At 63.5% G+C, this 56457-nt stretch carries 54 protein-coding genes, 1 tRNA gene and 1 pseudogene (1 of these 56 only partly in view); 21 read left to right on the forward strand and 35 right to left on the reverse strand.

The annotated features are described in order from the left end of the window. On the reverse strand, window positions 1-1417 hold a 1417-nt coding region (locus ACTHLA_RS10655; RefSeq protein ID WP_440188578.1), incomplete at its 3' end, for an acetate--CoA ligase. 231 nt (window positions 1418-1648) lie between these two features. On the opposite strand from ACTHLA_RS10655, the gene ACTHLA_RS10660 reads away from it, so the two are divergent. Further along, complete coding sequence (locus ACTHLA_RS10660; protein ID WP_440188580.1) at window positions 1649-2386, forward strand: creatininase family protein; 738 nt, start codon at window positions 1649-1651, stop codon at window positions 2384-2386. 2 nt (window positions 2387-2388) lie between these two features. Here the strand turns inward: ACTHLA_RS10660 and ACTHLA_RS10665 are convergent, their stop codons facing one another. Beyond that, window positions 2389-3207, reverse strand: a complete 819-nt coding sequence (locus tag ACTHLA_RS10665) for a helix-turn-helix transcriptional regulator (RefSeq protein WP_440188583.1) — start codon at window positions 3205-3207, stop codon at window positions 2389-2391. A 95-nt stretch (window positions 3208-3302) separates the two neighbouring features. Between ACTHLA_RS10665 and ACTHLA_RS10670 the strand changes: the two genes are divergently transcribed. Continuing rightward, entirely contained in the window at window positions 3303-4193 is an 891-nt protein-coding gene (locus ACTHLA_RS10670) for an SDR family oxidoreductase (protein ID WP_440188586.1), read from the forward strand. Between the two features lie 66 nt (window positions 4194-4259). Here ACTHLA_RS10670 and ACTHLA_RS10675 read toward each other — a convergent pair whose 3' ends face one another. The 4 genes from ACTHLA_RS10675 to tsaD form a co-directional block, all read right to left on the reverse strand. Beyond that, window positions 4260-4631, reverse strand: coding sequence for a hypothetical protein (locus tag ACTHLA_RS10675; RefSeq protein WP_440188589.1), 372 nt, complete (start codon window positions 4629-4631; stop codon window positions 4260-4262). A gap of 147 nt (window positions 4632-4778) precedes the next feature. Further along, window positions 4779-5708, reverse strand: a complete 930-nt coding sequence (locus ACTHLA_RS10680; RefSeq protein WP_440188591.1) for a VOC family protein — start codon at window positions 5706-5708, stop codon at window positions 4779-4781. 68 nt (window positions 5709-5776) lie between these two features. Then, entirely contained in the window at window positions 5777-6781 is a 1005-nt protein-coding gene (locus tag ACTHLA_RS10685) for an NAD(P)H-dependent glycerol-3-phosphate dehydrogenase (RefSeq protein ID WP_440188594.1), read from the reverse strand. 33 nt (window positions 6782-6814) lie between these two features. Next, on the reverse strand, window positions 6815-7939 hold the full coding sequence (gene tsaD / locus ACTHLA_RS10690; RefSeq protein ID WP_440188597.1) for a tRNA (adenosine(37)-N6)-threonylcarbamoyltransferase complex transferase subunit TsaD: 1125 nt from the start codon (window positions 7937-7939) through the stop codon (window positions 6815-6817). An 87-nt stretch (window positions 7940-8026) separates the two neighbouring features. Here tsaD and hemC point away from each other — a divergent pair, with 87 nt between their 5' ends. The 5 genes from hemC (at window position 8027) to ACTHLA_RS10715 (ending at window position 12413) form a co-directional block, all read left to right on the forward strand. Then, entirely contained in the window at window positions 8027-8977 is a 951-nt protein-coding gene (gene hemC, locus ACTHLA_RS10695; protein WP_440188748.1) for a hydroxymethylbilane synthase, read from the forward strand. 4 nt (window positions 8978-8981) lie between these two features. After that, a complete protein-coding gene (locus ACTHLA_RS10700) occupies window positions 8982-9689 on the forward strand; it encodes a uroporphyrinogen-III synthase (protein WP_440188600.1) in 708 nt (235 codons plus the stop codon). An 18-nt stretch (window positions 9690-9707) separates the two neighbouring features. Next, complete coding sequence (locus ACTHLA_RS10705; protein WP_440188603.1) at window positions 9708-10703, forward strand: COG4223 family protein; 996 nt, start codon at window positions 9708-9710, stop codon at window positions 10701-10703. Beyond that, complete coding sequence (locus tag ACTHLA_RS10710; protein ID WP_440188605.1) at window positions 10700-12244, forward strand: heme biosynthesis protein HemY; 1545 nt, start codon at window positions 10700-10702, stop codon at window positions 12242-12244. The genes ACTHLA_RS10705 and ACTHLA_RS10710 overlap by 4 nt, the downstream gene beginning before the upstream one ends. A gap of 93 nt (window positions 12245-12337) precedes the next feature. Continuing rightward, window positions 12338-12413 (forward strand) — tRNA-Thr (locus ACTHLA_RS10715). Between the two features lie 504 nt (window positions 12414-12917). Here ACTHLA_RS10715 and ACTHLA_RS10720 read toward each other — a convergent pair. Next, window positions 12918-13730 (reverse strand): hypothetical protein, encoded by an 813-nt coding sequence (locus tag ACTHLA_RS10720; RefSeq protein ID WP_440188608.1) that lies wholly within the window; start codon window positions 13728-13730, stop codon window positions 12918-12920. Window positions 13731-14297: 567 nt separating this feature from the next. On the opposite strand from ACTHLA_RS10720, the gene ACTHLA_RS10725 reads away from it, so the two are divergent. Then, a complete protein-coding gene (locus ACTHLA_RS10725; RefSeq protein ID WP_440188611.1) occupies window positions 14298-15245 on the forward strand; it encodes an alpha/beta hydrolase in 948 nt (315 codons plus the stop codon). 105 nt (window positions 15246-15350) lie between these two features. Here ACTHLA_RS10725 and ACTHLA_RS10730 read toward each other — a convergent pair whose 3' ends face one another. The 9 genes and pseudogenes from ACTHLA_RS10730 to ACTHLA_RS10770 form a co-directional block, all read right to left on the reverse strand. Next, entirely contained in the window at window positions 15351-16448 is a 1098-nt protein-coding gene (locus ACTHLA_RS10730; protein ID WP_440188614.1) for a Rieske 2Fe-2S domain-containing protein, read from the reverse strand. A 183-nt stretch (window positions 16449-16631) separates the two neighbouring features. Further along, window positions 16632-17738, reverse strand: coding sequence for a histidinol-phosphate transaminase (gene hisC, locus ACTHLA_RS10735; protein ID WP_440188617.1), 1107 nt, complete (start codon window positions 17736-17738; stop codon window positions 16632-16634). Between the two features lie 137 nt (window positions 17739-17875). Then, entirely contained in the window at window positions 17876-18679 is an 804-nt protein-coding gene (locus tag ACTHLA_RS10740; protein WP_440188619.1) for a chorismate mutase, read from the reverse strand. An 86-nt stretch (window positions 18680-18765) separates the two neighbouring features. Continuing rightward, complete coding sequence (locus ACTHLA_RS10745; RefSeq protein ID WP_440188622.1) at window positions 18766-19815, reverse strand: DUF2125 domain-containing protein; 1050 nt, start codon at window positions 19813-19815, stop codon at window positions 18766-18768. Window positions 19816-19833: 18 nt separating this feature from the next. Further along, a complete protein-coding gene (locus ACTHLA_RS10750; protein ID WP_440188625.1) occupies window positions 19834-22776 on the reverse strand; it encodes an ATP-dependent DNA helicase in 2943 nt (980 codons plus the stop codon). 196 nt (window positions 22777-22972) lie between these two features. After that, the gene (gene hslU, locus ACTHLA_RS10755; RefSeq protein ID WP_440188628.1) at window positions 22973-24274 is read right to left on the reverse strand and encodes an ATP-dependent protease ATPase subunit HslU; all 1302 of its coding nucleotides are present in this window, start codon (window positions 24272-24274) and stop codon (window positions 22973-22975) included. Next, window positions 24275-24640, reverse strand: a complete 366-nt coding sequence (locus ACTHLA_RS10760; RefSeq protein ID WP_440188631.1) for a hypothetical protein — start codon at window positions 24638-24640, stop codon at window positions 24275-24277. It abuts the gene before it with no gap. Further along, complete coding sequence (gene hslV, locus ACTHLA_RS10765) at window positions 24637-25182, reverse strand: ATP-dependent protease subunit HslV (protein ID WP_440188634.1); 546 nt, start codon at window positions 25180-25182, stop codon at window positions 24637-24639. The genes ACTHLA_RS10760 and hslV overlap by 4 nt, the downstream gene beginning before the upstream one ends. A gap of 42 nt (window positions 25183-25224) precedes the next feature. Next, window positions 25225-27396: pseudogene (locus ACTHLA_RS10770) on the reverse strand (primosomal protein N'). A gap of 92 nt (window positions 27397-27488) precedes the next feature. On the opposite strand from ACTHLA_RS10770, the gene ACTHLA_RS10775 reads away from it, so the two are divergent. Further along, a complete protein-coding gene (locus ACTHLA_RS10775; RefSeq protein ID WP_440188637.1) occupies window positions 27489-28169 on the forward strand; it encodes a DUF484 family protein in 681 nt (226 codons plus the stop codon). Between the two features lie 261 nt (window positions 28170-28430). Beyond that, complete coding sequence (locus ACTHLA_RS10780) at window positions 28431-29360, forward strand: tyrosine recombinase XerC (protein WP_440188640.1); 930 nt, start codon at window positions 28431-28433, stop codon at window positions 29358-29360. 95 nt (window positions 29361-29455) lie between these two features. Here the strand turns inward: ACTHLA_RS10780 and ACTHLA_RS10785 are convergent, their stop codons facing one another. Genes ACTHLA_RS10785 through ACTHLA_RS10800 form a run of 4 tightly spaced genes read right to left on the reverse strand, consistent with a single transcriptional unit; the run spans window position 29456 to window position 32980 of the window. After that, complete coding sequence (locus ACTHLA_RS10785) at window positions 29456-29767, reverse strand: type II toxin-antitoxin system RelE/ParE family toxin (RefSeq protein ID WP_440188643.1); 312 nt, start codon at window positions 29765-29767, stop codon at window positions 29456-29458. After that, window positions 29745-30005, reverse strand: coding sequence for a type II toxin-antitoxin system ParD family antitoxin (locus ACTHLA_RS10790; protein ID WP_440188646.1), 261 nt, complete (start codon window positions 30003-30005; stop codon window positions 29745-29747). Before ACTHLA_RS10790 ends, ACTHLA_RS10785 begins: the two co-directional genes overlap by 23 nt. Before the next feature lie 44 nt (window positions 30006-30049). Further along, on the reverse strand, window positions 30050-30730 hold the full coding sequence (locus ACTHLA_RS10795) for a Fe2+-dependent dioxygenase (RefSeq protein WP_440188649.1): 681 nt from the start codon (window positions 30728-30730) through the stop codon (window positions 30050-30052). Window positions 30731-30739: 9 nt separating this feature from the next. After that, window positions 30740-32980, reverse strand: coding sequence for a catecholate siderophore receptor Fiu (locus ACTHLA_RS10800; protein ID WP_440188652.1), 2241 nt, complete (start codon window positions 32978-32980; stop codon window positions 30740-30742). A 228-nt stretch (window positions 32981-33208) separates the two neighbouring features. On the opposite strand from ACTHLA_RS10800, the gene ACTHLA_RS10805 reads away from it, so the two are divergent. From ACTHLA_RS10805 to ACTHLA_RS10835, 7 genes are all read left to right on the forward strand, one after another. Beyond that, the gene (locus ACTHLA_RS10805; protein WP_440188655.1) at window positions 33209-33448 is read left to right on the forward strand and encodes a FeoA family protein; all 240 of its coding nucleotides are present in this window, start codon (window positions 33209-33211) and stop codon (window positions 33446-33448) included. After that, window positions 33448-35292, forward strand: coding sequence for a ferrous iron transporter B (feoB, locus tag ACTHLA_RS10810; RefSeq protein WP_440188658.1), 1845 nt, complete (start codon window positions 33448-33450; stop codon window positions 35290-35292). The genes ACTHLA_RS10805 and feoB overlap by 1 nt, the downstream gene beginning before the upstream one ends. A gap of 3 nt (window positions 35293-35295) precedes the next feature. After that, complete coding sequence (locus ACTHLA_RS10815; RefSeq protein WP_440188661.1) at window positions 35296-35556, forward strand: DUF6587 family protein; 261 nt, start codon at window positions 35296-35298, stop codon at window positions 35554-35556. Window positions 35557-35624: 68 nt separating this feature from the next. Beyond that, a complete protein-coding gene (locus ACTHLA_RS10820) occupies window positions 35625-37100 on the forward strand; it encodes a S41 family peptidase (RefSeq protein WP_440188664.1) in 1476 nt (491 codons plus the stop codon). A 38-nt stretch (window positions 37101-37138) separates the two neighbouring features. Beyond that, a complete protein-coding gene (locus tag ACTHLA_RS10825; protein WP_440188666.1) occupies window positions 37139-38395 on the forward strand; it encodes a divergent polysaccharide deacetylase family protein in 1257 nt (418 codons plus the stop codon). 46 nt (window positions 38396-38441) lie between these two features. Then, entirely contained in the window at window positions 38442-38930 is a 489-nt protein-coding gene (locus ACTHLA_RS10830; RefSeq protein WP_440188669.1) for an RNA pyrophosphohydrolase, read from the forward strand. 102 nt (window positions 38931-39032) lie between these two features. Further along, window positions 39033-39548, forward strand: a complete 516-nt coding sequence (locus ACTHLA_RS10835; RefSeq protein WP_440188672.1) for a pyridoxamine 5'-phosphate oxidase family protein — start codon at window positions 39033-39035, stop codon at window positions 39546-39548. Here ACTHLA_RS10835 and ACTHLA_RS10840 read toward each other — a convergent pair. From ACTHLA_RS10840 to ACTHLA_RS10865, 6 genes are all read right to left on the reverse strand, one after another. Continuing rightward, window positions 39545-40372, reverse strand: coding sequence for a PhzF family phenazine biosynthesis protein (locus ACTHLA_RS10840; RefSeq protein ID WP_440188675.1), 828 nt, complete (start codon window positions 40370-40372; stop codon window positions 39545-39547). The two genes, ACTHLA_RS10835 and ACTHLA_RS10840, sit on opposite strands and share 4 nt — an antisense overlap. Window positions 40373-40508: 136 nt before the next feature. Beyond that, entirely contained in the window at window positions 40509-40784 is a 276-nt protein-coding gene (locus tag ACTHLA_RS10845; RefSeq protein WP_440188678.1) for an ATP synthase F1 subunit epsilon, read from the reverse strand. Between the two features lies 1 nt (window position 40785). Further along, complete coding sequence (gene atpD, locus ACTHLA_RS10850; RefSeq protein WP_440188681.1) at window positions 40786-42234, reverse strand: F0F1 ATP synthase subunit beta; 1449 nt, start codon at window positions 42232-42234, stop codon at window positions 40786-40788. Window positions 42235-42246: 12 nt separating this feature from the next. Next, window positions 42247-43122 carry a F0F1 ATP synthase subunit gamma gene (locus ACTHLA_RS10855; protein WP_440188684.1) on the reverse strand — a complete coding sequence of 292 codons (876 nt, stop codon included), beginning with the start codon at window positions 43120-43122 and terminating at the stop codon, window positions 42247-42249. Window positions 43123-43146: 24 nt separating this feature from the next. After that, window positions 43147-44679: a F0F1 ATP synthase subunit alpha gene (atpA, locus tag ACTHLA_RS10860; RefSeq protein WP_440188687.1), complete on the reverse strand. Its 1533-nt coding sequence runs from the start codon at window positions 44677-44679 to the stop codon at window positions 43147-43149. A gap of 20 nt (window positions 44680-44699) precedes the next feature. Further along, window positions 44700-45254: a F0F1 ATP synthase subunit delta gene (locus ACTHLA_RS10865; RefSeq protein WP_440188690.1), complete on the reverse strand. Its 555-nt coding sequence runs from the start codon at window positions 45252-45254 to the stop codon at window positions 44700-44702. A gap of 293 nt (window positions 45255-45547) precedes the next feature. Here ACTHLA_RS10865 and ACTHLA_RS10870 point away from each other — a divergent pair, with 293 nt between their 5' ends. Beyond that, window positions 45548-46282, forward strand: coding sequence for a TerC family protein (locus ACTHLA_RS10870; RefSeq protein WP_440188693.1), 735 nt, complete (start codon window positions 45548-45550; stop codon window positions 46280-46282). Here the strand turns inward: ACTHLA_RS10870 and ACTHLA_RS10875 are convergent. After that, complete coding sequence (locus tag ACTHLA_RS10875) at window positions 46279-46866, reverse strand: YdeI/OmpD-associated family protein (RefSeq protein WP_440188696.1); 588 nt, start codon at window positions 46864-46866, stop codon at window positions 46279-46281. The two genes, ACTHLA_RS10870 and ACTHLA_RS10875, sit on opposite strands and share 4 nt — an antisense overlap. Window positions 46867-46971: 105 nt before the next feature. On the opposite strand from ACTHLA_RS10875, the gene ACTHLA_RS10880 reads away from it, so the two are divergent. Further along, window positions 46972-47742 carry a hypothetical protein gene (locus tag ACTHLA_RS10880; protein ID WP_440188699.1) on the forward strand — a complete coding sequence of 257 codons (771 nt, stop codon included), beginning with the start codon at window positions 46972-46974 and terminating at the stop codon, window positions 47740-47742. Between the two features lie 98 nt (window positions 47743-47840). On the opposite strand, the gene ACTHLA_RS10885 is transcribed toward ACTHLA_RS10880, so the two are convergent. The 5 genes from ACTHLA_RS10885 to obgE form a co-directional block, all read right to left on the reverse strand. Beyond that, window positions 47841-48950 (reverse strand): murein hydrolase activator EnvC family protein, encoded by a 1110-nt coding sequence (locus ACTHLA_RS10885; protein ID WP_440188702.1) that lies wholly within the window; start codon window positions 48948-48950, stop codon window positions 47841-47843. A gap of 53 nt (window positions 48951-49003) precedes the next feature. After that, the gene (gene rlmH / locus ACTHLA_RS10890) at window positions 49004-49495 is read right to left on the reverse strand and encodes a 23S rRNA (pseudouridine(1915)-N(3))-methyltransferase RlmH (RefSeq protein ID WP_440188705.1); all 492 of its coding nucleotides are present in this window, start codon (window positions 49493-49495) and stop codon (window positions 49004-49006) included. Between the two features lie 7 nt (window positions 49496-49502). Continuing rightward, a complete protein-coding gene (gene rsfS / locus ACTHLA_RS10895) occupies window positions 49503-49838 on the reverse strand; it encodes a ribosome silencing factor (protein WP_440188708.1) in 336 nt (111 codons plus the stop codon). 192 nt (window positions 49839-50030) lie between these two features. Further along, a complete protein-coding gene (locus ACTHLA_RS10900) occupies window positions 50031-50681 on the reverse strand; it encodes a nicotinate-nucleotide adenylyltransferase (RefSeq protein WP_440188711.1) in 651 nt (216 codons plus the stop codon). Between the two features lie 4 nt (window positions 50682-50685). Further along, window positions 50686-51735, reverse strand: a complete 1050-nt coding sequence (obgE, locus tag ACTHLA_RS10905; RefSeq protein WP_440188713.1) for a GTPase ObgE — start codon at window positions 51733-51735, stop codon at window positions 50686-50688. A gap of 183 nt (window positions 51736-51918) precedes the next feature. On the opposite strand from obgE, the gene ACTHLA_RS10910 reads away from it, so the two are divergent. Both ACTHLA_RS10910 and ACTHLA_RS10915 read left to right on the forward strand, forming a co-directional pair. Beyond that, a complete protein-coding gene (locus ACTHLA_RS10910; protein WP_440188716.1) occupies window positions 51919-54333 on the forward strand; it encodes a PAS domain-containing protein in 2415 nt (804 codons plus the stop codon). 61 nt (window positions 54334-54394) lie between these two features. Beyond that, a complete protein-coding gene (locus tag ACTHLA_RS10915; protein WP_440188719.1) occupies window positions 54395-54976 on the forward strand; it encodes a Smr/MutS family protein in 582 nt (193 codons plus the stop codon). A gap of 6 nt (window positions 54977-54982) precedes the next feature. On the opposite strand, the gene socB is transcribed toward ACTHLA_RS10915, so the two are convergent. The 3 genes in view from socB to ACTHLA_RS10930 are tightly spaced (at most 60 nt apart) and all read right to left on the reverse strand, a layout consistent with a single transcriptional unit that may run on beyond the window. Then, window positions 54983-55693 (reverse strand): type VI toxin-antitoxin system SocB family DNA replication inhibitor toxin, encoded by a 711-nt coding sequence (gene socB, locus ACTHLA_RS10920; RefSeq protein ID WP_440188751.1) that lies wholly within the window; start codon window positions 55691-55693, stop codon window positions 54983-54985. Then, on the reverse strand, window positions 55662-56246 hold the full coding sequence (gene socA, locus ACTHLA_RS10925; RefSeq protein WP_440188722.1) for a type VI toxin-antitoxin system SocA family antitoxin: 585 nt from the start codon (window positions 56244-56246) through the stop codon (window positions 55662-55664). Before socA ends, socB begins: the two co-directional genes overlap by 32 nt. Window positions 56247-56306: 60 nt before the next feature. Next, window positions 56307-56457, reverse strand: the 3' end of a protein-coding gene (locus tag ACTHLA_RS10930; protein WP_440188725.1) for an adenosine kinase. The gene runs 845 nt beyond the window's last position; 151 of the gene's 996 nt are visible here — the last part of the coding sequence; its start codon lies off the right edge, out of view; its stop codon occupies window positions 56307-56309.

Below are 56457 nucleotides of genomic sequence, written 5' to 3' on the forward strand. Positions count from 1 at the left end.
AATCGACAATGCACAGATTGCCTTCGGTCGCGCCGTGCAATTCCTTGCCCTCGGCATCGACCAGCATCGGCACGACGCCGGGCAGAGGTTGCGTCGCCGAGCCGGGCTTGAGCGGCGTCGCGCCCGGAACCGGCGTGATCAGGTGGCCGCCGGTCTCGGTCTGCCACCAGGTATCGACGATCGGGCAGCGCTCATTACCGACGACGCGGTGATACCACAGCCAGGCTTCGGGATTGATCGGCTCGCCGACCGTGCCGAGGACGCGCAACGAGGCGCGCGAGGTCGATGTCACCGGCGCCTCGCCTTCGCGCATCAGGGCGCGGATGGCGGTCGGGGCGGTGTAGAAGGTGGTGACCTTGTGCTTATCGACCACCTGCCAGAAACGCGAAGAGTCGGGATAGTTGGGCACGCCCTCAAAGATCAGCGAGGCGCCGCCGTTCGACAGCGGGCCATAGACGACATAGGAATGGCCGGTCACCCAGCCGACATCGGCGGTGCACCAATAGATGTCGCCGTCCTGATAATCGAAGCTTGTCTTCATCGTATAGGTGACCCAGGCAAGGTAGCCGCCCGTGGTGTGCAAAACGCCCTTGGGCTTACCCGTCGAACCCGAGGTGTAGAGGATGAACAAAGGGTCTTCGGCGTTCATCGGCTCCGGTTCGCACTGATCCGACATGCCTTCCAGCGCCTTGGGCACGGAAATATCGCGCCCGTCATGCGTCAGATAATGGGCGTTCGTATGCTCGACCACCAGCACATGGCGCACATCCGGGCATTGCAGCAGGGCCAGATCGACATTGGCTTTCAGCGGGATCGTCTTGCCGCCGCGCTTGCCCTCATTGGCGGTGATGACGATGTCGGAGCGGCAGTCGAGAATCCGTCCGGCGATACTGTCGGGCGAAAAGCCGCCGAACACCACCGAATGCACCGCGCCGATGCGCGTGCAGGCCAGCATGAAGTAGGCCGCCTCCGGGATCATCGGCAGGTAGAGCGTCACCCGGTCGCCCTTCTTGACGCCATAGTGTTTCAGGAGGTTGGCGCGCTTGTTCACCTCGCGGCTGAGCTGGTTGTAGGTGACTGTGTACGAAACGCCCGGATCGTCGCCCTCGAAGATGAAGGCCACCTGTTCGCCGCGCGTCGCCAGATGCCGGTCGATACAGTTGGCCGAGACATTGAGCTGGCCGTCATAGAACCAGCGGATGCGGAAATCGTCGCGGTTGAACGAGACGTCCTTGACCTTAGTGTAGGGTTTGATCCAGTCGAGCGCGTCGCCCAACGTGCGCCAGTGCGCCTCCGGGTCGCGCGCGAACAGATCGCGCTGCGCCTGCAAGCCTTCGGCGGTCAGCGTGCCGGGGCGCAAAAAGCCCTGCGGCACCGGGAAAACGGCGGATGCGGGGTGCGAAGCATGATCGTCCATAATGTCCTCCGGGGCGCATCTTGGGTGCGCTGCCAAAACTGTTGTCGGCACTCTATATAAACCCGCGCTCCAGAGTCGATATGACCAATGCGAAAAATGCCGCATGATTGCGCTGTCATGCGGCATTAAGGCGCGGTTTGCGACAGGATGCAGCGCAAAAGGCTGGCGAAGGCGGTCGCAAACCCCTAAACAGGTTACGACCGAAAGCACATCTACCGCCGGAGTTCTCCCATGCTGCTGCACCTGTCCACCTGGCCCGAAATCGACGAACGGCTGAAAAGCTCGCGCACCGTCATCGTGCCGATCGGCTCGAACGAGCAGCACGGCCCAATGGGGCTTTTGGGCACCGACTGGCTGTGCCCGGAAATCATCGCCAACGCGGCGGAAAAAGAGGGCGACCTTCTGATCGCGCCAACCTTCAATATCGGCATGGCGCAGCACCATCTCGGCTTTCCCGGCACGATCTCCTTACGCCCCTCGACCTTCATGTCGGCCATAGAGGACTGGGTGCAGTCGCTGAACCGGCATGGCTTCGACCGCATCTATTTCCTTAACGGCCACGGCGGCAATGTCTCGACCATCGAGGCGACCTTTTCGGAGATTTACGCCGCCTATTCCTATAGCGCGGAGCCGTGTCCCTTCATTCTTAAGCTGCGCAACTGGTGGGATCTGCCGGGCGTGTCGCGCCTGTGCGCCAGACTCTATCCGACCGGCCACGGCAGCCACGCCACCCCGTCAGAGATCGCCGTCACCTTCGCCGCCTACCCGGATTTCGTGAAAACCGCGCCGATGGAGCCGCAGATCGCCCCCAACGGCCCGATCCGCGACGCGCTCGACTATCGCCACCGCTTCCCCGATGGCCGCATCGGCTCGGATTCGTCCCTGGCCACGGTCGCCGACGGCGAACAGATCATCGCCTGTGCGGTCAAGGGCCTGCTCGACGACGTGGCCAAGTTCGAGGCGGAATAAAATCAGGCCTCCAACAGCGCCTTGACCTTGGCCACATCCTCCGGCGTCGCCGGATTATAGACGACCAGTTGCAGGTCCGGGCGGCCATCGACCGCAAAGGCGCAGTAGTCGAGCGCAAGCCAGCCCGCCACCGGATGGTTGATGCGCTTGGGATGGTCGCCAAACCCGCTCTGGACATTGTTTTCAGCCCACAGGTCGGCAAACTCCTCGCTCATCGCGCACAGCTCATCGACCAGACCCTGCACCTCGGCGACGGCCCCGGCGCGCACCACATCGGCGCGAAAGGTCGCGACCACGAAGCGGGCAATGCCGCGCCAGTCGGCCTGCCTGGCGCGCACATGCGACCCGCCGAACATCAGTCGCAGAATATTGCGCCGATCCGGCGGCAGATCGCCATAATCGGTCAGCACCTTCGTCGCCGCCCGGTTCCAGGCGATGATGTCCCACATCGGCGTCTTGATATAGGCGGCGCTGTAGGGCAGCGCGTCGAGTACGCCCTGAAGGCGCGGGCTGATGCTCTCGACGGCGCGGAAGCGGGTGTCCGGCGGCCGCCCCAACCCCAGCAGGAACAGATGCTCGCGCTCGGCTTCGGTCAGCATCAGGGCGCGCGCGATCCGGTCCAGCACGTCGGCGGAGGCCGCGCCGCCGCGACCCTGCTCCAGCCAGGTGTACCAGGTTGCGCTGACATGGGCGCGCTGCGCCACCTCCTCGCGCCGCAGCCCCGGCGTGCGCCGCCGCGTCAGCGGTATGCCGAACGCCGCCGGATCGAGCCGCGCCCGCCGGTCTTTCAGAAATGCGCCCAGTGCGTTGTCGTCAGCCATGCTGTTAGGATTTATACCTGTATAAGATCACGTCTTTTACCCGGATAATTTACGCATCATAGCCTCGTCTGTCCATCAGATAAGGAGACAGGCAGATGAGAGTTTTCGTAACCGGCGCGTCCGGCTGGGTCGGCTCGGTGGTGACGCAGGAACTGCTGCGCCACGGCCATGAGGTAATGGGACTGGCGCGCTCGGACGAGGCCGCCGCCCGCGTCGCGGCCATGGGCGCCGACGCGCTGCACGGCGATGTGCAGGACACGGACAGCCTGATTGCGGGCGCCGAGGTCTGCGACGGCGTGATCCACACCGCCTTCATCCATGATTTCACGAAATTTGCGGAAAACTGCGAGATCGACCGCCGCGCCGTCACCGCGATGGCGGGCGTGCTGGCCGATACGAACAAGCCGTTCGTCGTCACCTCCGGCACCGGCGTCGTCGCTTCGGCGGACAAGACGACAGAGGATGTGCGCGTCGCGGATGTGCGCAACCCCTTCCCGCGCATCGCCAGCGAACAGGCCGCCGAAGCCGCCGCCGCCCGCGGCGTCAATGTCTCCGTCGTGCGCCTGTCGCCCAGCGTCCACGGCGCGGGCGACCACGGTTTCGTCCCGATCCTGATCCAGATGGCGCGTGAAAAAGGCAAGGCCGCCTATGTCGGATCGGGCGACAATGTCTGGCCCGGCGTCCACCGGCTCGACGCGGCCCGCCTCTACCGGCTGGCCCTGGAGCGCAACGCCAAAGACGCGCGCTATCACGCCGCCGAAAACCGCGGAACGCGCTTCCGCGACATCGCCGAGACGATCGGGCGCAAGCTCGGCGTCCCCGCCGTCAGCCTGGCGCCGGACGAAGCCCATGAGCATTTCGGCTGGTTCGCGCATTTCGCGCAGATGAACAACCCGACATCCAGCGACTGGACGCGCGAAACCTTAGGCTGGACGCCCGCGCAACCCGACCTGCTCACCGATATGGACGCCGCCTATTTCGATTGACTGCCATGAACAAAAAAAGCGCGCCGGTCGCCCGGCGCGCTTTTGCGTGGATCGGATCGCAGGCGATTATTCGTCGTAATTGCTGGCGATCGACGCCCAGACCTGCTGCGGACGGGTCAGGGTCTTGATCTCGACCTTGCCGTTCTTGTTGAGCGTGGCCGCGCCTTGGACCGCGTAGGAATCGCGATTATCGGTGTAATTATAGGTGAAATCAGAGCGCAGGACGTCGCCCTTGACCTCGCAGTCTTCGACCTTGATCAGGCGTTTGTGCTGCTCTGGCGCCTTATCCTTGATTTCGGAGGTGACCGTATCGGCGACGGCGCGCCCCAGTTGCCGCTGCTGCGCTTCGGTGCAGCCTGCAAACACCTGACCGGCGGACAGGGACAGGGCGAGAGCGGCGGACAGGCCGAGAACAAAGGTCTTAAGAACGGTTTTCATGATGACACACTCACAAAGTTGAAGGTTGGGGAGGAAACCATCGCCGGTCGCAGCGGCGACAGAGACGAGGCTAACCCCAAAATGACAGCGCTGTCATCATACAATTTCGCACCGCAACATTTTGTGAACGCGTCGCAACAGCCGCGGCTATTTTTCCGGGTCGGCGGCGGTGAAGGGCGAACAGCACGGCGCGCCGATGGCGTGGAATTCCATGATTTCGGCGCGCGTGCCGTCCGGGTCGATCAGGTTGAGCTGCCATTTGGCGTCGCGCCCGATCTTGGGCAGGGCGTCGGGCGCCTGCCCCTGCAAACGCCCGCCGTTCCACAGCGTCGTATAGGTCGCCTCGATATTGGCGACGCCGAGCGAAAAGTGATTCAGCACCCCGGCGGTCTGCCGGCTCATGCCCGCGGGGATCGGCCCGCTGCCCGGCTGAACCATATATTCGATCCAGTCGCCGCCATTGGGAACCTGCTGCGAAATCCACTCGTCCTTATGATCGTCGAAGCCGCCATGCCAGTAGGGCCGGAAACCGAGCAGGGTCCGGTAAAAAGCGTCCTCCTTCGCCGGATCATGCACGATCAGGCCAACATGGATGATATGGCTCGACAAGGGGTTATCCGGCACGTCGGGCGATTGCGTCGGCCCCTGCACGAACTCGACCCGGTTGCCTTCGGGATCATGGACATCGAACCACTGCCCGCCATCCTTGCCGCGCCTCAGATCGCCCGGCGCGACGCCATGCGTCGCCAGCCAGGCGCGCAAGCCCGCTGCGTCGGGGGTGGCGAAGGCGATATGATCCAGCCGGTTAAGGCCCGCATCCGCAGGCAGGGGCAGGGATTCGATAAACTGGCTCGGCGACACATAATAGCGCACACCAAGCGGATTTTCGGGATCGGGACGCTTCACCGCGCCGAGATCATGGACGTAAAAGGCCTCGGTTTTGGCCGGATCGGCGCTGTAGACGGCGATATGCGACACGCCGGTAATCGCCGGACGCGGCGCATCCTGAGTCTGCGCCTGAGCCTGGGCCGCAAGACCCGCGCATATGACCGCAACAGTTTTCCAGTGACCGCGCATGACGTCTCCTCCCGCATTTTTATGTTTGCGGCGAGGCTAGCAGGGATGGGCGCCCGTGGCGAGGCGCTTCACACGCGCTCGGATTTCAGCGGTCGCGACAACAGGGCGTCGATGGCCTGATCGACATTCATCGCGCCCGACAGCACCGCATTGACCGCCTGACACAGCGGCAGATCGACGCCGTGCTTGCGGCCGAGATCGCAGACCGCCGGGGCCGACTGCACGCCCTCGGCGACCGACACCTTGCCCGCCAGCGCCTCCTCCAGCGTCTGCCCCTGCCCCAGAGCCAGCCCGACGCTCATATTGCGCGACTGCGGCGACGAACAGGTCAGGACCAGATCGCCCATGCCGCACAGCCCCGCCATGGTGACCAACTGCGCGCCCATCGCTATGGCCAATCTCGTCATCTCGGCGAAACCGCGCGTGATCAGGGCGGCGTGGGCGTTGCGGCCCAGCCCCTTGCCCTCGCTGATGCCGCAGGCGATGGCGATAACATTCTTGATCGCCCCGCCCGATTCGGCGCCGATCAGGTCGGTGGACTGGTAGGGCCGGAAGCTTGGCCCGGCCAGGGTCGCGGCGATCTTCGCGCCCAGAACCTCGTCCTTGCAGGCCAGGGTCACCGCCGACGGCAGCCCCATCGCCACCTCGCGCGCGAAGTTCGGCCCGGCCAGCACGGCCTGAGTCGCTTCGGGCAGCACGTCCGACAACACCTCGGTCATCAGCGCGTCCGTGCCGCGCTCGACCCCCTTGGCGCACAGCACGACCGGCGTGCCCGCCGCAAGATAGGGTTTGAAAGCCGACAGGGCGGCGCGCATATGCTGGGCGGGCGGCACGGCCAGGATCAGGTCGCACCCGGCCAGATCGGCCATATCATGGGTCGCAGTGATCGCCTCGGACAGGCTCACGCCGGGCAAGTAGAGACTGTTTTCATGAGCATCGCGGATCGAAGCGACCACCTCGGCCTCGCGCGCGTGCAGCAAGACCCGATTGCCGCCCATGGTCAGCACCTGCGCCAGCGCCGTCCCCCAGGCGCCCGCCCCGATCACGCCCACCCTGCCAAAAGTCTCCGCCATACCTGCTCCCTATGTCTTACCTTGGGCCTTGGCCTAAGCCTTCGCCCCCTTGCGTCCGGCGGTCTTATGCACCGGTTGCGCCAGGGCGCGCGCCTCGTCGAGCGGCCAGCGCGGACGGGCGCTGACGCCCATCGCCTGTGCGCGCAGCTCGGCCACGGCTTCGGGTTTGTTGCAGGCTTGTGCAAAATGTTCAAGGCCCGCCAGAGCGATCATGGCCGCATTGTCGGTGCAGTAGCGCATCGGCGGCGCGACAAAGCCAAAGCCATGCCGTTCCGCCGCGTCCTTCAAAACCTGCCGCACCGTGGCGTTGGCCGCGACGCCGCCCGCCACGACAAAGGCGGGCCGCCCGGCGTCCATTGTCGGCTTGAACAGGCCCATGGCGCGCTCGGAACGCTCGACCAGTTGCCGCGCAATCGCGGCCTGCACGCCCGCGCACAGATCGGCGCGGTCCTGCTGCGTCTTGACCTCGGCATGGGCGATCTGCGCCGCGGCCGTCTTCAGGCCCGAAAATGAAAAGTCGCAATCCTTATGCCCGACCCGCGCGCGCGGCAGTTTGAATCGGTCCGCATCGCCATCTCTCGCGCAGGCCTCCAGCGCCGGACCGCCCGGATAGCCCAGCCCCAGTACCTTGGCGGTCTTGTCGAAGGCCTCGCCCGCCGCATCGTCGATGGTGGTGCCCAGCCGCTCATAATCGCCGACGCCCCGAACGGCCAGCAACTGACAATGCCCGCCCGAGGCCAGCAGCAGCAGGAAGGGAAAGACCACATCCTCCGCCAGCCGCGCCGACAGCGCATGGCCCTCCAGATGGTTGACCCCGATCAAAGGCAGGTCGCGCGCCAGCGCAAAGCCTTTCGCAAACGACAGGCCGACCATCACCCCGCCGATCAGCCCCGGCCCCGCCGTCGCCGCCACCGCGTCCAGCTCCGGGTTCCCGGCCTCGGCTAAGGCGCGCGCCGCCAGATCGTCAATCGTCTCGACATGGCTGCGCGCCGCGATCTCCGGCACCACCCCGCCATAGTCGGCGTGCTGGGCGATCTGCGAATGGATCACGCTCGACAGCACATGCGTCCCCGCCGCATCGCGACGCACCACGGCGACGGCGGTTTCGTCGCAGCTCGATTCAACGCCGAGAACGGTTAAACAGGGGTGAGACATCATGTACGCTATGGCGGTCTTGTAAGCGGAAAAGGCTTCCCTTAAACGGTTGAAATGGCGGCGGCGTCAAGCCCTGCCCCCTATATAAGGCTGCACATGACCCCTCGCCTGAACATCGGAACGCGCGGCTCGAAACTGGCCCGGACGCAATGCGGCTGGGTGCAGAGACGCATTGTCGAAGCTTTAGGCGAAGACCCGGCGCAGGCCGAGGCTATCGCCCCGCTCGTCATCATCACCACCCTGGGCGACCGGATTCAGGACCGCCGCCTGATCGAGGCGGGCGGCAAGCAGTTGTTCACCAAAGAGATCGAGGACGCGCTGCTGCGCGGCGAGATCGACGTGGCCGTGCATTCGCTGAAGGACATGCCCGCCGACGAAATTCCGGGCCTGTCGATTTGCGCCATCCCCGAACGCGAAGACCCGCGCGACGCCTTCCTGTCGCCGAACTTCGCCTCGCTGGCCGAGCTGCCGCACGGCGCGCGCCTCGGCACCGCCTCGTTGCGGCGGCAGGCGCAGGCCCTGGCGCAGCGCCCCGATCTTGACGTCGTGATGACGCGTGGCAATGTCGATACGCGCCTGGCCAAGCTGCAGGCGGGCGATTGCGACGCGCTGCTGCTGGCGGCGGCGGGGCTGAACCGGCTCGGCCTGTCCGCCCATATCCGCGACTATATCGACCCCGACCTCTACGCCACCGCGCCGGGACAGGGCGCTTTGGCCATCCAGTGTCGAACCGAAGACCTAAACGCCGACTGGATGCAGAAACTCAATCACGAACCGACCCATTTGTGCGTTACGGCCGAACGCGGCGCGCTCGAAGCGCTGGAGGCGTCGTGCCGCACCGCCGTCGGCGCCCGCGCTACGCTTTCCGGCGACACGCTCAGCCTGTTCGTCGAGGCCCTGAGCGCCGACGGCAAGACGCGCTGGCAAAGGCGCACCACGCTCCATGCGCCCACGCGCGACACGGCCCACCAACTGGGCCGCGATCTCGGCGAGGCGATCAAGGCCGAGGCCGGACCCGACCTGATCCAGATTTCCGGCTGACCGGATGAAGGGCCGGGTCTGGATCACACGCACCGAACCGGGCGCTTCCAAAACCGCGCAGGCCGTCGCCGCACTCGGCTATGAGCCGGTGATCGCGCCGGTGCTGGCGGTGCGGCGGCTCAAACCCGTCTTCGATCCGCACGGTTTCGACGCGCTGATCTTCACCAGCCGCAACGCGCTCGACGCCTTCTGCGATCTGTGCCCGCGCCGCGACCTGCCCGTCTGGTGCGTCGGCGCCGTCACCGCCAGCGCCGCCCGCCAGCACGGCTTTGAGCGCGTCATCAGCGGCGATAGCGACGCCCGCACCCTGAGCGAATTGATCGTCCGCGACGCCGCTTCCGGCCTGCGCCTGTTCCACCCGACGGCGCAGGCGCCGGCCTTCGCCATGGCCGACGCCTTACGCGCCAAAGGCGTCACGGTCAGCGAGGCCGCCGTCTATGAGACGGTTCCGCTCACGCCCGCCCTGCCGCGCCCGCAAACCCTGACCCACGCCCTGATCCATTCGCCGCGCGCCGCCGCGCCCGTGGTGCAGACGCTGGTTCAAAACGCCGACGCGCCCGCCCTGATCTTCATCGCCATCTCGCCCGCCGCCGCTCAGGCGCTGGAAAAGACGCTCGCCGCCGCGCCCCAGACGCGAAAACTCGCGCGCGCGATACGCATTTCCGCGTTTCCAGACGAGGCTTCCATGCTACAAAGGCTCGACGAAGCCTGATGAAGAGACCGATCCGCGATGAGCGACACGCTGGAAACCTCGATTCCGCCTATGGATGACATCGCCGAGCGCGAGGCCCGCGCCGACGCCGCCAAGATGACGCGCTATTTCATGATGTTCGCGGCGCCGCTGCTGATCATGTTCGTGATCCTGATCGGCGCCTTCGCCTGGAAGCTGTCGCATCCGAAGATCACGCCGCAAGCCGTCGCCTCCGCCGACAAAAACGCCGACAAAAACGCCGAAATCGCGCAACTGAAAATGCAGATCAACAGCCTGCAAAACCAGAGCGCCGCGCCCGCCCAGGGTCAGCCTCAGGCTCAGGCTCAATCCTCGTCAGCACCGGCAACCGCGCCGGTACAGCCCGCGCCTTCGGCCCCGTCCTACTACGGCGAATCCGGCTCGCTGGCCGCCCTGAGCGCGCGCATGGACCGGCTTGAGGCCAGCCAGAAGGCGATGGCGCGCGCCGCCGCCGCCGCCTACGCCGCGCGCACCTTGCAACTGGCCTCGCACGACGGCGACCCCTTTCTGTCGGAGCTGGCCGTGGCCGAGCCGACCATCGACGACCCCAGCCTGACCGCCGCCTTGCGTCCGTTCGCGGAAAAGGGCGTGCCCAGCGAGGTCACCCTGGCCGTGCGCTTCCCGGCCTACGCCGCCAGGGCCAACACCGCCGCCCAGACCCATAACGGCAAGACCGGCTTTTTCGACCGCATCGCGCAAGGGTTAGCCGGACTGATCTCGGTGCGCCGCACCGACAATCTCGACGGCGAGGGCGCGCAGGCGATTTTAGCACGCGCCGAAAACCGGCTGAATCAGGGCGACCTGCACGGCGCGGTCGGCTATCTGACCGCCCTATCCCCCGCCGCGCACGACGCGATGAAGCCGTGGCTCGATCAGGCGCAGGCGCGCCTGCTGGTCGATGACACGACACGCCGCATCAGCGAGCGCGCCATGAGCCGTCTCGGCCAGTCCGCCGCAACCGATCCGACCGCCGCGCCGCAAGGAGGCCTGCTGTGATCCGCTCCCTGCTCATTCTGCTGGGCATCCTGCTCCTGCTGGCTCTGGCCGTGGCCAGCACGCAGGATGCGGGCCAGGCCAGCCTGATCTGGATGCACTACCGCGTGGACGCCTCGGCGGCGGCGGCGCTGGTTCTGATCGGCCTGACCGCCCTGGCCGCCGTCGCCTTCTGGAACATCGCCCTGTGGCTGGCCCGCTCGCCGCAGCGCGCCGAGCGCAAACGGCTCGACGCGCGCCGCCGTCAGGGCGAAGAAGCCCTGACCAAGGGCTTCATGGCGCTGGCCGCGGGCGACGGCAAGGAGGCCCGCCGTCTGGCCATCAAGGCGGTCGATGTCAGCGACAATACTGCGCTGGTGCGCATCCTCAGCGCCCTGGCCGCGCGCGAATCGGGCGACGCCGCCGCGACGCGCGCCGCCTGCGTCGCCATGCTCGGCGCGCCCGACCTCAAGCTGGCGGGCCTGAAAGGCCTGATGGAGCTGGCGCAACGCGAAGGCGACCGCGACGAGGCGGTGCGGCTGGCGGGCGAGGCCTACGCCATGCCGCGCCCCAGCATGTGGGCGTTCAAGGCCCTGTTCGACGCCCGCCTCGAAGCGGGCGAATGGCGCGAAGCCCTGGCCCTGCTGGACGGCGCCCTGAACCGCAAGCTGATCTCGCCCCTGTTCTGCGAACGCGCCAAGGCGTCGCTGATGGCCGCCTCCGCCGCCCATATGGAGCAGGCGGGCGAAGACGTCGATCAGGCGCTCGACTACGCCGTGCGCGCCGCGAAACTTCAGCCGCAGTTCACGCCCGGCCCGGTGATCGCCGCCCGCCTGCTGGCCCGCGCGCACAAGCTGGGCCGCGCCGAGGACACGCTGGAGGCCGCCTGGGGCGCGCAACCGCACCCGGCTCTGTGGCTCGCCTATCGCGACCTGGTGTCGGACGAGACCCCGCGCGAACGCGCCCGCCGCCTGCAAGGCCTGATCGACCGCAACCCTGACCACCGCGAAAGCCGCCTCCTGATGCTGGAAAAGGCGCTGCTGACCGGCGTGAAGCCCGATATCGCCGCCGCGATGGACGCGCTGGCCGAGGACGCGGCTGAGGATCGCCTGACGCGCCGCCTCGGTGGGCTGATGGCGCGCGGCGCGCAGGCGCTGGGCGATACGGACGCCGCGCGCGCCTGGCTGGCCAATGCCAGCGTGGCGAAATCCGAGCCGGACTGGTCGGACATCGACGCCGAAGGCCGCGCCTTCCCCTATGGCGCCGCCGACTGGAGCCGCCTGATCCTGACCTTCGCCGAGGACGCGACCTTGGCCCACCCGCGCTATGAACGCGGCGAAAAGGGCCTGCCGGAAATGCCGGACATCGCCGCGCGCTATGCGCCGTCCATGCCGTTTATCCGCGCGGCGCAACGCGGCGCCGCCAACCGCGCCGCCGCCCTGCCCCTGCCCGACGATCCCGGCGCCTATGACGCCGCCCTCTCCGGTCAGGATCTCGACCAGGAAGCCTCAGCCCAGCCCGCGCGCGCGCCGCGCCGCAAGGCCGCGCCCAAAACCCGAAAATAACGCTGTCACTCGCGCATTTCAGCCCTTGGCAAGCCCGCGCGACATGTGTAAAGAAACGCCCCTGTCCGCAGGGCCCCGCCCCGGACCTTCCGGGCCGCTTTAGCTCAGCCGGTAGAGCATCGCATTCGTAATGCGAGGGTCAGGTGTTCGAGTCACCTAAGCGGCACCATTTCTTTTTCAAAATATTTTTCTTAATAAAATCAACTATTTGAAAAAGTGGAAAATGTTACACAGTTTTGCACGATAATAGGACACAGAATTAGGACACAGTTTCCTATGGATAAATCAGTCGTTACCCGTCGCTGATGCCATTGCGCCCCAGCCTTGGCTCGCCTTCCTTCTGGTCGCCGTTGAGGTAGAAGCGCTTCTTGTCAGTCATGAATTGCTCTCCGCTGGAGGGGCTATAACATGGGTATGCGGCGTCGAACTTCAACTGCGCCCACGCCCTATGGACGCGAAAAAGGCCACAAGCACCAAACTTGTGGCCTCAAAAAAGTAAGCCGAACCAGAGGCTTAACCGTGGAACTTAATGGGAGTGGTGGGAAGACTTGCACTTCCAACTTCCGCCCTCTATTATGGGGTTGTCACACCTACCATATAGAACCGACCTCAGCGGTCAGCGATAGCGAACGTTTTATCTGGTTAAAACTACACCACTTCAAAAATTCCGAGGCTAGAACAATGTCTTTTCCTCGGTCGCTTGGCTCGCCTTCTCAGGTGAGCCATTCTTGTTTGTGGGGTAGTACAGACCGTCAGTCCGCGCAATTTCCCCACGTTCCGACAGCCTAGCCAACGCATTATAGACGTTGTTCTTGGAACTATCGGCCAATTCCTGCTTCTCGGTCAAAGCCGCAATCACATCCTTCGGCGCTAAACCCTTGGGACTGTCATTCACGACCGCCAAAACCGCCGCGACAACAGACGGCTTCCGATTGGCGTCTTCGGCCTTCAAATCCTCTTCATCCCCCACCAGAACCTTCACTAAGAATTCGTCATAGTGAGCCTGGGTGAAGAGGTGATTCTTGTACTTCACGTACCCTTCGTGCGTCAGCCGCGCTATGGCCGTGTAGAACGCTTTGGAATTTGCCCGCATCTTGTCGCCCAACGGGCCATTCAACACGGCTTCCTTGATATCGTCGTAATGGACACCACGTTCAGCAGGATCGACCACTTTCTTGATTTCCGATGCGAAGGTCACCAGCTTGCCACCGACCTTCACGAAACGCGGCAACTTCTTAGGCTTCCGCGCCTTGGCTTCCTTGGGCTTCTTGACTTCGGCATCCTCTGTCTTAACCACAGGGATATGTTCACCAATCAGCTTGGAAACCGAAACACCAAGCTCCTTGATCTCCGTGAGCTTCTTATCGATATCGTTAATCTGCTGGTCCGCGTAATCCCGCTGCGCCACCAATTGGGCGCGCTTCTCCATCACCCGAGCAATCCAGTCGGCATCAATGAAGAAAGATGGTTTCGCGTCGTCGGACATACAGATAGCAAACTCCTTGACTTTGATTCATACGCCCCGTTTTTTTAAAGTGCAAGCGTTGAGGTATGAAAAAAGTTCAGCGTCACATTTGACACCCTCGTCACACCTAACTACAAGTTGATATTTTATCTCGTTAATCAGTTGAATTATAAAGAAAATATATCGGTTTTTCGCTAATTTTTTGTTAACGAAACTTATCACCAAAACCCACAGCTATCGTACAAGATAGGGTTAATAGACGCTTAATGAGGAAGGTTAACAAACGACCCACCGAGTCGGAATCAAAGGAAATTCGGTGAGAACGAACCGAGAAAATAACCACTCATTAACCATCAACACCCTGACTCCCCACCGTGAAACCCTGTCACGATAACCGTTTGTGACACCGTAGGGTTAATCGTGGCGTTGAGGACGAATTCACCATCGAGTTGAAAGAGGTGACACAGCAGGAAATCAACGCGGCCCTAATCCCCGTTTGATTTTCTCGTCTTTTTTTGATAGCGCTATCATTTGCCGGACAAATTAATGAATCCGCATCATGCGGATCGCACGACAGGGAAACATCTTATGACCATCACGCCTTTGACGCGGCGGAGCTTCGCCGCATCGGTTTTGGCGGCTTTCGCCGCTGCGCCTGTGCTGACCTCTGAAGCCTTTGCGCTCGACGATACGATGACGCCGATCCCGACGCCGGCGCAGCCCGGCGCCATCACGCTCGACACCGGGCCCCTGCCTGGCGCGACCGCGCCGGAGGCGTGGCACAAACAGTATGGCAGCGTGTTCGCCCGCAATGTTTCGGTCGCCACTCTGACCCCCTTCCTGCCGGACGCGGAAAAGGCCACCGGCGCGGCCGCCATCGTGGCGCCGGGCGGCGGCTTCATGACCCTGTCGATGCAGAATGAGGGCTGGGACGTGGCGCGCGCCCTGGCGGCGAAGGGCGTCGCGGCCTTTGTGCTGAAATACCGCCTGCATCCGACCCCCGCCGACATGCCGGGCTTCGAGGCGGCGATGCGCGCCATGTTCTCAGGCGTCGCCAAGGGGCCGCCGCCGCAGCAGCAAGACCCCGCCGCCGCCCTGGCGCCGCAGATCGCCGACGCCCGCGCCGCCTTCGCTCTGGTGCGTTCACGCGCCGCCGAATGGCATGTCGATCCCGACCGCATCGGCATGGTGGGCTTTTCCGCCGGCGCCATGCTGACCCTGGCGACCGAGCTTTACGGTCAGGACGCCAAACCGGCCTTCCTGGGCGAAATCTACGGTCCGCTGGCGCCGGTGAAGGTTCCGGCGGACGCCCCGCCCCTGTTCGTCGCTCTGGCCGCCGACGATCCCTTCTTCGGTAATGGCGGCTATGGCATTATCGATAGCTGGCGCGCCGCCAAGCGTCCGGTCGAATTCCACCTGTTCGAGCAGGGCGGCCACGGCTTTGGCATGTATCCGAAGCCGACGACCAGCACCGGCTGGTTCGACGAATTCGTGCGCTGGCTGGACATGCACGGCTTTCTCAAGCCAAAGGTTTGATTGAGACTTAGCGCGTCGATCTGATGGACTCAGATCGGCGCTCTAAATCTTTGTTGTGTCGCTCTTCCTGATCCAAAAAGTGGAACCACTTTTTGGGGAAACGCTTTAGCTGGTCCACTTCAAGGTGGCGGGCTTGACCGGATTAACGAAGGCCCGCTTTTCGGCGCGCGAGGCCAGCCACTCTTTTTTCAGCGCCTGATACCATTTGGCCTGGGTGTCGGCGTCGTCGATCCACAGAAGCGAGGGGTCGTATTTCAGCCCCTCATTCTGCAAATTGACCATATCGCCGTCCTGCTTGAGGAAGGCTTTGGCGCCGAAGCGGAAGATCGGGGCGATGAAGCGGAACATGCCGTGATCGGACCAGAAGATCTGCGTAATGCGCGTCTTCGTCTCGTCGATCGGCGTCAGGCAGGTCAGGCCCAGCACCTGTTTGTCGCCGATCTCGATATGCTCATAACGGATGCCGGGCAGGCGGAAGGTGATCTCGGTCGCGGGCGCGCCGCCTAAAATCTTATAGGCGCGGCTGTTCGACGACGGGCGATGGCGGACCATGGCGAACCCGAACTCGCGCGGCTCGAACGCCTTGGACTTTTCAAGCTGCCTCTTGGACGAACGCCACCACCATTGCTGATGCACATACGGCCCGTGCGCCGGGTCCATCAGCCCGACGACCGCATGGTCGATATGGCTGTCGAAATCCATGCGCTCGACGATCAGGGGCTTGCCGCCGACCACGCCGGGCAGAATGGGCGGCTCATGGTCGGGTTCCGCCGGGCGGCGCGCATCGGCGGCGATCCAGATCCAGACAATGCCCTGCTGTTCGCGCACCTCATAACGGCGCACCTTGATGCGCTCGACATCTATGCTCTGATCCGAGGTCAGGGACGGCACGGACGCACAGGTTCCCGACGTATCAAAGGTCCAGCCATGATAAGGGCATTGCACGACGCAGCCGCCGCCCCTTCCGTCACGGACCATCTCCCCTGCCGACAGAGGCGCGGCGCGGTGCGGGCAGATGTCGCGGATCGCATAGGCCTTGCCGTCCAGATCGCGCGCCAGCAGCACCGGCTCGCCAAGGATGACATAGCGTTGCAGCTTACCCGCAAGCAGATCGCCGCTGAGGGCGGCGAACCACCAGGCGTCCTTCAACAGCCCCTGACCGAAGGCGACGCGGGGAACGGGCGATGCGGATTGATCGGGCATAGGGTCTCTGTGCGCAGAAAGAAGAAAGCCAATATAAGGGCCTTAGCGCAAAACGCCAATGCCCGGAATGGCCCACGCTGCGACAGGATGAAGCAGGAGAGCGAGGTAAGCCAAATCTCATGCCTCCCCAGTTTACTGGGGAGGGGGCCATTGGCGCAGCCAATGGTGGTGGGGTTTCTTACTTCAAACTTCTGGCTTCAAACCTTTGGCAAATTCTGTCAGCGCATCGAGAAACGCGCGGTTCTCGTGATCCTTGCCGACCGTGACGCGCAGAGCCTGCGGCAGGCCGTAATTGGCGACATGCCGCACGATCAGGCCCTTCGACATCAGGAACTCATTGGCGCGCGCCGCCTCATCGCCGTCGCGGAAATGGATCAGCACGAAATTACCGGCCGAATTGCGCACATCGAGGCCCATGGCGCGGATTTCCTGCACCAGACGCGGCCGCCAGGTCAGAACATGTTGGCGCGACGCCTCGATATGGGCGGCGTCCTGCAAGGCGGCGATGGCGGCGGCCTGAGCGGGCAGGTTGACATTGAACGGCAGGCGAATGCGCTCCAGCGCCGCGACCACCGGCGTCGGGCAATAGCCGAAACCGACGCGCAAACCCGCCAGACCGTGAATCTTCGAGAAGGTGCGCGTGACGATGATGTTGTCGGCGTCCTTCGCCATATCGAAGGCGCTGGCCCAGCTCGGCTCATCGACAAATTCGGCATAGGCCTCGTCAATCACCAACAGAATGTGCGGCGCCAGACGCGCGCGCAGTTCGGCGATCTCCTCCGGCGTGTTCCAGGTGCCGGTCGGATTGGCCGGATTGGAGATATAGACGATCTTGGTGCGGTCATCGACGAGGTCCAGCAGGGCGTCGATCTCGACGCGCTGATCCGGCTCCGGCGCCAGCTTCACCTCGGCCTGACAGGCCAAAGCCGAGATGCGGTAGGCCAGAAAACCATGCTCGCCGGTGACGATATTGTCGCCAGCCTCCAGCCAGGCCTGATTGAGGAACGCGAACACCTCGTCCGAGCCATTGCCGAACACCAGCCGCTCGGCCTCAAGTCCGTGATAGGCGGCGACGACCTCGCGCAGGGCGTTGGCGTGACCGTCGGGATAGCGGAACAGTTTGGCCTTCGCCGCCTCGAACGCTTCGATGGCTTTTGCCGAGCAGCCGAGCGCGTTTTCGTTGGACGACAGCTTGATCGGCTCGGCGACGCCCTCGATCTTCGACTTGCCGCCGACATAGGCGGCGATATCGAGAATGCCCGCTTTCGGGGCCGGGGCGGTCGTGTCCATCAGGTCGCTCATGATCGGGTGGTGGGTGGGATGGGTGGAAAATCTGCGGGTTTATAGCGGCAAAAAAACGCATAAACACGCAAAATAACGGCTAAACCCGCCCTTTTAATTAGTATCAATTGATACGAAAAACAAGGCTAAATACGCGCTGCCGCGCCGATCACACCGGACAGGCTGCCCAGCTCAGGAGAGCCGAGACGCGGATCATTCTCCTGCACAAATCCATGCAGGGCGAACAGTTTGAGCCCCTGCGCCGCACACAGCGCTTCGGCGGCAAGACCGTTATGGCTAAGGCTTTCGATGATGCGGTTCTCGGTCTGGGGCGAATCCGAGACCCAGAAGGTGACATCGTCGCCGGTCGGCTCCGGCGTGATCGCCGCCAGCGCCACGGCATGAAAACGCCCTGCCGAAAGCTCCGGCAGGGCGGCCATGATGCGCACCTTGGGTTCAGCCAGCAGTCGGGCCCACCAGGCGCCGCCGCGCGGATCGAGCGACAGGACGGAGATGTGGCGCGGGTCGCGCGCAGCCTGCACGGCGGCGACGGCGTTCTCGACATAGCTGAAGCCGGGCGCGAAGCCGAAACGCTCACGAGCCCAGACCAGAACCTCGCGCGAATGCTCCTGACTTGACAGGTTCAGATGCAGGCCGCCCCCAACACTATCACGACTAAGGCCTTGAATACGCAGATTTTCCGAGATCAGTTCGCGCCAGATGCGCACCACCACCGCGTCCGAAGCCGACTGACGCGGCATGGCCAGCAGCTTGCGGATCAGCAGGGCCTCGCGGTCGGGCCGCAGTTGCGAACCCTGCGTTTCCGCGCCGTTTTCGCGCGCCTTGGCCTCGGCGATAGCGGCGCCCAGACCGGCGCGCGCATCCACCAGACGGAGCAGTTCGGCGTCCAGCGCGTCGATCTGGCTGCGAAGATCGGCAAGAGTTTGCAAATGGAAACACTCGTAACTATCAACAAGAGCTGAAGTTTAGGCTCCGCTGCCTGCGATCACAAGTGCAGAAATTTCAGAAAACAGTATTACGGAAATATAGGCGCATCTGAAACTTTCAGCAGCCCGATATAGGCGCCGCCATCGCGGAAATCTATGCCGAACTTTTGCGTGTCCTTCGTCGCCAAAGTCATATCCAGCAAAGGCCGCGCCAGGGTCATGTTCTCCGGCGATATGATGCGCAAGGCGCCCAGCACCTCGACCGGCTTGAACGTCCCGGACATTTCCAGCTCCAGATGCCCGGCGACATGGCCGTCGCTCTGCAAGCTCAGACCGTCGGAATGACTGAAAAGACTTAGGTTTCCCGCCTGCACCTGCGCCTTGAAGCCGGTCAGCTCGCCGCCCTTCGCGCTCCAGCTTTTCAGCGAGTCGTCAAAGGTGCGGCCCTGAAACGCCGACATTTTCCTGACCGTGGTTTCGATATGCAGGCTGAGCGGCTGCCCGTCGCCAAGGCCCGCGACCAGGCTGTTGGGAACGCCCCTGGCGCCGGTGACGCGCACCAGCATGTCGGCGGCGTCCTTGTCCTGCGCATTCGGTCGCAGATAAGCCTCGACATTATCGGCGCTGGCGAAGGCGAACGGATGGGTCTGATCCGACGGCGTCAGATTAACGCCAAGGCCTTGCAGCGCCACGTTCCACACCGGCTGGCCGATATGCGAGACGCTGGCGCGCAAAACCTGGCCGCGCACCATAATGCGGCCCAGTTCGACGCCGCCGGGATGGCCGCGATAGATGGTAAAACCGTTCGGAACCACCATGACCCATTTATCGAGCGCATAGGCGTCGGCCTGCGCCTCGGCCTCAACCGCCGCAAAGCCGCGCCCCGATGGTGCGATCACGGTGAGGTTCTTAAAATCCGCCTTCATGCGGTAGGGAAAACCCTGAATGCGCAAGGGATCGTAGCTGACCTGATAGCCAGCCTTGATCATGGCGTCGCGCTGCGCAGCCAGCTCGGCCTCCAGCCGGTGCGCGGTGTAAAACCAGTAGCCGCTCCAACCGGCGAACAACAGCGCGACCAGAAGGGCGGGCGCGAAAATACCGATGCGGTGATGCTTTCTGGCGGGGGCGGCGTCGCTCACCTTGAGGCTCCGTAGCGGTTACGAGGTCGCTTCGTTATTAACCACTTCGTCGGGATAAAGAAAGCGCGGGATCGAAGCCAGCGCTTCGGCCAGGGTGCAGCGTTGCAGCACAACCCCTTCCGGCAGGCCGGAAAACAATCGGGTCGGAGCGGCGGAATCGAGCATGACGAAGACGCCACGGTCGTCATTTTTGCGGATCAGCCGCCCGAACGCCTGGGCCAGCCGCGCCCGCGTCAGGGCGTCGTCATAGATTCGGTTGCCGAAATGCAGCCGCCGCGCGCGGTGCAGGCAGTCCGGGCGCGGCCACGGCACGCGGTCGAAAGCAATCAGCCGCAGCGCCTGCCCCGGCACGTCGATGCCGTCGCGCACCGCATCGGTGCCGAGCAGGCACGAATGCTGTTCGGCGCGGAACACGCTGACCAGATCGGAGACATCGAGCGGATCGACATGCTGCGCATAGAGCGGCAGGCCTGCCTCGCTCAGGGGCGTCGCGATCTGGTCATAGACGGCGCGCAGGCGGCGGATGGCGGTGAACAGGCCAAGCCCGCCGCCGCGCGCCGCCTTGAACAGGGCCAGCATGGCCGCGCCGACCGAGCGCGCATCCTCTCGCGACACATCTGTGATCACGAACAGCCGCGCCTGCGCCGCATAGTCGAACGGCGAGGCGATGCGCGCCGTCTTGGCGCCCATGACGAGATGGTTGGCGCCGGTCCTTTGCCGCGCCAACGAAAAGACGTCGGCCTCATCATCGTCTCCGCCCGTATCCTTATAACCATCCGACAGGGTCGCCGACGCCACCAGCACGCCATGCGCAGGCTTCAGCACAAATTCCGCCAGCGGCAGGGACGGATCTACATAGTGGCGATTGAGCGCCACATCGACCACACGGCCGCGATGCAGTTCGGTCGAGAACCAGTCGATGGTTTGGGCCGGATTCAGATCGGGCTCCGCCGCTTCAAAATCTTCTTCCGCCAAGCCTTGCAGCAGATGCCGCCAGGCGGGCAGCAGCATGCGCGCGCGCCGTTCCAGCCCGCGCAGCGCGCCCTCGATGCGGATGCGGTCGGGCGCCTCCAGTTCGTCGCCCGCCGTATTCAGACGATCCTCCAGCGCGCGCACCAGGGCCAGCAGCGGCGCTTCGATGCCGGACAGGGCGCGCGCCGCGATCTTGGCCGCCTGCGCCACGCCGTCAAGGCACGGGTGCGCCTCGCATTCCCCGCCTGGATCGTTGTCGGGCGAGAAGCGCGCGCGCAGATTGCCCTCGCCTTTGCGCACCTCGATCTGGGTATGGACCTCGCTGAGCAGCGCCTCGATCGGGCCGACCGGCTCCAGCCCGCCGCCGCCCTGGGTGCGCACGGCCATGCGCTGCGAAAAACCGTCCGCAGGCAGAACAATCGCCGCCCGCAGCAAATCACGCAGGGCGGTCTTGGCCGTCTCATCCTGCGCGATCAGGTCGCCCAGACGCGCCTCAAGCCCCCGGCCTCGCCGCGAACGGCCCTCATTGCCACGGATCCAGCGCCGCAACTCATAGGCTTCCAGCCCCGACAGACGGGTGGCGAAGGCGCTGTCCGCCGCCTCGAAGACATGGTGGCCCTCGTCGAAAATCAGCCGCGACAGGGCGGGCGTCGGCGCATCCTCCTCATCGGCTTTTCGCGACCGGTCGAGCAGATCATAGGCCGCCTGCGCCATGACCAGCGCATGGTTGGCGACCACCAATGTGGCGGATTTTGCCTTGCGCACCGACTTCTCGATAAAGCACACCCGATAGTGCGCGCAGGCCGCATAGGTGCATTCGCCACGCCGGTCCACCAGACTGCTCGGCGTCATCGTCTGGAAGACATGCGCCGGCGCGGTCGGCGGCAGCAGAGATGGCAGCCAGGTCGGGAAATCGCCGCTCATAATGTCGCCGTCGCGTGTATAGAGAACCCAGCGCGCCATCAGCACAGCCATGATCACTTCGGGCGCGGAATGGGCGGCGGCGAGGCGTTCCTGAAAATTGAGCAGGCACAGATAGTTTTCTCGCCCCTTGCGCACCACGACCTCGCGCGCGCGTTCCTCCGCCGTATCGAACAGGGCGCGCGTATCGTGATAGATCTGCTTTTGCAGCGCCTTGGTGTAGGTCGAGACCCAGACCTGACCTTGCGCCTTCTGCGCCCACAGATGCGCCGGCGCCAGATAGCCGAGCGTCTTGCCCGTGCCGGTCCCGGCCTCGGCCAGCAGGAAGTTCGGCTGGTCCGTCATCCATTTCGGCGCGAAAATTTCACGCGCCTTCAAAGCGAATTCGAGCTGTTCGGGGCGGCGCTCCGAAAGGTGGGCGCGCTGTAGATCGCGATTCAGGGCGTCGGTGACCTCGGCTTCGGACAGGGCGACGGCGCGCGCCTGACCTTCGGGCGGCTGGTCCTCCCATTCTTCCAGCAGGGTCCAGACATCGAGCGCGGGCGGCGGCGCATAGTCGGACGGCATATCGGTTTCGGCCAGCGCCGCAGTCAACAGCGGCGCCCACGCCCAGCCCTGTTTTTCCATCAGCTTGACGCCGGACGCCGCCGCCAGCCGGAAACCGAGCGATGATGCCTTCAGTGTACGGAGCAAGCTCTCGATCACGTCGAACAAGGCGCGCGCCGCGTCCTGCGGCGTTTCCGGCTCGGCAAAGCCGCAGGCCAGGGCCAGCCCAGCCGCCGATGGCGCACAGAACTGCGCCGGACGCACGAAGGCGAACAGCTCCAGCACATCAAACGGACGCGCTTCGCGGTGCGGACGATTGCTAAAGAGCCGTGTACGGATCAAGGCGGCATTGGCGACAATCAGCGCCTCGCGCCCCCACAGTTCACGCAGCTCATTGACCGAGACATCGCGCCCGACGCGACCGTCCCCGACATGGCTGCGCACCGGCGACCAGCCCAGCGACTCGGCGGGAACATGCTGACGCCAGGACGGCGCGGATTCGGGGATAAGCGGATCGGACACGGGAATGAACCTAGAACAGAACCGCCGGAAAGGGAAATGAAGGATGCGTTTCTCCTCCCCTGCGAAGCGGGGGAGGTGGCGAGCAAGCGAAGCGCGTCGAGACGGAGGGAACCGCCGCCACCGCCGTTGCCCCCTCCGTCGCGGACAAGCCGCGCCACCTCCCCCGCTTTGCAGGGGAGGAGAAAAAGCGTCGTTCTTACAGAATATACCGGCTCAGATCGGTATCGCCGGCGATCTCGCCGAGGCGCTGCTTCACATAGGCTTCGTCGATGGCGACGCTTTGCCCCGACATATCGGCGGCGGTGAAGCTTAGATCCTCCATCACCTTCTCGATCACCGTATGCAGGCGACGCGCGCCGATATTTTCGACCTTGGCGTTGACCGTGGCGGCGGCCTGCGCCATCGCGGCGATGGCGCCGTCATCGAAGCTGAGCGTCACCCCTTCCGTCTTCATCAAGGCCTGATTCTGTTTGATCAGATTGGCCTCAGGTTCGGACAGGATACGGCGGAAATCGTCCTCGCTCAGCGCCTTCAGTTCGACGCGGATCGGCAGACGGCCCTGCAATTCGGGCAGCAGGTCAGACGGCTTGGCGACATGAAACGCGCCGGAGGCGATGAACAGGATATGGTCGGTCTTGACCGGGCCGTACTTGGTCGAAACGGTCGTCCCCTCGATCAGCGGCAACAGATCGCGCTGCACACCCTCGCGCGAGACATCCGCCCCGCCGCGCTCCTGCCGCGAGGCGACCTTGTCGATCTCGTCGAGAAAGACGATGCCTTCGTTTTCGGCCAGTTGCAGCGCCTCAAGGGTGAGCGAATCCTGATCGAGCAGCTTGTCCGATTCTTCATTGATCAGATTGGGCCAGGCCGCCTTGACGGTGGTTTTGACCGTCTTCTGTCGATTGCCCATCGCCTTGGACAGCATTTCGCCGAGATTGAAGGCCCCCGGCGCCTGCTGGCCCGGAATCTCCATAAACCCGATCGGCGAGCCGCTTTCCGCCAGGGCGATTTCGATCTCGCGTTCGTCCAGTTCGTTGTCGCGCAGCTTTTTGCGGAAACTTTCGCGCGTCGCCTGCGCCGCCGTCGCCCCGACCAGGGCGTCGATCAGACGTTCTTCCGCCTGGGCCTCGGCCTTCGCACGAACACCGGCGCGGTTCTTGTCGCGCACCATCAGGATGGCGGCCTCGACCAGATCGCGCACGATCTGCTCGACATCGCGCCCGACATAGCCGACCTCGGTGAACTTGGTCGCCTCGACCTTCAGAAACGGCGCATGGGCCAGTTTGGCCAGACGGCGGGCGATCTCGGTCTTGCCGACGCCGGTCGGGCCGATCATCAGGATGTTCTTCGGCGTGATCTCGTCGCGGATCGCCGCATCGGTCTGCTTGCGCCGCCAGCGATTGCGCAGCGCCACCGCCACCGCCTTCTTGGCATCGGCGTGACCGATAATATGGCGGTCGAGTTCAGAGACAATTTCACGCGGAGAAAATGTGGTCACTTAGAGTCGTCCTTCATAGGTCAAAATCCGCTGGCGCTCTTCCGGCGAGCAAATTTCCATCTTTTCCAAGGCGCTGCCTGCGGGCGGGATCAGCTTCATGCCGACGGCGATCTCGCGCAGATGCGCCGGATTGCCGACCTTTGGGTAGGCCCACAGCTTCCATCTTGGCGCGGCGACAGCGCTATAAAGAACGCTCAAAGGCCAGGCCGGAACGGCCAGCAACAGCGAGATGAGCGCGATCGGCTTTGGCAGCAGGCCGCTCGGATAGAGGATCAGCGCCTGCCCGACCAGACCGAGCAGGATCAGGGTCGCGGGCATTTTCACCGTAAGCCGCGCGCGCTGAATGGCGTCCTCGACGAGAATCACAGGCTCTCCAAGGTCAGATGGTCATTGGTATAGACGCAGATCGAGGCGGCGATCTTCATGGCCTTGCGCGCGATCACCTCAGCGTCCGCCTCGTAGTCCAGCAGGGCGCGCGCCGCCGACAAAGCATAGGTTCCGCCCGATCCGATGGCCGCGACGCCGTCTTCCGGCTCCAGCACGTCGCCTACGCCGGTCAGGGTCAGGACGTGGTTCTTGTCCGCCACCAGCAGCATGGCTTCGAGGCGGCGCAGGTAACGGTCCGTGCGCCAGTCCTTGGCCAGATCGACGCAGGCGCGCGCCAACTGGTCGGGAAAAAGCTCCAGCTTGGCCTCCAGCCGCTCCAGCAGGGTAAAGGCGTCGGCGGTCGCGCCCGCAAAACCGACAAGCACCTTGCCGTTCGCGAGCGTGCGCACCTTTCTGGCCCCGCCCTTGACGATGGTCGGCCCCATCGAAACCTGACCGTCGCCCGCGATCACGGTCCTGCCATTATGGCGCACGGCGACAATGGTGGTGCCGTGCCAGTTGGGAAAATTTGAGTCTGTCATGCGGGGTTACTTGGCGGTTTTGCGCAGCGGTTTCAAGGGGCGTCATAAGAAGCTGTACGGATCAATATCCACCACCAGCCGGACCGCATTGGGACGCTTGATCGCCGCCAGCCAGTGCGCGACGAAGGCCTGTAGATCGCGGTTGCGATCGGCGCGGACTAAAAAGCGCTTGCGCCACTGGCCGCGCACCAGGGCCAGCGGCGCGTCCGCCGGTCCCCAGACTTCGATGCCGTCGCTGTTCGGAATGAACAGGGCCAGTTCGCGCGCAAACCTGTTGAGTAGGGCCTGATCCTTCGCCGATAGGATCAAGGCCGCCAGCCGCCCGAACGGCGGGAATTTCGCCAGCTCGCGCGACATCGACTCGTACATGTAAAAGGCTTCGCGGTCCTGATGCGCGAGCGCCTACATGACCGGATGCTCAGGCGTATAGGTCTGGATCACCGCCCGCCCCGGTTTCACTTTCCGGCCCGCGCGGCCCGTCGCCTGTTGCAGCAGTTGAAAGGTGCGCTCGGCGGCGCGCAGGTCGCCGCCCTTGAGGCCAAGATCGGCATCGACAATGCCCACCAGCGTCAGATTGGGGAAGTTATGCCCCTTGGCCGCCGCCTGCGTGGCGATGACAATGTCGATCTCGTGCTTTTCGATGCGCTCGATCAGCGCCGCCGAACTTGCGGGGTCCGGCGTGGTGTCGGACGAAAACACTTCGGCGCGCGCATCGGGAAAGCGCTCTTGCACCTCTTCGAGAATCCGCTCGACGCCCGGACCGACCGCGATCAAACTGTCCTGTGCGCCGCAATGCGGGCAGGTTTTCGGCTTCTTCATCGAAAAGCCGGTCAGGTGGCAGACCAACCGCCCTGTGGAGCGATGCTCGACTAACCAGGAATCGGTCTTGGGCGAGGTCATCTTCTCGCCGCACGCCTTGCACAGCACCAAGGGCGCATAGCCGCGGCGGTTCAGGAACAGCATGACCTGCTCGCGCCTTTGCAGGGTCGCTAGCATCTCCCCGACCAGCGGGTCCGACAGCCAGCGCCCCTTTTCCGGAGGATGCGCCTTCATGTCGATCAGGGCGATGTCCGGCAGTTGCGCGGTCCCGTGCCGCCGCTCCAACCTTATCCAGGCATAGCGCCCCTGCTGCGCATTGGTCAGGGTCTCCAGAGACGGCGTGGCCGAGGCCATGATCACCATCGCCCCATCCAGCCGGGCGCGATAGACGGCCAGATCGCGGGCGTGATAACGCGCGCCCTCCTCCTGCTTGTAAGAGCCGTCGTGCTCCTCGTCGATCACGATCAGGCCAAGCCTCTGATAGGGCAGGAACAACGCTGATCGCGCCCCGACCACCAGACGGATGCGCCCCTCGGCCACGCCTTCCCAGATGCGGCGGCGATTGGCGTTGCTGATATCGGCGTGCCATTGCGCCACCTCGACGCCGAAACGCGCCTTCAAACGCCCCATCACGGCTTGAGTCAGCGCGATTTCCGGCAGCAGGATCAGCACCTGCGCCTCAGGGTCGTCGCGCAGCACATCGGCGACGCTTTCGAGATAAACTTCCGTCTTGCCCGAGCCGGTCACGCCGTCCAGCAGCACCGGCGCGAACCGGCCCTTGGCCTGCTCCAGCCGCAGCAATTCGTGCGCTGCGGCCTGACCTGCGTTCAGGGCGGAGGGCGCAAAATCGGGATCGGGCGGCGCATAGGCGTCATCGCGGGGCAGATCGACGCGCCGCAGCACCCCGTCCCTTTCCAGCCCCGACACAGTCGCCGTGGAGACGCCCGCCGCCAGAGCCAGGTCCGACAAGCCCATCGGAACCAGAGCCGTGTCGATCACCGCCTGCCGCGCTTTTGTCAGCCGCGACGGCGCTTGCCCGGTCAGCACATAGCCCTGTTTCGGCTGCGGGCGCGGAGATTTCAGGGCGCGCAGACAGCCGTTCAGAAACACGCCCGGCGGAGTCAGTGTCCAGTTCGCCGCCCACAACCAGAAATGCAGCGAGTTTTCCGGAACCTTCGGATCGTCCAGCTTTTGCATTATGGGCTTGAGATTGACCCGCGCCGCATCGCCGTCCTGATCGAAGCCGATCACCAGCCCGCGCACCCTGGCGTGACCCAGAGGCGCCAGCACATGATCGCCCGCCGTCAGATCCATGCCGTCCGGGACAAGATAATCCAGCGCTTCGGGCATCGGCGCCAGAACAACGACTTTTGCGATAGGGGACGCGGGATTCATGGCGACGCCTCTAACACGAAATCCGCAGCTTTGTCTCAACCGCTCCGCAAAACCGCTTCACAGCGCCGCAGGACGACTCTAAGGTGCCGCCCATGACCCATGACGGCGTGACATCCATCGACCTCGACGACTGGCAGGCCCTGCGCCGCCATCTGATGAAGCACGCCGATTCGTTGCAGAGCGACAAGGCGCTTTTGGAGGCATTGGGTCTGCAACCGCGTCAGCGGCATCTGATCGATTTCGGCCCGGCGGCTCTGGCCAAGCTTGAGCAGCGCGCCATGAAGGATATCGACGTGCGCCGCCAGCTTGAACTGACGGCCAAGGCGAATTTCGACGCCCAGAGCGAGACGCACGCCCTGATCCTGTCGCTGCTGGAGGCGCGCAACCACGCCGATCTGGCCCGCCGTCTGAACGAAGAAACGCGCAAACGCTTCGGCCTGATCTCGGCCGTCATCGCGCTGGAGGACACCGCGCCGGTGCCGCTGGGCTGGAAGACGCTCGACTATGGCGGGGTAGATTATATCGTCGGCGAGGACGGCCTGTCGCTGCTTGGCCCCGAAGGGGTGTGCCGCGTGCTGTTCGAAGACGATGTCCGTCGCGTCAAGAGCGCGGCGGTGCTGCGCACGGCGATGTGGCGCGAAGGCCGTCCCGGTCTGGTCGCGTTCGGCTCCAGTGATGATGAAGGTTTCACCGCCGATATGGGCGCCGAACTGGTCGCCTTTGTCGCGCGCGTGGTCGAGCGCGTCGCTGACCGCTGGCCGGTTCTGGGCTGAGGTGACGGCGCCCGCCGCGACCGGCCCCGCCTCAATTCGCCGTGAAATCACCGCGAGGCAGATGAAATCCGCACAATTCCGTCTTAAAATGACCCATAACCTTACCTATCTTAAGGTCATCCGGATGCTCCTCTGCGTCACTGAGGCTTCCCTTCTCGACGCCCCCCCCAAGGATCGGCAAGGAGACAGCCCTCTCACCACTCCGCCCCGCCCGCAAGGACGAGGAGGGAGGCCGCCTCGGCGCAGAGGAGCTATTTTTTTATGCCCCTGAATCTTGCCTCCTCCCCGGACGACGCGGGGCGCGCCTGGCTCGACAGCCTGAAGGCGCGCCGCTTTTCACCGCGCACGCTCGAAGCCTATGGCCATGCTTTTCGGGGTTATGTCGCGCATCTGAGCGGGACCGTCTCCGGCAATCTGACGCTCGACGATGTGGTCAGGGTTTCCTCCGCCGATCTGCGCGGCTGGATGGCGCATTTGCGCAGTAAGACGCCGCCCCTGTTGGCGCGCTCGCTGGCCCAGCATCTGTCGGCGGTCAAATCCTTCCATAAATGGCTCGACCTGCATCACGACCTGCCCAATGCGCAGGTCGAACTGCTGCGCGGCCCGCGCCTGAAGACCAGCCTGCCGCGCCCGCTCAATGAGGATCAGGCGCTGGGCCTGCTGCATGAAACGGAGATGGATTCGGATCGCGAGGACTGGGAGAATGCGCGCGATCTGGCCGTGTTCCTGCTGCTGTACGGGCTGGGCCTGCGCATTTCCGAGGCGCTGTCGCTACTGGCAAGGGATGCGCCGCTGGGCGAGACTCTGCGCGTCACCGGCAAGGGGAACAAGATGCGGCTCTTGCCGGTCCTGCCCGCCGTGCGAGAGGCGGTGGAGGCCTATAGAGCGCAACTGCCATTTGCCTTGCAGCCCGAAGACCGGCTGTTCCGCGCCAAGCGCGGCGGGGACTTATCGCCGCGGCATGTGCAGGCGCGCGTACAGCACCTGCGTTCGCGGCTGGGCCTGAGCGACCGCGCCACGCCGCACGCCCTGCGCCATTCCTTCGCGACCCATCTGCTCGGTTCTGGCGCCGACCTGCGCGCCATTCAGGAGCTTTTGGGCCACGCCAGCTTGTCCACGACGCAGAAATATACGCAGGTCGATACGGAGCGGCTTTTGTCGGCCTATGCCGCTGCGCATCCGAAGGGTTAGAGCGTTTCCCCAAAAAAGTGGTTCCACTTTTTGGATAAGGAAGAGCGACAAAACAAAGACTTAGAGCACCGATCTGAGCTTCTCAGATCGGTGCTCTAAGCTTGCAAATGCGCGGGTATGTCCTGCTGCTGATGCAGGATGCGCAGGACGTCGAGATGATCGTCGCGCTCGACATAGAGCGCGACATAGGGAAAGCGCTCCGTCAGGCTTGCGCGCAAGCCAGGCAGATCAAGCTGTTCGGCATAGCGCGGCGATCCCGATGCAGGATGCGATTCCAACTGCGCCCACATGGCGTCCACCGCCGCGATAAACGCGACTGCCAGCCCCGGACCGGATTCCCTGAGATAATAGCTGAAAGCCCGCTCAATGTCGCGCTCTGCGACCTCACGCAGGCGAACAGGCTTCATCCTGCGCCGCCGCCCGTTTCAGGAGGTCGGCTTTGAGATCTCGCCAGTCGCGGCCTTGCGGCGAATTCAGGCCTTCCGCGATCAAGGCGCGCAGACGTTCCGCCGCCGCCTGCTGCTCGTCCCGGCGCACCAGTTCGCGAAGATACTCACTGTGCGAACCGTAACCGCCGCTGCGCACCCGTTCATCGACGAAAGCCTTGAGCGAATCCGGCATGGAGATGTTCATTGTGGCTGTCATGGAATGAACCTAACACGAATGGCAAAAATTGCCAAGGCGGCACCCTACACCTCCGCCCACATGCGCAGCAGATTGTGGTAGTGCCCGGTCAGACCCAGCACCTCAGCGCTGTCGCCAAGCTGCGTGCGCAGGCGGATAATCGTCGCGTCCAGTTCGAACAGAAGGCGACGCTGCGTCTCGTCGCGCACCAGGCTTTGCAGCCAGAAGAAGGAACAGACCCGCGCCCCGTGCGTCACCGGCGTGACCTGATGCAGGCTTGACGACGGATAGAGGATCAGATCGCCCGCCGGTAATTTCGCCTCATGCACACCATAAGTGTCCGACACCTCCAGCACGCCGCCGTCATAATCTTCCGGCTCGCACAGGAACAGGGTGCACGACAGGTCGGTGCGCAGCTTGTCAGCGCCGCCGGGCAGATTGCGCACCGAACCATCGACATGGAAGCCGTAGGTCTCGCCACCTTCATAGGCGTTGAACAGCGGCGGAACAATGCGCAGAGGCAGGGCGGCGGCGAAGAAGAGCGGACTGCGCTTCAGGGCCGCGAGCACGATCTCGCCCAACTCGCGACCCAGTTCGGAATGTTCGTCGATCTGCCGGTTGCGCTTGACGCCGCCGCCCTGCGCTCCGACCGTCGTGCGGCCATCGACCCAGGGGCCTGCGTCCAGCCGTGCGCGCAAGGCCCGCACCTCATCCTTCGACAACACTTCCGGGATATGCAGCATCATGGTTGCGACTCAGTATTTGACGTTCAGGGTCAGGCGCACCGTGCGCGGCGTTCCCGGCGTATAGCGATAGCCGCTCTTGTTGATCGCCGCCACATAGTCGGCGTCAAACAGGTTATAGATGTTGAGCTGCGCGACGACATGCGGGGTCAGAGGATAGCTGGCCATACCGTCCATCACCCAGTAGGACTTGGTGTAGGCGGGCGTGCCGACGGCGCCGTCCCTGCCGCGCTTCATCTCGCCATTATAGCGCGGTCCACCCGCAAGCGTCAGGCCACGCCAGCGCCCGTGATGCGCTTCATAGGCCGTCCAGAGCGTGAAGGAGTCGGTCGGACTGTAGGCCAGATCGCCTGAACCGTCCGCCGTCACCGCCGCTGCGTCCCTCACCTTGGTGTGGTTGAGGGTATAACCCGCATGGATCGTCCATTCGCGGTTGATGTGACCGACCGCGCCCAGTTCGACGCCTTCGGCGGACTTCGAGCCGCTGTGATAGTAGGAGCTGTCCGCGTCCTGGGTCACCGTATCCGAATATTGTGTGCGATAGACCGCGCCGGTCAGAGACAGGTGACCACGCGCCAGCTCCCATTTGGTTCCAGCCTCCCAGTTGCGTGCAACCTGCGGCTTGATGTCGGGATTGTTGGCGTTGCCCGCCGTCGCCGACAGGCTGAAATTGGCCCCGCCCGGCGGCTGCGTCGTCTCGGCGTAAGAGGCGTACAGGCTGCCATTCTTGGCGGGCTTATAGATCAGACCGAGACGCCCGCTCCACACGCCATCCTTCACCTCAAGCGGCGCGGCGGCGTTCGACCCGTCGGCGGCGATGGAGTCATAATCGGTCTGGAAATTGTCGTAGCGCAGACCGGCATTGATCAGGACTTTCGGCGTCAGGCGGAGCGTGTCGTTGATATAGGCGGCTTGCGTATCGGTCACGCCGTCCGTATAGGCGCCGGTCAGACGGCGGGTATAGCCGCCGACATTCGGGTCGGGATCATAGACGCTGACCGCCGGATAGGCGCCTGCCGCCGCGGAGGTATCGAAGGCGCGCGTCGTCTGCTCTTCACGGCTGAACTCCAGACCCATACTGACGCTGTGATGCACAAAGCCCGTGTCGAACTGCCCGGCCAGATTGGTATGGTTGACCAGGGTTTCGTTGGTCGTGTTGCGGTTATTGACCAGCCGCGTCAGCGTCCAGGTGGCAGGATCGTTCGCGTCGGGCGTCAGCAGCGGGCGCGTGCTGGTCGCGGCCTGCCCCATGAAGGAGCCAAGCTGGTAGTCCTCATCGGTCTTACCGTAGCGCGTCGTATTGCTGAGACGCCAACCATTGCGGAAATCATGCTCGACTATGGCGGTCAGCAAATCCTGCGTCGCCGTGTCGTGATCGTCCTTCGTCCCGTAGAAATTCTCAGGATTCACCCTCGGCGCTCTGGTGAGGAAATCGCGCGATCCGGCGCCGTCGGGCGAGGTATAGCCGGGCAGACCGATGGTGAAGACGCCGCCGTCCGGCACATTGTCCTGCTCGACATGCTGCCAGCCTAGCGTCACGCGCGTCGGCGTATTAATGCCGAAGCCGAGCGTCGGCGCCACGCCCCAGCGCTTGTTCTTTACAGCGTCGCGGCCCGCCACGCCCGCATCCTGATCCATCAGGTTGAGCCGGAAGCCGCTGTGCTCGCCCGTGCGCCAGTTCAGATCCGCCGTGGCGCGGTAAAAATCGCCGCCGCCGACCGAGGCCGACCCACTATAGAGATTATCAAGCAACGGACGCTTGCTTTGCAGGTTGATGGCCCCGGTCGCCGCGCCGCGCCCTATATCCGCGCCCGCGCCGCCCTTCAGAACCTCAATGGATTCGATGTTGAACATGTCGCGCGAGATGGTGGCTACATCGCGCACCCCATCGACAAAGATGCTGCCCGACACGTCCGAGCCACGCATATAGAGCGCATCGCCCGTCGAGGTGCTGCCGTTTTCGCCGAGATAGAAGGCGCCGACGCCCGGCGAATTGCGCAGGGCTTCGGTCAGGGTGGTCGCGCCCTGCTGTTCGATCAGGTCTTTTCTGATAACTTCTATGGTCTGCGGCGTATCGACCAGCGCCGCCGTCCGCTTCAGCATCGGCGCCTTCTCGCCCTTGACCACCACTTCGGTCGAACCATCGGCCAGCACCGCATCGGCGTGCGCCAGCGGCGAGGCGGCAAGCGCTGCGCCGGTCAGCATAAGGGCGTAAGGATTGAGCGCGTGCTTGCGATTACGAACTGAGGTCATTGCATGTCACCATTGCGATTTTGAAATCTTGTGGCCTCGTTCATATTGAGAATCATTCTCACTTGCAAGTGGATTTTTGCGAATAATTTGCATATTCATTCGCAAACGCCTATATGACGATAGGCCGCAGTTCGGAAACCGGCTGTGACTTGACCCGCGCGCGCCTGTGGACGATAAGCGCCGTTCAAAGTGATAATCATTCGCAAACCATTCTTGAGCTCCCTGTCGATGACCCTGCGTGACCTGCCGCTCGATACGCCCGCCCTGGTGACTGAGGTGCGCGATGCGTCCGGCGGCGACATCATCAGCCAGCGCCTGCGCGAACTGGGCTTTGTACCGGGCGAGCCGGTCGAGGTCGTCGGTCGCGGTCCGCTCGGCGGCGAGCCGCTTTTGATCCGCATCGGCTTCACGCGCTTCGCTTTACGCGGCAATGAGGCCGAGCGCGTGCAGGTGGAGAGGATCGGCTGATGGACGCCACGACAATCGCACGTCCCCTCACCATTGCGCTGGTCGGCAATCCCAATTGCGGCAAGACCGCCCTGTTCAACCAGCTCACCGGCGCGCGCCAAAAGGTCGCCAACTATGCGGGCGTCACGGTCGAGCGCAAGGAAGGCGTGTTCACCGCTCCGTCGGGCCGCCGCGTCTCGGTGCTGGACCTGCCCGGCGCCTATTCGCTGGAGGCGATGAGCCCGGACGAGATCATCACGCGCGACATCTGCTTAGGAAGACGTCCCGGCGAAGCCATGCCCGACATGGTCGTCTGCGTCGCCGACGCGACAAACTTACGCCTGCATCTGCGCTTCGTGCTGGAAGTCAAGAAGCTTGGCCGTCCGATGATTCTGGCGCTCAATATGATGGACGCCGCCGCCGCGCGCGGCATCCGCGTGGATCGCGAAAAACTGGAGGCCGAACTGGGCGTGCCGGTCATCGAAACGATCGCCGTCAAATCGGGCGGCGCAGCGGCGCTTGTCGGCCATATCGATCAGGGGCGCATCCCGCCCAAACCGGTGATCGACGACCATCTCGACCTGCACGCCGAGGCGCGCCGCCTGCTCGACGCCGCCGTGATCATGCCGACGCGGACCTCGAAGATCGACGACCGGCTCGACCATATCCTTTTGCATCCGGTCTTCGGCCTGCTGATCCTGGCCCTGACCATGTTCGTGGTGTTTCAGGCGGTTTTCAGCGGTGCAACCCCGGCCATGGACGCGATCACCGCAGCCTTCGACTGGGCGGCGGGACTGGTGCGCGACCATATGCCCGACGGGCTGCTCAAGGGCTTTCTGGCCGACGCGGTGATCGGCGGGCTCGGTTCGGTCATCGTCTTTCTGCCGCAGATCCTGATCCTGTTCTTCTTTATTCTCGTGCTGGAAGAGTCCGGCTACCTGCCGCGCGCCGCTTTCCTTCTTGATCATCTGATGTCCAAGGCGGGCCTGACCGGGCGCTCCTTCATCCCGCTCCTGTCCAGCCATGCCTGCGCCATTCCCGGCATCATGGCGACGCGCTCGATCCACGATGTGCGCGACCGCATCACCACCATACTGATCGCGCCCCTGATGACCTGTTCGGCGCGCATTCCGGTCTATGTGCTGCTGATCTCGGCCTTCATCCCCGAACGCAGCGTGCTTGGTTTCTTAAGCTTCCGCGGCCTGATCCTGTTCTGCATGTATCTGATCGGCATCAGCGGCGGCCTGATGGTCTCCACAGTGCTGAAATGGACGCGCCGCGACCGCAGCGAGCATCCGCTTTTGATGGAGCTGCCCTCCTACCGCCTGCCGTCCATCCGCAATCTCGCCATCGGCCTGTGGGAGCGCGCGCAGATTTTCATGAAGCGCATCACCGGCATCATCTTCGCCGCCAACACCCTGCTGTGGGTGCTGACCACCTTCCCCGGCAAGCCGGCGGGCGCGACGGGACCGGCCATCGACTATTCGGTGGCGGGCATGATCGGCCACCTGCTGCATCCCATCTTCGCGTCGCTCGGCTTCAACTGGCAGATCTGCGTCGCGCTGATCCCCGGTCTGGCCGCGCGCGAGGTCGCCGTCTCGGCGCTCGGCACCGTCTATGCGGTGCAGGGCAGCGAGGATACGGTGTCGCAGGCGCTCGGTCATCTGATCTCGACCCAATGGAGCCTGGCCACCGCCCTGTCCTTGATGGCGTGGTACGTGTTCGCGCCGCAGTGCATGTCCACCCTGGCCGTGATCCGGCGCGAGACCAATTCGTGGAAAATGGTGGCGGTGACGGCGGGCTATCTGTTCGGCCTGGCCTATATCGCCGCGCTGATCGTCTATCAGATCGCATCGAGGTTCTAGACCATGTGGCAGACCGTCATCATCGCCCTGATCGTCGCCTTCAGCCTGTGGCAGGTCGCGCGCAAATACCTGCCCGATACGATGCGCGATCTTCAGGGCCGCATTGCCAAGACGCTCGACCGGCGCGGCCTGCATCGCCTGAGCCATGTCCTGCAACCGGCCAACGCGCCCGCCTCGGGTTGCGGCGACGGCTGCGGCAATTGTACGGGCTGCAGCCTGTCGGCGCTGGAAGCGCTCAAGACCGAAGCGCCCCGCAAGCGATAAAGCCCCGTTTACGCCACAGTCACACTCTTATATGAAGTATGGCGATGCGTTCCCTTCGAGGCTTCTGAATGAAAAAGTTCTATCTTGGCGGCGTGGCCGCTCTGGCTCTGGCGGTCGGCGCCGTGGCCTATGCCAGCCAACCCGCCTTCTCGCCCAAGTCCGAGGACTATGAGCAACTGGCCCTGTTCGGCAATGTGCTGAGCCTGGTCGAGAAGGACTATGTGGTCAAGGTCGATTCCAAGAAGCTGATTTCCGCCGCCCTGCAAGGCATGCTGGCCAGCCTCGATCCGCACTCCAACTATCTCGACGGCGACGACTATACCGATCTGAAGGAAAAGACGCGCGGCTCCTATGGCGGCATCGGGCTTGAGGTCACCGGCGAGGACGGCGCGGTCAAGGCGGTGACGCCGATGGACGACACCCCGGCGCAGAAGGCCGGCATCGAGCCGGGCGATTACATCACCGCCATTGACGGAACCTCGATCCTCGGCCTGCCGCTCAACGACGCGGTCAGCAAGATGAAGGGCGACCCTGGCTCGAAACTGACCCTGACCATCGTGCGCACCGGCAAGGATCAGCCGTTCGACGTCACCCTGACGCGCGAAATCATCACCGTGAAGTCGGTCAAGACGCGCATGGAGGGCGATTACGGCTACCTGCGCATCGCCTCCTTCCAGGAAAACACCGCCGCCGAGGCGCAGAGCGCGCTCGCCGACCTGATGAAGCAGAACCCGAAGATGAAGGGGCTGATCCTCGACCTGCGCAACAATCCGGGCGGCCTTCTGGAGCAGTCGGTCGGCGTGGCGGACATGTTCCTGCAAGGCGGCGAAATCGTCTCGCAGCGCGGACGCCAGCCCGACGACATCATCCGCTATCAGGCCAAGAAGGGCGATATGCTGAACGGCCTGCCTTTGGTCGTGCTGACCAATGGCGGCACGGCCTCGGCGGCGGAGATCGTCTCCGGCGCCTTGCAGGATCAGCATCGCGCCGAGATCGTCGGCGAAACCACCTTCGGCAAGGGTTCGGTGCAGAGCGTGATCGAACTGGGCGACAACCGCGCGGTCAAGCTGACCACGGCGCGCTATTACACCCCGTCGGGCCGCTCGATCCAGAAGACCGGCATCACGCCCGACCTCGTCGTCGCCCAGTCGCGCGATCAGGCCAAATATATCGCCACCGCCGCCCTGCAATACACCGAAGCCGCTTACGCCAACGCGCTGGACGCCGACGAAGGCAAGAAGCGCGTCCCACCGACCGAGCAGGAGGTTCCGCCCGACGGTTTCGATACGAAAAAGGGCGATTTCGAGCTGCAACGCGGCCTCGACGTGCTGGCGGCGGGCGGCAATGTCGCCGAGGTCAGGGCGCATCCGAAAGGCGTCGTGCTGCTGACCGCCGATCTGGCCGACAAGCCCGGCAGCCGCTTCGCCAAGCTGACCAAGGCGGGCGTCGGCGGCGCGAGCAGCAGCAGCGCCAGCAGCGAATCCGCTTCAGCGTCAAGCGGTGGCGAGACCTCATCGTCGTCCGCGTCGTCCAACGGCGGATAAGAGCGAATTTCACGTCGGCGTTCAGCTTCCGTTAGTGTTTGTTAACCCTGTTTCGGCAGACTGGCGGCATCAAATCCGTCAGTCTGCGTCGCATGTTCGCCAAACCGAAAACCCCGCCCGCATCGCCCGCGCCGCGCCGCTCCTCCGGCGCGAAGTTCGATCCGCGCGCCTTGCTTGACAAGGTTCTGGCTGTCCTGCGCAAACCTTACGTCGCGCCGGTCAGCGCGGCCTCGGCCCTGGCCCTCGGCGTCATCGTCTTTCTGAATGTGGCGGGCGATCCCGACGCCGCCTCGCCCAGCGTGCGCATTCACCTCGATAAGCCCAAAGCCGCCGCGCCCTCGACCAATATCGCCCCCTCCGACCAGCCGCAGAATTTCGCGCTCGATTCGCTCGGCGATTTCGGCGACGCCTCCGCTGACGCCTTTATCAACGCCGATCCGTCGGCGAACGACGCGGCGGTGATCACCCTGCCCGGCGATGACGGCGGCGACGCGCCCGCTCCGGCAGGGCCGAAACAGCCCGCCTCGCCTTTGCCGGTCGCGCCGATTGCGGGCCTTGTCCAGACGACGCCGAACGGCCCCTTGCCGATTATCGCGCCCAATGGCGTCACCCCGGCTTCGGCCTATGCGCGGCCATTCCGCAGCGACGGTCGCCCGATGGTGGCGCTGGTCGTCGGCGGCCTGGGCCTCAATCCATCCATGACCAAACAGGCCATCGAACAGTTGCCGCCGCAGGTCACCCTGTCCTTCGTGCCCTACGCCAACGGCCTGCAAGGGTGGATCGACCTGGCGCGCGCCGCCGGGCATGAGGTGATGATCGAGGCGCCGATGCAGCCGACCAACTATCCCGACAACGATCCTGGGCCGCAGACCCTGATGGCCAACGCCCGCCCCGACGACCTGATCAGCCATCTGAACTGGACCCTGTCGCGCGCCACCGGCTATTTCGCCCTGAGCAATTATCAGGGCGGCGCCTTCTTCAAGGACCGCGCCGGGGTCAGCGTCTTCATGAACACGCTCAAGCAGCGCGGGGTCGATTTTATCGACGACGGGCAGGCGCGCAGTCTCAGCGGCGCCTGGGGCCGCGCCTCGGCGGACCGCATCATCGACAACCAGTTGAACGCCACGGCCATCGCCGCGCAACTGAGCGGGCTGGAGGCGACCGCCAAGAGCCGCGGGCAGGCGCTGGGGACGGGTTTCGCCTATCCGGTCACAGTCGCCGCCGCGATCCAGTGGACGCAGGGGTTAAATGCGCGCGGCATCCAACTGGCGCCCGCCTCGGCGCTAACGCATTGATTTTAGACGCTTGACGCATAAGGCCGCGCGGGCGTAACCAGACCCTATGAACAGTTCCGATGGTCCCGCCGGCTACCGCCCCAATGTCGGCCTCGTCGTCTTCAACGCCGCCGGTCAGGTCTGGCTCGGGCACCGCTTCGGCGTGGCGGGCAATCACGCCTGGCAGTTTCCGCAAGGCGGGGTCGATGACGGTGAGGACCTGGAGGCGGCTGCCTTGCGCGAGCTTTACGAGGAGACCGGCATCCGTTCGGTTGACATCCTCGGTCGCACGACGGACTGGATCGTCTATGATTTTCCGCCCGAAGTGCTGGCGCAAAAGAAGATCGGCCGCAACTTCATCGGCCAGAAGCAGATCTGGTTCGCCCTGCGCTTTACCGGCGAGGACAGCGAAATCGACCTGCAAACCCACGGCGAACAGGAGTTTTCGCGCTGGGAATGGTGCGATCTGGACAGTGTGCTCAGCCGCGTCGTGCATTTCAAGCGCGGCAGCTATGAACAGGTGATCGCACAGTTCGCGAACTACGCCCGCCTCTGACTGTCCGTCCGCGTCTTTAGGCCCGCCTGAGCGGCAGGGAGGCCCTTGCCCATCGCATCCTTGTCCGGCGGTCGTCATGCTTTGGCGACAGCAAAGGAGAGCATGATGGATACGATTTACGGCGATGAGGCGCGCACGCGCATCTGGAAACTGATCAAGGACATCAAGGTGGCGCAACTGGCGACCTTCGACGAAACGGGGCGCATCTTCCACGCCCGGCCGATGATGGCGCTTAATCCGAAAAAGGACGATGGCTTTGATGGAATCCTGTGGTTTTTCACCTCGGCGGATTCGCGTAAAGCCGAGGAGGTGCAAGCGCATCCGATGGCGCTGCTGACCTATGCCGATCCGGACAAGCAGTCCTACGTCTCGATCAGCGGTCAGGCGATGATCGAGCACGATAAGGCGAAGATTGACGCATACTGGACGGACATGGCCAGGGCCTGGTTCCCGGAAGGCCGCGACGACCCGAACCTGCGCCTGCTGCGCTTCGACGCCGATACTGCGGAATTTATCGACTCACCGGGCGTTCTGGCGACCGGCATGGCCTATCTGAAGGCGATGATGGGCGGTCAGGCCCCCGATATCGGCGAGCAGGGCCGCGTCGATCTGCATTAGGTTGTGGTCCCGCTGAACAGGGTGCGGGTCGCGCCGCCGATCCAGATATGGTCGGCGTCCTGCGTGACGCGCACTCGCCCGGTGCGGCCAAGGCATGTCCCTTGCGCCGCAGTATAGGGCGCGTTGAGCAGGCCCGCGCCGAGCAGCCATTGCGCGACCGAAGCGTTGAGGCTGCCGGTCACCGGGTCTTCGCGTAAGGCTAGGGTCTGATCGCTGAAGATAGCGCGGATTTCCACGTCGGTCCCTCCGCCGGTTTCCAGTCCGACCACGCCGATATCCATGCGTTTGGGGTAGCTGCCCAGCGGCCTGACCGCGCGCACGGCGTCGGCGGACGCCAGCCGCACGCCCAGCCAACCGGGACCGTTATCGACCCATCGCGCATCGACCACCGCCGCACGTTCGATTTGCAGCACGGCCAGCGCGTCTTCGAGATCGGCCTCATCGACAGGGCCTGAGCGGATCAGCGGCGGGGCGGCGAAGGCCAGTTCATCTGCGTGACGCAAGGGGACGAGGCCAATGTCGCATTGCTGCACGATCCGGCCCGGCGTCTTTGGTCGCCCACCATTTTCCAGCCAGACATGCGCCGTCCCTAAAGTCGGATGCCCGGCGAAGGGCAGTTCGCGGTCGGGCGTGAAGATGCGCACACAGTAATCGGCGGCTTCGTCTGTCGGCTGCAGTATGAAGGTCGTTTCGGACAGGTTCAGCCAGCGGGTGATGCTCAGCATCTCGTCCGTGCTCAGTCCTTCGGCGTCGCAGATCACCGCCAAGGGATTGCCGCTGAACGGACCGGTCGCGAACACATCGACGAGTTTGAACGGGCGCATCGACTGACCTCTTACGGGGTTTGGGGCCAGTTGCCCCAAGACTTTCCCTTCAATAGAAAAAGCCCCGCCCAAAGGCGAGGCTTTTTCTATTGAAAAGGAAGATGTGGGGCCATTGGCCCCAAACCCCGTAAGAAGATCAGTGGACCGTCTCGACATATTCGACGGCGTGTTCAGCCAGGATGGTCATGCCGTCTTCGTTGACGTCGGCGAAACCGCCCTGCACCTGAAACACGCGGCGCGTAACGCCGTCGAGAATGGTCACCGAGCCTTCGGCCAGCGTCGTCATGAACGGCGCGTGGTGGGCCAGCACGCCGAACTCGCCTTCGGAGCCGGGGGCGACCACCTGATCGACCTCGCCCGAAAACAGCTCGGCTTCCGGCGTGACCAGCGAGACGTGGAGCTTATCCGACATCTTACTTGCCTTCCGCCGCCAGCTTTTCAGCCTTGGCGATGGCGTCCTCGATCGTGCCGACCATATAGAAGGCGGCTTCCGGCAGGTGATCATATTCACCGTTGCAGATGCCCTTGAAGCCCTTGATCGTATCTTCGATCTTCATCAGCACGCCCGGCGTACCGGTGAAGACTTCGGCGACGTGGAAGGGCTGCGACATGAAGCGCTGAATCTTGCGCGCGCGGGCGACGATCAGCTTGTCTTCTTCCGACAGTTCATCCATGCCGAGGATGGCGATGATGTCCTTGAGCGCCTTGTACTGTTGCAGGATTTCCTGCACGCGCGTGGCGGTCTCATAGTGTTCCTGACCGACGACGCGCGGATCGAGAATACGCGAGGTCGAATCGAGCGGATCGACCGCCGGATAGATGCCCTGTTCGGCGATGGAGCGCGACAGAACCGTGGTGGCGTCCAGGTGGGCGAACGAGGTCGCAGGCGCCGGATCGGTCAGGTCGTCGGCAGGCACGTACACGGCCTGAACCGAGGTGATCGAGCCCTTATTGGTCGAGGTGATGCGCTCCTGCAGCTTGCCCATTTCGGTCGCCAGGGTCGGCTGATAGCCCACCGCCGACGGAATACGGCCCAGCAGCGCCGACACTTCGGAACCGGCCTGGGTGAAGCGGAAGATGTTATCGACGAAGAACAGAACGTCCTTGCCTTCGACGTCACGGAAATATTCGGCTTGAGCGAGGCCGGTCAGAGCCACGCGGGCGCGGGCGCCGGGAGGCTCGTTCATCTGACCGTAAACGAGCGTGCAGCGCGAGGTTCCGCCGCCGCCCAGTTCGTTCACCTTCGACTCGATCATTTCGTGATAGAGGTCGTTGCCTTCGCGGGTGCGCTCGCCGACGCCGGCGAACACCGAATAGCCGCCATAGGCCTTGGCGATGTTGTTGATCAGTTCCTGAATGGTGACGGTCTTGCCGACGCCCGCGCCGCCGAACAGGCCGATCTTTCCGCCCTTGGCGTAGGGGCAGATCAGGTCCACGACCTTGATGCCCGTGACCAGCAGTTCCGCCGAGGTCGCCTGATCGGCGAAGGCCGGGGCGTCGGCGTGGATCGGGTTGAAGAACTTGGTGTCGATGGGACCGGCTTCGTCGATCGGCTCGCCGATGACGTTCATGATGCGGCCCAGCGTCGCCGGACCGACCGGCACGGTGATCGGCGCGCCGAGATCGGTGACGGCCTGACCGCGCACCAGACCTTCGGTGGCGTCCATGGCGATGGCGCGCACGGTGTTTTCACCGAGGTGCTGGGCGACTTCCAGCACCAGACGGGCGCCGGACGCGGTGTTGGTGGTTTCCAGCGCGTTGAGGATGGCGGGCAGGTGGCCGTCGAACTCGACGTCCACGACGGCGCCGATGATCTGGGCGATCTTGCCGGTCGCAGCCGAAATCTTTTGGTGAGCGGACATGAATGTCTATCCTTAGAGGGCTTCGGCGCCGGCGATGATCTCGATCAGTTCGGTCGTGATCTGGGCCTGACGCTTGCGGTTATATTGGAGATTGAGAGCGTTGATCATTTCGCCGGCATTGCGCGTGGCGTTGTCCATCGCGCTCATCTGGGCGGCGTAGAAACCGGCGTTGTTTTCCAGCATGGAGGCCAGCAACTGAACGCCGAGATTGCGCGGCAGCAGGGTTTCCAGCAGTTCTTCCTCGCTCGGCTCGTACTCATAGACGGCGCCGTGAATGTCCTCGGCGGCGCTGAGATCGACGTCGGCGGGGATCAGGCGCTTGGAGGTCGGCACCTGGGCGATCACCGACTTGAAGTTCGAGTAGAACAGGGTGACGACATCGCCGCGGCCTTCGAGGAACTCCGCCGTGATCAGCTCGGCGATCGGTTTGACGGCGTCCATGGTCAGCACCTTGGTTCCCGACATGTCGAAGCTTTCAACGATGCGGTCGCTGTAAAGGCGCTTGAGCTGGTCGCGGCCCTTGCGGCCAACGCAGATGATGCGGACATTCTTGCCCGCCGCGATCTGCGCATTGATGAACTCACGCGCGGCGCGCACGATGTTCGAGTTGAAGCCGCCGGCAAGCCCGCGATCCGCCGTCGCCACGACGACGAGCTGATAGTGGGTCGAGCCGTTGCCGACCAGCATCTGGGGCGCGGAATCGCCCGAAACGCCTTTGGCGAGGTTGGCGATGACCGCAGCCATGTGCTTCGCGTAGGGACGGGCGTTTTCCGCCGTCTCCTGCGCGCGCTTGAGCTTGGCCGCCGCCACCATCTGCATCGCTTTCGTGATCTTCTGCGTGGCTTTCACGCTTCCGATCTGATTGCGCATGTCCTTCAAGCTGGCCATGAGTGTCTAGCTTTCCCTATGGCCTTAAGCGAAGTTCGCGGCGAAATCGGAGACGATGCTCTTGAGCTTGTCTTCCAACTCAGCCGACAGAGCCTTCTGGGTGCGGATCGCGTCCAGCAGGTCGGTGTGACGGGTGCGCAGCAGAGACAGGAATTCCTTCTCGAAGCGACCGACATCCGAAACGGCGACCTTGTCGAGATAGCCGCGCGTACCGGCATAGATCACGCAGACCTGCTCTTCGACCTTGAGCGGCGAATATTGCGGCTGCTTCAGAAGCTCGGTCAGGCGCGCGCCGCGGGCCAGCAGGCGCTGGGTGGCGGCGTCAAGATCGGAGCCGAACTTGGCGAAGGCGGCCATTTCACGATACTGGGCAAGGTCGCCCTTGATCGCGCCGGCAACCTGCTTCATCGCCTTGATCTGAGCCGACGAGCCGACGCGCGACACCGACAGACCGACGTTCACCGCCGGACGGATGCCCTGATAAAACAGGTCGGTTTCGAGGAAGATCTGGCCGTCGGTGATCGAGATCACATTGGTCGGGATGTAGGCCGACACGTCGTTGGCCTGGGTCTCAATCACCGGCAGGGCGGTCAGCGAACCCGCGCCATTGTCGTCGTTCAGCTTCGCCGCACGCTCCAGCAGACGCGAATGCAGGTAGAAGACGTCGCCCGGATAGGCTTCGCGACCGGGCGGACGGCGCAGCAGCAGCGACATCTGACGATAGGCGACGGCCTGCTTGGACAGATCGTCATAGATGATCAGGCCGTGCATGCCGTTGTCGCGGAAATATTCGCCCATGGCGCAGCCCGCGAACGGGGCCAGGAATTGCAGCGGGGCCGGTTCCGACGCGGTGGCCGACACGACGATGGTGTAGTCGAGCGCGCCGTTTTCTTCCAGCGACTTGACGATCTGGGCGACGGTCGAGCGCTTCTGGCCGATGGCGACGTAGATGCAGTACAGCTTCGCCTTTTCGTCCGTGCCTTCGTTGACGGCCTTCTGGTTCAGGATGGCGTCGATGCAGACGGCGGTCTTGCCGGTCTGACGGTCGCCGATGACCAGTTCGCGCTGGCCGCGACCGACGGGGATCAGGGTGTCGATCGCCTTGATGCCGGTCTGCACGGGCTCATGCACCGATTTGCGCGGGATGATGCCGGGCGCCTTGACGTCGACGCGGCGGAATTCGGTCGCTTCGATCGGGCCCTTGCCGTCGATCGGCTCGCCCAGCGGGTTGACGACGCGGCCCAACAGGCCCTTGCCGACCGGCACCTGCACGATTTCGCCGAGGCGGCGCACTTCGTCGCCTTCGCGGATTTCGCGGTCTTCGCCGAAGATAACGACGCCGACATTGTCCTTTTCCAGGTTCAGGGCCATGCCCTTGACGCCCGCCTTGGGGAAGGAGACCATTTCACCGGCCTGGACCTTGTCGAGGCCATAGACGCGGGCGATGCCGTCGCCGACCGACAGAACCGAACCGACGTCGGAGACATCGGCCTCTTCGCCGAAGCCTGCGATTTGTTGCTTGAGAATGGCCGAGATTTCGGCAGCGCGAATGTCCATGATCTTTTACGCTCTCTGCTTTAAGCTTTTTTCAGGGCGAATTTAAGGGAATCGAGTTTGGTTTTGAGGCTGGCGTCGAACAGACGCGAACCGACGCGAACCTTCAGGCCGCCCAGCAGCGCGGGATCGACCTGGGTGCGAATGTCGGCCTGACCGCCCAGCGCCTTGGTCAAGGCGGCCTTCAGGCTGGCGGTTTGTTCGTCGGAAAGCGCCGCCGCCGAGGTGACTTCGGCGCTGACAATACCCTTATGGGCGGCGTACAGCTTGTTGAAGGCGGTGATGAGCGGAAACAGGTGGTTGAGACGGCCATTGGCGGCCATGACGCCGAGCGTCTTCTTGGTCAGCTCCTGAAGCTTCGCCTTGGCGGCGACGGCCAGAAGGGCGTTCAGCTTGACCTCGGACTTATAGAAAGGCGAGGCGACCACGGCGCGCAGCTCGGCGCTTTCCGTCAAAAGCGCCTTGAGCGTCTCGGCGTCGGCCTGAACCTTGTCGAGGATCTTCTGATCCAGCGCGAGGTCGAAGGCTGCGCGGGCGTAACGCTCACCGGCTTCGGTTTCTCGATATTGATCGTTCACGCCAAATTCCTAAAAAATTTCAAAGTGGCAGCCCGGTTGCAGCTCCGGGTTCGGATGATGTTGGCGCGAAGCCGCGCCGGGCATAGGGAGACGGGCGCAGACACGCGCCTTCGGCCCCCTTGGCCGCGCGCGTCCTTAGCATAGGCTTTTTGAGGCCGCAACCCGACGCTTAAGGCTTTTACGTCAAAATATCTTTTGAAGACGCGCCTTGTGATTTACGACTTTTCTTTTATCTGAATTAAAGCCTTACCGGTCAGCTTAAAAGACCACAAACCCTATCGGATTAGCCTCAAATGGACGTTATAACGGCGCTTATACTCGACCCCGCCGCCTGGGCCGCGCTTTTGACTCTCGTGGTCATGGAGGTCGTCTTAGGGATCGACAATCTGGTCTTCATCTCCATCCTGACCAACAAGCTGCCCGAAGCGCAAAGGCCGCGCGCCCGCGCAATCGGTATGTTCGGCGCCCTGGCCCTGCGCGTCGCCCTGCTCGGCTCGGTCTTCATCATCGTATCGCTGAAGCAGCCGGTGCTGCATCTGTTCGGCCACGGTTTTTCCTGGCGCGACCTGATCCTTTTGGCGGGCGGCCTGTTCCTGCTTTACAAGGCCACCACCGAAATCATCGAAAGCACGGATGGCAAGGCCCATGGCGACAGCGACAAAAAGCCGCAGAAGGCCATAAGCGGTCTGGCCAGCGCCATCGTGCAGATCCTGCTGCTTGATCTCGTCTTTTCAGTCGACTCAATCCTGACGGCTGTAGGCATGACCGACCACCTGCCGATCATGATCGTGGCCGTGCTGATCGCGGTTGGCCTGATGTTCGTCGCCTCCGGACCGATCGCCGCCTTTATCCACAAACACCCGTCGGTCGTGATGCTGGCGCTCGGCTTCCTTTTGATGATCGGCGTCATGCTGATCATGGAAGGCTTCGGTCAGCACGTTGACAAGGGCTATATCTATGCCGCGATGGCGTTTGCGGGCTTTATCGAGGTCTTGCAGATGCTGCGCAGGAAAGCGGCGAAGGATTAGTCGTCCAGCCCCTTGCCCGCCAGAATTCTCGGCGCGCACTTGTCGATCCGGGATTCGCGGGTCTTGGCTTGCTTGGCCGAGGCGATGTGCAGCAGATAGCCGCGCTGCCGTCCCGGCGTCAGTGCGTGAAAAGCGGTCTTGAGCGCGAAATCCGCATCGAGCCGCGCCGCCAGCTCCTCCGGCATCGGGAACTGTTCCGTCGCTTTGCGCTCGACCTTGGCGCCGGAAGTTTCGACGGCGATAGCATCCTCGATATAGGCCTTCAGATCGTCGCGCAGCGCCTCGATCTGCGCCAGGTCGGTAAAGCGTATCTGCCGCACCGACTGGACGTTGTCGGTCTGCCGGATCAGCAGGCCTTTGGGATCCTTCATCAGCGCGCCCTTGAAGAATAAAAGCGCGCAATAGTCTTTAAAGCCGTGGATCAGCACGATATTGCGGCCATCCAGCGTATAGCAGGGCTGGCCCCATTTGAAATCTTCCGTCAGACCGCTCGCCTGCGCGACCTCGCGCAAAGCCGCGCATTCAGCGGGCCATGCCTTTTCGCGCGCCATCCACGCATCGACCTTGGGGTTTGCTTTCGTCATGGCGACATATTTTCATCTTCGCCGCCACGTCGCAAGTCTTTGCGGCTTGTTAAGTCCGCCGTGTTACACCTGCGACATATTCTCCCCGGCAGAAGGCTCAGGGACGTGGACGACTGGATACGCACGAACAGCGGCGCGCCGCTGATCACACCCCAAAAGACTTATAACGGGCCGCCGGGCATGTCGCAGGCGAAATACGAGCGGGTGACGAAGGCAGGGGCGCAAAAGAAAGAGATCGCCGACGACGCGCAGCAGGCCCTGTCCAGTCCAAAACTCAGCGCGTCCGAGCAGGCCAAGTCGCGCGCCAAGGCCGAGATTCAGGCGATCATGAAGCGGATGAACGTCCTGAAAAAGCTGTTCTCCGCCGACCCGAAACAGATGGCGAAGGCGCTGGCGCAGGTGTTTCGCGACCTGAAGGCCGCGCTGAAACAATATAAGGATGCGCTCAAGGACGAGCAGGGTCTGGGCGGCGATCTGGTCAGCGGCGTATTGACCGCTCGGGCGGCGGCGAGCGCGCCGACGGCGCAGAGCGGGACGGCGGATCAGGAACCTTCGCCTCAAACCGATGCGGCGCCCGTTAAATCCGACCCGCAATCCCTGTATAATTCCGTGCTGGGCGCCTATCAGCAGCAGTTCGGCGCCGATGGGCTGGACTTCGTCAAGACCCTGCGCGCCACCGTGCAGGAGATCGAGGACAAGATCGTCTCCGCCGCGCGCATCCAGGCCAAGGGCCGACCGAAGGACAAGGCGACCGACGAGGCGTTCAAAGATATGGACGGCGCGCTGAAAGACCTGCGCAAGGATATGGATGATATGGACCGCGACCTGAAACAGGCCGCGCCCGCCGCCGGTCAGTCGCTCGACGTCGCCGCTTAGAGCGCTTTTCGATCTGATGGAATCAGATCGGCGCTCCAAGCCTTTGTTTTGTCGCTCTTCCTTATCCAAAAAGTGGAACCACTTTTTGGGGAAACGCTCTAATTCCCCGCCAGTTGCACGGCGCCGGTCGGGTTGACGACATCGTCGCCGTGGCGCAGTTCGAGATAGAGCTGCGCCTTCTTGTCCGACAGGTTGGGCAGGCGTCCCAGCGGTTCGTGCAGGGCCACGGTCTGGCCCTTATCGACATAGACGCGGCCAATGCCGGTGACGACGGCGCGATAATTATTGCCGATGTTCAGGATCACCACCTGACCGTAAGATTCGACCGGACCGACGAATTCGACCTCGCCCTCGGCGGGCGCGATGACCTGCGAGCCCGGTTCGGCGGCGTAGGTGACGCCGCGCGCGCCGTCCTGACCGAAGGTGCGGATCAGGTCGCCGACCACGGGCGGCTGCAAATGGCTGCGGTCATTATCGGGATGCAGCATGTCGAGCAGACCGCGCAGGGGCGCGGTTCCGCGCATCCGGTCTTCGTGGGTTTTCAACTCCAGCGCCTGCGCCTGCATCTGGTCGGCCTGATTGAGCAACTGATCCTCCAGCGCCATCTTCTGACCGATCAGCTTTTCGATCTGGCTGCGCTGGTCGGAAATATCGCTGTCGCTGACCAGCAGCGCCTCGTTCTGCAAGGCCGACTGGCGGCGCAGATTGATCAGGTCGGCGTTCTGCCGGATCAGCACGTCGGTGCGCTTCTTCAACTCCGGCGTGATCGCCTGCATGATGATGGCGGCCATCACGGCGTCATTGGCCTTGCGCGGCGACATCAAAAGGGCGGGCGGCGGATTGCGGGTGTAGATTTGCAATGCGCTTAAGAGCCGCGCTTCGCGCCCGCGCGCCTCGCTCAGTTGCCGCGTGATGTCGGCCTCGCGCAGATTGATCGTCTCCAGCTTGGCGCGATAGACGGCGCTGCGCTGTTCCGAGGCGCCCTGACGTTTGGAAATATCGACGATCTGCTGGCGCAGGTCTTCGATTTCCTGCGCGATCTGGCGGGCGGTCTGGCGGTTGGCGTCGCTCTTGCGCTCGTCGGCGCGGCGCTGGGCGGCCAGATTGTCGAGCGTGGCCTGATCGGCGGCGCTGACCGGCTTCTGGCTGCCCTGCGCGTCGGCGCGCGCCAGACCCAGCACGATCAGGCCGCAGGCGGCCAGCCCCAAACATGTGCGCCGAAAAGACATGCCCGATTAGATAGGCCCGTTTGTTTTCGCGCTCAATCCCTGTGATAGGGCGAACCGGCGAGGATGCTTAAGCCTCGGTACAACTGTTCAGCCAGCATGACGCGCGCAAGGGCGTGCGGCCAGGTCTGCGGCCCGAAGGCCAGCGAAAAGGCCGACGCCTCCAGCAAGGACGGATCGAGCCCGTCCGCCCCGCCGATCAGGAAGGTCACGCGACGCTCGCCCCTGTCTTTAAAACCTTCGATGCGGCGGGCGATCTGGCGCGAGGTCAGGGCGTCGCCATGTTCGTCGCAGGTGATCAAAATCCCCGGCTCCCCCAGAGCGTCGCGGATGGCGTCGGCCTCCTGCGCCTTTAACAGGGCGGAGGTCTGCGCCTTGGCCGCCTTACGCGCATCGACCTCGATCAGTTCGACGGCGGACACGCCAAGGCCGCGCCCGGTCTGACCGGCGCGGCTGATATAGTCTTTGGCGAGGTTATTCTCGACCGTCGCCCCCAGCTTGCCGACGGCGCAAAGGGTGAGCTTCACTAGCCGTTTAAGCCTGCGCGCCTTCCGGCGACAGCGACCAGATCTTCTCGATATTGTAGAAGCTGCGCACTTCGGGCCGGAACAGGTGAACCACCACGTCGCCGACGTCGATCAGCACCCAGTCGCAGGCGGGCAGGCCCTCGACCTTGGCCTTGCCGAAACCGGCGTCTTTCAGGGCGCGCAACACATGGTCGGCCAGCGCGCCGACATGGCGGTGGGAGCGGCCCGAAGCGATGATCAGGGTGTCGGCGACCGAGGACTTGCCCTTCAGGTCGATGCAGACAATGTCCTGCGCCTTGTCGTCATCGAGACGCTCGACGATCAGACGTTCCAGAGGCTCCATGCCTTCGACGTCATCGGACAGGGTCGAGCCCGTACTGTCGGGCTCAATATCGGTAAAAGCCGCCGGTGAAGGGGCATTTTCTGGCGCGCTCTGCGCGGTTTGACGAGACAGTGTCAGGGTTCCTTTTTGTCACGGATGGACTGAGGCTAGCACAAAAAGGCCGCCCGGTCATCCGCCTATATAATGAAGCTATCAAGATTTGTTGAGACGGCCCATCCGGATCGCGGTCGAGGAGTGGCTGTGCAGCGGTCCCTTGAGATAGGTCCAGGCCGGGGGCGTCTGAAAGGCCAGCACGCGCGCGGCGCGCTCCGGCTTGCGGAAATGGGCGAAACGCTGCGGCGCGGGCGACAGGCGCGCCTTCATCAGGGCGCCGGGTCGCGAGACGATGGCCATCGGCACCATGTGCATCAACTGCACCCAGCCGCGCCAGCGGTGAAAGCCCGCCAGCGAATCGCCGCCCATGATCCAGACGAAATGCACGCCCGGAAAGCGCGCCTTCAAGGCCCGCAGCGTATCGAGCGTATAGGTGGCGCGGATGCGCGTCTCGAAGTCCGAGATAATGTCCTTGGGGCCGATAAACGGCGCGATCTGCGCGATGCGCTCGGCTAGGGGCGCCGTCTCGTCACGGCTTTTGAGCGGGTTCTGCGGCGAGACCAGCCAGATGATGCGATCCAGACCCAGCTTGACGCGGGCCGTCTCGGCGACATGCTGGTGGCCTTCATGCGCCGGATTGAACGAGCCGCCGAACAGGCCGATCTTCATGCCCGGCTCAAGATGAAAGCCGGGGCGCAGTCCGCCCGCGCGCACGGCGGGCGACATCGGGGCGAGACCGGCGAACCACATGAGTCTATGCGTTGTCCCAGGGGTTGTAAGCGCCTGAGCTTTCCGCAGGCTTCGGCGCTGCGCGGCCCGCTTCGATAGCGTCAAGCGCCGCGAACAGAAGTTCGCGCACGCCCTCGCCGGTCACGCCGGAGATCAGATGCGGCGTCTGGCCGGACGCCTTCTTGATCGCCTTGGCGACCTTCTTGCGCGCCTCGGCGTCGAGCGCGTCGCATTTGTTGATCGCGACGATCTCCGGCTTCTTCGCCAGCTCCTCGTCATAGGCCTCCAGCTCATGACGGATGACGCGATAGGCCTCGACCGGATCGTCCTGCGCGCCGTCGATCAGGTGAATCAGCACCTTGTTGCGCTCGACATGGCCCAAAAAGCGCGTACCGAGCCCCGCCCCTTCTGAGGCGCCTTCGATCAGGCCCGGAATATCGGCCAGCACGAAGCGCTGCTCCGGCCCCAGGTCGATGACGCCGAGATTGGGCGTTAAGGTGGTGAAGGGATAGTCGGCGATCTTGGGCCGCGCCGCCGAAGACGCCGCCAAAAAGGTCGATTTGCCCGCATTCGGCAGCCCGACCAGCCCGGCGTCGGCGATCAGCTTCAGCCGCAGCCAGATCCAGCGCTCCTCGCCGTCCTGACCGGGCAGGGCGAAGGTCGGCGCCTGATTGACCGGCCCCTTGAAGCGGGTATTGCCCCAGCCGCCATTGCCGCCCTTGGCCAGCAGATAACGCTTGCCCGCCTCGTCGAGATCGACGATCACCGTCTCCTGCTCTTCGTCCAGCACCTCGGTGCCGACCGGTACGCGCAGCACCACGTCGTCGGCATTGGCGCCGTGCATCTGGCGGCCCTTGCCGTGTTCGCCGGTCTTGGCCTTGAAATGCTGCTGGTAGCGATAGTCGATCAGGGTGTTCAGACCTTCGACCGCCTCAATCCAGACATCGCCGCCCTTGCCGCCGTCGCCGCCGTCCGGGCCGCCGTTCGGGATAAACTTCTCCCGCCGGAACGACACCGATCCCGCGCCGCCATTGCCTGAGCGGATAAAGATTTTACACTGATCGAGGAATTTCATCGCGCCTCTTTGAACGAAAACCTGAAAATTAGCAAGCGAGGCGGCGTTACGAAGCGCGCCTGAGAGAATCCGCTTGCAGAGGCGACAGGTATGATTTTTGCTGGAGACGGGTCGAAGGGCGCCGTCTGTCGCAAAACGATGCGAAACGGCGCTTGCGTGACCGAGTGCTAAGGGGTTGACGGCATGTTGTTACAGAACGAGCACGATCTCGTCCTGCTGCTGGGGGCGGCGGCGGCTGTTCTGCTTGTGCTGGCCATTCTGGGCGGGCTGCTGGCGGCGTTGAAAACGACGCAGGTGCGGCAGTTTCAGGATTTGCTGTTCAAGGCCGAGCGCAAGATCGACACGCTGGAGCGGCGCATGTTCAATGTGCTGAACGCCGTGCCGGTCGCTCTGGTCGAGACCGACGCCACCGGCAAGTTCACCTTCGCCAACCGCGCCGCGCACCAGCTTCTGGGCCGCAAGGACAATGAGCTGCTGGGCCTGCGTTTTCATTCGGCGACCTGGGGCATCACCTATCCCGACGGGCGCGTGATCGCCGCCGACCTTCTGCCGATTGCGCGCACTCTGCGCGGCCAGACGGTCAAGGGATTCCAGCACATGCTGACCCGCTATGGCGCGCGCGAGAAAATCCTTGTGTCCGTCACCTCCATGCCGGTGATGAACAGCGTCGGCGAGGTCATCGGCTCCAGCGCCGCCTTTGTCGAGCTGGAGACCACGCAGGGCGAAGGCATTGACGATCTCAACGGCCTGTGGCGCGGCCACTGGTTCGAGGCGGCCAGCCTGCCCTTCTGGGGACTGGACGCCAGCGGCAAGGTGGTCGATCTCAACGCCGCCGCGCTCAGCGCCTTCGACGTGACGCGCGAGCAGGCCCTGGGCGTGAACTGGACGCAGGACTTTGTGCCTGAAGCCGAATTTCAGGCCGCGATGGACTATCTGGCCGGGGTACAGGGCGACAGCGACGGCCACGCCGTGTCGCGCGACCTGAGTCTGCGCTCGCCGCGCACCGGCGAAGCGGCGCCGATGCGCGTCACCGCCTGGCGCGTGCGCACACAGGAGGGCGGCGCCGAAGGGCTGACTGTCATGGCCCTGCCGCTGGCGGACATGGCTGCGTCGCCTGTTCAGGCCGCAGATCCTCAGGAGGCCGAGGAACTGGCCGATCATCGCGCCGCCGAGCAGACGCGCGCCGCGCTCGGCGTCGGGGTCTGGCACTACGATCCCGCAGCCGATGTCATTGTCGAGGACGACGGCCTGCGCCGCCTGATCGGACGTGAGGTCGAAGGCGGCCCGACACGCATCGCCGCCGAGGATCAGGCGCGCGCCGATCAAGCCTTTGGCGCGCTGATGAACGGCGAGCGTGACGAGATCGCGCTCGACATGCCGGTGACGCAATCTGACGGCGGCGTGCGCTGGATCAGCCTGCAGGGCCGCGCCGAAACGACGCCGGACGGACAGCGCCGCCTTTATGGCGTCGCCTACGACATTACGCCTTGGCGCGACGCGCCGAAGCCTGCGGATGACGCGGACGGGCTCGCCGCCGCGCTGGCGGAGGCGGAGGCGCAGCATCAGGCGGCGCTCGCCGCGTTGCAGACCCACCATGAAGCCGCCGTCGCCGAAGCCTTCGCGCAGGGCCGCGCCGAAGCCATGCAACTGGCGGCGGAAGAAGACGCCGACACGGTGTACGCCTGGCGCGACGCACCGGTCGCCGCCCCAGATCCTGCGCTCATCGCCGAAAATGCGACGCTGAAACAGCGCCTCGCCGCGCTTGAAGACGCGCTGGACGCCGCGCGCAGCCTGCAGGCGCAGCCCGATCCGCGCCTTGTGGAGCTGGAGGCCGAACTGGCGGCGGCGCACGCCGACAATGAAGAGCTGCGCAAGCGTCAGGCGGCTATGGCCGCCGCGCCGCCGCCGGAGCCGGATACGCGCGCCTACGATGCGCGCATTCAGGAGCTGGAGGACGATCTGGCCGAAAGCCGCAACCTGCTCGCCCTGCTGCAACGCCGCTATGTCGCCCTGGCCGAGGCGCCGGCGCCGCAGCCGGACTATGCGCCGTACGAGGCGCAGATAAAGGATTGGCAGGACAGGTTCGCCGCCCTGCAAACCGCCCACGCCGAATTAACCGCCGCGCACGAGGCGCTGCGCAACGCGCCCGCGCCGGAACCGGACGCCAGCGCCTGGCAGGCGAAACTGCACGCCGCACAGGCCAAGTCCGCCAAGTTGCAGGCCGCCTTCGACGCCGCGCAGGCGGAATTGCAGACGCGGCCCGCCGTCGATCCGGCGACCGAGACGCGGCTGGCCGACTTGCAGAACGCGCTGGAAACCGCGCAAGGCGAAGCCGACGCCGCCCGCACACGGCTCAATGAACTGTCCGAGGCTCTGAACGCCGCCCAGCGTTTCGAGACGGTCGGGCGCCTGACCGCCGACGTGGCGCAAGATTTCGCCCAGATGCTGGGCGTGATCAATGGCGCGCTGGAAGTCATGGCGAAGCAGGAGAACAGCCCGGACAATCTGCGCCGCCTGTCCGAAGCCGCCCTCGCCGCCGGCAAGCGCGGCGAACGTCTGACGCGCCAGTTGCAGGCCTTTCAGTCGGAAGAGTTTTAAGGCTGACGCCGCAGACCGGATCGCGTAAGGTGCCGGTCTCACGGTTTGCACGTCCCGGCGCATGTCACGATACAGGTTCAAAAGCGAGGATTTGCGGCTGTGGTCGCTGGTGACGGCCACGGTCCGCCCGCACAAGCCTTCGGTCAAACCCGAACCGGCCCCGCCCGATATCGAGACTCTGCGCCTGACCGGCATGCCGCCGGAAAAGAGCATGATGAGCGCCCCTGTCCCTAAGCCTGCGCCGCTGACGCCCTTCCGCATCGGCGAGGCGATCCGCCCGGCTTCCGGCTTTCGCCTGACCCGCGCCGCCGACATTGCGCCCGACCCGATCGAGCCGAAACGCAAGCGCCGCATCAGCCGCGAACGCGACCCGATCGAAGCGCGGCTCGACCTGCACGGTCTGAACAGCATCGCTGCCGAGGCCCGACTCAAGGCGTTCGTGCAGCAGGCCTGGGCCAACGACTATCGCGCCGTGCTGGTCATCACCGGCAAGGGCGTGGCCGAAAATGGGCTCCTGAAGCGCATGACGCCGGAATGGCTGGCCGATCCGGCCCTTGCACACATCGTCGCCGGTATCTCTCCGGCCCACGCGCGCCACGGCGGAACCGGCGCGCTCTATGTGGCGCTCAAACGGCGAACTTAAATAAGTTTATAAAAGACCGCCGGTACCGGTTCGCTTAGTACCACGCCTAACTTCTTCTTCGCGTTCCGTTGATATTTTGCGCCATGCTTCTAATGTCTCTCCTGTTAAATCTTCGAGACGATCCAAAGTATAAAGCTCGTATCCATCTTCTTGAGATATTATGACTTTTCGCACACCATCAATATTACGCTCGAATTGACAAACTGCAAATTGAATTGATACATAATCAGGGTTATTCGCTCTAATATGTTCATGCATCATTGAAAATACAAATGATTTTGATTGAGAATTTAAGCCATTTGACAATCTTGGATCGACGCAAATTACATAAGGGCGACCTTTAATTTGAACAATAATATCTTCCCAATAAACAACTGATTGGCCGAATTTTAGACGAAATTGCCCGAAATCTCTAGCAATAGACTGAACAGAATTATCTATACAAAAATTATATAAACCTTTACCCGTGGCCAAATTAGGAATTTTTGCAGGCTGAGTACGGCATTCTTTCAAAATTCCAGCTTTGACGTTTTCCCAACTCAAGCGCTCTGTTTTGAAAAGCGGAAACTGTACATTTGTTATAGCCGGAATAGACTTACGTAACGCATCATATGAATAGGGCGCATAGCTATTTGTCATCCGACGCATTGCAGCTTCACGTTGCGCGGGACTGAACGTAGCCAGTCTAGCTAAATCGGTCGGGTGTAAAGGGCGCATCTTCAAGGATATCTCCTATTCCTAGTTTGTTACGCTGCCCTCCCAAGATGATTTTTTGATTTTTATATGCTTCTTTTATCAATTGGTCGGTGATTCTCATTCCCAAGGCAACAGAATTTTTTGCCCTTTGGACTACCTTGTCCCAAGGCCCACCTTTAGCGTGAGATATATCAACCAATTGCGCATTACTTAAATGCTTAGACCAATCCAACACTTTCCTTATAACCGCTATTGCCTGCTTATCTGACAAACTATCCAATGAGAGCATTTCTCCCGAAAATACATCAAATTTCTTAGCTCTAAATTCTATATCACCGGCACCCGCCAATTTGAAAGCACTGTACACGGGTGCGCTTACAGGACCATATTGCCAAGCCTCAAAATAACCATAAATTAGAGGTCTTGAATACTCAAATAAATAATTACAATGAGTAAAATACAAAAGCTTTTGCAGCCTCAAGTTACTTAACTTGCAGCCAAATTCATTCTCCGCCAAGTCTAATATGGCATTGGCCACTACCCTCGGATCATATCCTTCGACCGAAATGTTCATTCTAATTTTAGCTGCCAAATTAAGATTATCGCGGATTAGACCCTATCCGTTTTCTACCTGTTAAACTAGCGCCGCCTCTTTCGCCAACGTCGCCAGCGACACCAGCGGGCGGGGGCCGAAGTGGCTGATGACTTCGGCGGCGGCCAGCGAGCCGAGCTGTGCGCAGGCGGTGACGTGCAGGCCCTGCGTCAGGCCATACATGACGCCCGCC

Origin of the sequence: Asticcacaulis sp. (assembly GCF_051956075.1) — a bacterium.
Taxonomy (GTDB): Bacteria; Pseudomonadota; Alphaproteobacteria; order Caulobacterales; family Caulobacteraceae; genus Asticcacaulis.

Bases quoted from the DNA above. Each gene is read 5' to 3' on its own strand.
- ACTHLA_RS10660 (WP_440188580.1), top strand. From the start codon at position 1,649: ATGCTGCTGCACCTGTCCACCTGGCCCGAAATCGACGAACGGCTGAAA.
- ACTHLA_RS10665 (WP_440188583.1), bottom strand. From the start codon at position 3,207: ATGGCTGACGACAACGCACTGGGCGCATTTCTGAAAGACCGGCGGGCG.
- ACTHLA_RS10670 (WP_440188586.1), top strand. From the start codon at position 3,303: ATGAGAGTTTTCGTAACCGGCGCGTCCGGCTGGGTCGGCTCGGTGGTG.
- ACTHLA_RS10675 (WP_440188589.1), bottom strand. From the start codon at position 4,631: ATGAAAACCGTTCTTAAGACCTTTGTTCTCGGCCTGTCCGCCGCTCTC.
- ACTHLA_RS10680 (WP_440188591.1), bottom strand. From the start codon at position 5,708: ATGCGCGGTCACTGGAAAACTGTTGCGGTCATATGCGCGGGTCTTGCG.
- ACTHLA_RS10685 (WP_440188594.1), bottom strand. From the start codon at position 6,781: ATGGCGGAGACTTTTGGCAGGGTGGGCGTGATCGGGGCGGGCGCCTGG.
- tsaD (WP_440188597.1), bottom strand. From the start codon at position 7,939: ATGATGTCTCACCCCTGTTTAACCGTTCTCGGCGTTGAATCGAGCTGC.
- ACTHLA_RS10700 (WP_440188600.1), top strand. From the start codon at position 8,982: ATGAAGGGCCGGGTCTGGATCACACGCACCGAACCGGGCGCTTCCAAA.
- ACTHLA_RS10705 (WP_440188603.1), top strand. From the start codon at position 9,708: ATGAGCGACACGCTGGAAACCTCGATTCCGCCTATGGATGACATCGCC.
- ACTHLA_RS10720 (WP_440188608.1), bottom strand. From the start codon at position 13,730: ATGTCCGACGACGCGAAACCATCTTTCTTCATTGATGCCGACTGGATT.
- ACTHLA_RS10725 (WP_440188611.1), top strand. From the start codon at position 14,298: ATGACCATCACGCCTTTGACGCGGCGGAGCTTCGCCGCATCGGTTTTG.
- ACTHLA_RS10730 (WP_440188614.1), bottom strand. From the start codon at position 16,448: ATGCCCGATCAATCCGCATCGCCCGTTCCCCGCGTCGCCTTCGGTCAG.
- hisC (WP_440188617.1), bottom strand. From the start codon at position 17,738: ATGGACACGACCGCCCCGGCCCCGAAAGCGGGCATTCTCGATATCGCC.
- hslV (WP_440188634.1), bottom strand. From the start codon at position 25,182: ATGACAGACTCAAATTTTCCCAACTGGCACGGCACCACCATTGTCGCC.
- ACTHLA_RS10775 (WP_440188637.1), top strand. From the start codon at position 27,489: ATGACCCATGACGGCGTGACATCCATCGACCTCGACGACTGGCAGGCC.
- ACTHLA_RS10780 (WP_440188640.1), top strand. From the start codon at position 28,431: ATGCCCCTGAATCTTGCCTCCTCCCCGGACGACGCGGGGCGCGCCTGG.
- ACTHLA_RS10785 (WP_440188643.1), bottom strand. From the start codon at position 29,767: ATGAAGCCTGTTCGCCTGCGTGAGGTCGCAGAGCGCGACATTGAGCGG.
- ACTHLA_RS10790 (WP_440188646.1), bottom strand. From the start codon at position 30,005: ATGACAGCCACAATGAACATCTCCATGCCGGATTCGCTCAAGGCTTTC.
- ACTHLA_RS10795 (WP_440188649.1), bottom strand. From the start codon at position 30,730: ATGATGCTGCATATCCCGGAAGTGTTGTCGAAGGATGAGGTGCGGGCC.
- ACTHLA_RS10800 (WP_440188652.1), bottom strand. From the start codon at position 32,980: ATGACCTCAGTTCGTAATCGCAAGCACGCGCTCAATCCTTACGCCCTT.
- ACTHLA_RS10805 (WP_440188655.1), top strand. From the start codon at position 33,209: ATGACCCTGCGTGACCTGCCGCTCGATACGCCCGCCCTGGTGACTGAG.
- feoB (WP_440188658.1), top strand. From the start codon at position 33,448: ATGGACGCCACGACAATCGCACGTCCCCTCACCATTGCGCTGGTCGGC.
- ACTHLA_RS10815 (WP_440188661.1), top strand. From the start codon at position 35,296: ATGTGGCAGACCGTCATCATCGCCCTGATCGTCGCCTTCAGCCTGTGG.
- ACTHLA_RS10820 (WP_440188664.1), top strand. From the start codon at position 35,625: ATGAAAAAGTTCTATCTTGGCGGCGTGGCCGCTCTGGCTCTGGCGGTC.
- ACTHLA_RS10830 (WP_440188669.1), top strand. From the start codon at position 38,442: ATGAACAGTTCCGATGGTCCCGCCGGCTACCGCCCCAATGTCGGCCTC.
- ACTHLA_RS10835 (WP_440188672.1), top strand. From the start codon at position 39,033: ATGATGGATACGATTTACGGCGATGAGGCGCGCACGCGCATCTGGAAA.
- ACTHLA_RS10840 (WP_440188675.1), bottom strand. From the start codon at position 40,372: ATGCGCCCGTTCAAACTCGTCGATGTGTTCGCGACCGGTCCGTTCAGC.
- ACTHLA_RS10845 (WP_440188678.1), bottom strand. From the start codon at position 40,784: ATGTCGGATAAGCTCCACGTCTCGCTGGTCACGCCGGAAGCCGAGCTG.
- atpD (WP_440188681.1), bottom strand. From the start codon at position 42,234: ATGTCCGCTCACCAAAAGATTTCGGCTGCGACCGGCAAGATCGCCCAG.
- ACTHLA_RS10855 (WP_440188684.1), bottom strand. From the start codon at position 43,122: ATGGCCAGCTTGAAGGACATGCGCAATCAGATCGGAAGCGTGAAAGCC.
- atpA (WP_440188687.1), bottom strand. From the start codon at position 44,679: ATGGACATTCGCGCTGCCGAAATCTCGGCCATTCTCAAGCAACAAATC.
- ACTHLA_RS10870 (WP_440188693.1), top strand. From the start codon at position 45,548: ATGGACGTTATAACGGCGCTTATACTCGACCCCGCCGCCTGGGCCGCG.
- ACTHLA_RS10875 (WP_440188696.1), bottom strand. From the start codon at position 46,866: ATGACGAAAGCAAACCCCAAGGTCGATGCGTGGATGGCGCGCGAAAAG.
- rsfS (WP_440188708.1), bottom strand. From the start codon at position 49,838: ATGGAGCCTCTGGAACGTCTGATCGTCGAGCGTCTCGATGACGACAAG.
- ACTHLA_RS10900 (WP_440188711.1), bottom strand. From the start codon at position 50,681: ATGTGGTTCGCCGGTCTCGCCCCGATGTCGCCCGCCGTGCGCGCGGGC.
- obgE (WP_440188713.1), bottom strand. From the start codon at position 51,735: ATGAAATTCCTCGATCAGTGTAAAATCTTTATCCGCTCAGGCAATGGC.
- ACTHLA_RS10910 (WP_440188716.1), top strand. From the start codon at position 51,919: ATGTTGTTACAGAACGAGCACGATCTCGTCCTGCTGCTGGGGGCGGCG.
- ACTHLA_RS10915 (WP_440188719.1), top strand. From the start codon at position 54,395: ATGTCACGATACAGGTTCAAAAGCGAGGATTTGCGGCTGTGGTCGCTG.
- socB (WP_440188751.1), bottom strand. From the start codon at position 55,693: ATGCGCCCTTTACACCCGACCGATTTAGCTAGACTGGCTACGTTCAGT.
- socA (WP_440188722.1), bottom strand. From the start codon at position 56,246: ATGAACATTTCGGTCGAAGGATATGATCCGAGGGTAGTGGCCAATGCC.